Below are 56,491 nucleotides of genomic sequence, written 5' to 3'. Positions count from 1 at the left end.
CGGCGGCCCGCCCCGCTCGCACGGAACCAGGTCCCGATCCGGTGTCCTGGGCAGCGCGGGCCTTCTTCACCCAGCCCCGCAGTGACTCCGAACTGACCCCGAGCTCCCGGGCAACCTCGGTCACCGTCCGTCCCGACGACCGCACGAGTTCGATCGCGTCCCGCTTGTACTCCTCCGAGTACCGCTTCGTGTACTTGCTTCCCACCTGGCACTGCTTCCTCTGGGCTCTCACGTCCCAGTCTCCAGGTGTCCACGATCAAGGGGAAGGTTCACCATCGCCGTCCACCCCGATCACCAGCACCAGGGCCTCGGCCGCGCCCTGCTCGCTGAGGCCCGGACCCGCGTCGGCACGCTCAGCGTTCCGACGCTGGATGCCTGGACCAGGGACGACCCGGACACACTGCGCTGGTACCGGGCGATGGGCTTTGCCGAGGGCGAGCACTACCTCCACGTCTACGCGAACTACTACGCCGAAGCCGCGGAGCCGGACCGCGCCATCGCCGAACGGCGCCCGGGGCTACGGCCGATGCAGGCTTTCCTGCACGCCAAGCTGCGAGACGAGCAGCTGCTGCGTGAGCAATTCGCCCGGGTCCACGTCTGCCGCCGCTTCACTGTGGAGCTCTGAACCCGGATTCCCACCCTCAGCCCGTGGCCGGCCGTACCGGCCACGAGTTTTGGTGTTCGCCGGACATCAGGGCGGGCTCGGCGTGAACATGTGCGTTGCTGAAGCAGCCATGATCGACACCAAGGCCGTGAGGGTGAGTGTGCTGGAAGACGCCGACCGCGTCGAGTCTCTGGCCGTATTGTCCGGGTTCCGGGCCGACCTGTATGACTGTCTAAACGCCCGGGCGGACGCACTGTTCGAGCTCACCGACGCGCTGCTGTGCGCCGATGGACCGGTGAAGTCACTGGTCGACCTGACACTGGCCGCCGAGCATCGGCGCGGTCACGGTGCCCTGTACGACGGGCTGAACTGCGGCCGGATCGAGGTGGATCGGCTGCGCGCCGACCTGGCCGCTCTGCCCCTGCCGAGGACGAACGACGGCCGGATCGTGCTCGCGGTGGACGTCAGCCCCTGGCTGCGGTCCGACGCGCCGACCAGCGCGGACCGACTGTTCTGCCACGTCTACGGGCGAGCGAAGAGCGTTTCGCAGTTCATCCCCGGCTGGCCGTACTCCTTCGTGGTCGCGCTGGAGTCCGGGCGGACGTCCTGGACCGGGATCCTGGACGCAGTCCGACTCGGCCCCGAAGACGACGCGACCGCGGCGACCGCCGACCAGCTGCGCGGCGTGGTCGAGCGCTTGGTCACGGCCGGGCACTGGCAGGCCGGCGATCCGGACGTCCTGATCGTGATGTACGCCGGGTACGACGTGACCCGGCTCGCGTTCGTCCTGGCGGACCTGCCCGTCAAAGTTCTCGGCCGCATCCGCTCGGACCGGGTGCTGCGGCGCCCGAAGCCGCCCCGGGTGCCGGGTACCAACGGCCGCCCGCCCAAGCCCGTTCCTGAGTTCGCCCTGGCCAAGCCCGCCACCTGGCCCGAACCGGAACACACCACGACCACCGAGACCACCCGCTACGGCACCGCCACCGCCCAGAGCTGGGACCGGCTGCACCCCCGGCTGACCCACCGCACCTGCTGGCTCGACCACGACGGCGAACTCCCGGTCATCGAGGGCACGTTGATCCGCCTGGAGGTCGACCACCTACCCGGCGACCGCAACCCCGACCCCGTGTGGCTGTGGTCCTCGGCGACCGGTGCCACCCCTGCCGACATCGACCGCTGGCGGCGCTCCTACCTGCGCAGATTCGACCTCGAACATACCTTCCGGCTTTTCAAGCAGACCCTCGGCTGGACCCGCCCCAAGATCCGCACCCCCGACGCGGCCGACCGCTGGACCTGGATCGTCATCGCCGCCCACACCCAGCTCCGGCTTGCCCGACGCCTCGCCGAGGACCTCCGCCGCCCCTGGGAGAAGCCAGCCGCCCCGGGCCGGCTCACCCCCGCCCGCGTCCGACGCGGGTTCAGGAACATCCGCGCCACCACGCTCCCCCCGGCCAGAGCGCCGAAACCCGCAAAGCCCGGCCCCGGACGGCCACCGGGGTCGAAGAACCGCCGACCCGCACCCCGCTACGACGTGGGCAAAACCGTCAAACGCGACCTCACCATGGCCGACCACCAAGACCGGAATGGATAAAGAACAAGCTCAGGTCACTGATACGTCACGAGTGGTAGAGCACCCGTACGACCATCGTGTCGCCGGGCAGGCCGTCCAGGTAGGCGTTGAACATTTGTTTGTAGTCGAGGCCGCCGGCCTCCACCCACCGGCCATCGAGGGTGAGCAGGGCGGGGGTGGGCAGCACGGCGGCCACATGGCGGGTCACATAGGTCTCCAGGTCCTCGTCGAAGCGGCGGACGGGGTCGAAGGTGAACCGTTCCTCCAGGGCGGGGTCGGCCTCGATCGCCTGGATCAGGGGCTGTTCACGGAAGGCGGCCACGGCGGCCTCCCTGACGTGGTCCGGCTCCAGGTTCCTGACCCGCTCGGCGAAGTGGCGGAAAGGCAGCGCGGGCGGGTAGCCGTCAGCGAAGGCGCGGTACGCCGTCCAGGTGCCGGCCGCCCGGCGGGCCTCGGCGGCGCGGGGCGTGTCGAGGTCGAGGATGCCACGCGGGCCGCCGTGACAGCGGGAGGGCGGCAGGTCCTCGGCGGGTTCGGTCCAGTCGTCGTACCGCACGAGCCGGGGGTCGTCCTCGTGGCCGGGCAGTACGTCGAAGAGACAGCCCGCCCCGGAAACGAACCAGTAGCTCCACTCGCCCACCCAGTCCGGGTGAGGGCGGTCCTCACGGTCGTACCAGAAGGGGGCCATCGCCTGTTCTATCGCCTGCTTCAGCCCGCCGGGGCCGACGGGCGGCAGACAGACGGTGATGCGCTGTTTACCCATGGTGTCCCCTTATGTGGTGCGGTCTGCGCTCGGTGCGCGGGCGTGTGGTGTGGTGCGCTGCGCGGCCCGCCTTGGCAAGCCGCGCCGGTCAGGCGGTCGGCGGGGGGCCGCAGGAGATGACGACGTTTTCGCAGCCGCGTTCCAGTGTCTTCCAGCCCTCCCGGATGAACGCCAGGTCGCCGAGGATGCCGGCGCCGTTCATCACCTTGCCGCCGAGACCACCGCCACCGCGCTTGCCTCCGCCGCGCCTACCACCGCCGCCAGCGGGCCTCTCGCCTGGGGCCCAGCCGCCGCGGATCCCGCCTGAGGAGTGGCTGTCGAAGAATTCCGATCCCGGCTTCCCGGCACCCGCGAAGATCACTCGGACGTTGGCGTTGCCGACGAACCTGTCCCGGACTGCCTCGGCCTGTTCCATACTGTGGGCGACGAAGACGACGTTCTGACTCTGTCTCTTGTTGCCCATGGAGTTGAGCTTGTTGTTGATGGTTTTCTGAATGTTGTCGACGGACTCCGCGCTGACGACAGCCGTGGACTTGTTGGCGTCCCAGGTCTCCACGCCCACGATCTTGCCGTTCTTCCAGGTGACCTTGATGAAGTCTGCGGTGACGCCGGACACCCGGTGGTTGCCGTTTGCGTCGTGGACCAAGCCTTTCTCCGAGAGCACTCCGTTGTCGTTCTGCCAGAGGTACTCGCTGCCGTTGCCCGTCTTCGGGTCGTACAGGTCGAGCCCCTTGCGCAGGTCGTCGTTCATGAACTTGATGGCGCCGCGCTCTGACTGGTTCTCTTGGGGCGACCCTACGGTGTGCGGGACACCTCGGTCGTCGTAGATGACGCGGTAGGTCTCGTCGCCCTTGGAGACCTTCGTCTCCGTGAGCGCCTTGCCCGGTTGCACGCGGTCGTTCTCTGCGCTGATGATGCGTCCGCCGCTGCAGATGGCGATGCCTTCCCAGCACTCGATGGGCTGGAGCCCGTCGGGGTCGCCGGTCCGGGAGTCGCCTGGAGGAGCCGGTGACCGACACCTCTGGCCGGGGATTCGACCTGGCCAACCCCGAACCGGAGCCCGAGCCAGCCCGAGCCAGTCGACCGAGCCGGTCCACCTGAACGTCCCGGTCGAGTTCCCCGACGACTGAGAGGCCAACCAGGCGGCGATGGCGCGACTGACGGCTCATCGGGCGAAGACCCGTTGAGCCGTCAGGAGTGGTGGGAGCATTCACCCGTCAGGCCATCCGCAACTGGTCGCGGAGCGCCCGGGCGACCTGCGCCATCAGTGCTTCCGCCTCGGGCTGCAGCACGGCCGGTACGCGGGATTCGGTGAGGGCGGCGACGGCGAACGTCTGCCCGTCGGCGTGCTCGACGACCCCGGCCTCGTGTCGGAGGTTGAGCAACGTACCGGTCTTCGACGACCACCGGGACGCGTCGGAGCTGAAGTCGGGAGCAAGTCGCTGCCGGATCAGGTTGTTCGTCATCAGCTCGCGGACCCGCGCCGCGGTGGCGGGCTGGATCGTCGTCGGCCGCCACAATCCCTCCAGCAGGTCGACGAAGGTCCGGGCCGACCCGACGTTCGCGCGGCTGATGTCGAGCTGGGCCACGGGATGCCCCTGTCCCGCTGTCGCCGCGCCGATGGCGAGGGCGTGGGCAAGGTGCACCTCGGTCGGCGCGAACCGTTCGGCCGGCGTCTGGGTGAGGTCCCCCATGAGGTGGCGTACCACGATGCCGTCGTAGCCGAGCCGCCGCAGCTCCGCGGTGACCGCGGCAGGCGGGGTGAGGGCGAACAGCGCGTCGGCCGCGGTGCCGTCGCTGATCGCCGTGCTGAGATACAGCAGGTCCTCGAGCGCGACCGTGGCCGGGTGCCGGAACTTGGTCAGGCCGGTCGGTCCCGGCACGGTGACGCGGCCGGGCTGCACCACGATCGTTGCGGCCAGGTCGAGTTCACCGCGTCCGACACGTTCCAGTGTGGCGATCGCGAGCGGCACCTTGACCAGGGAAGCGATCGGATACTCCACCTCGGCGTCGATCGCGAGTTCATCGCCGGTGTCGAGGTCACGCACCAGGAACGAGCCGCGCAGGCCGCCGTCATGCAGGGCCTCCCTCGCATCGCGCAGGACCTTGGTCGTCCCCACCACTACGCCTCACCATCGCCCGACACGTCGCCGCTCCGGCTACCGTGGTCCGACATGCCGAGGCAGCGCCCGATCGTGGCGAGGAGGAGGGTCCGGATCCGCTGGGCGTCCTCGCGCAGTCCGGCCTCGACGTCGTAACCCCGTACCAGCTCCAACTCGCCGATCGGCCGCCAGTACAGCCCCAGTTCGTCGGCCTGGACGGCGGAGCAGAGCAACAGGTCGGCCGAGCCGAGCACCTCGGCCGCGGCGTCGACGAGTGAGGCCGAGACCACGACCTGGGCGGGTTGGAGGCCGACCCCGTCCCGTAAGCGGATCACCCGGTCGCGTACGTGCGGCACGTCGTCCTCCGGCTGGATCCAGACGCGCCGTCGGCGTGCGTTACGTCCGGCCCGGCCCGCGCGCAGGTTTTCCACGTATATCGTCTGCCCCGCCGGCTCGGCGCTGCCGGCCAGCCCCAACGGTATCCGCCATGGCGCTCCGTCCGGGGGTACGGACACGATCGCCGCCCGGACCTCCAACGTCCGTGCGAGCGCCGCGCGTTCACCCGGCCCGGCTGTGTGCAGGGCGAGATTCAGGTCGTGCCGACGCGCCTCGGCAACGAGCCCGGCGAGCCGGCGTGGGGCGGAGACCGCCGGTACGGCCAACCGGAACCGGCGTCGCTTGGCACACTCGGCGTCGTGCTCCATCGCCTCGACGAGTTCGACCAGCCGCCGGGCCGAGGACAGCATGTCCCGGCCGAACGGGGTCAGAGTGACGTTTCGTGACGACCGGTCGAACAGCTTGGAGCCGAAGTGCTCCTCCAGGGCGGCGATCCGCCGGCTGACGACCGACTGCGGCATGCCTGCCGCAGCGGCACCGACGGTGAAGCTTCCATGCCCACTCACCGCCACGAACGCCTCGCAGGCCCTGACCAAGTCCATGGCCGGAGCTTATAGCTATGCCGGATCAGCATGGGTCTGCGCATTTCTGTCTTGGACAGCATGTACTGCCGAATGCCAGATTGCCTTCTGCCCGACCTGGGTCATCTCTCGAGGCAGATACCGGTTTGCTGGTAATGAGCTTCCGGAGGGGAGATGTTGCCCGGCGGACACCCCATCTGCGGCGAGCGAACTCGAGCCCGCTTGCCGTAGTCGTAACTCGCCCCGGTGGAGGGAAGACCATGACGTCACAACAACCGGCCATCACGCGCCGCGCGCTTCTAGGGGTGGCGGCACTCCTGCCGTTGGCCGGATGCGCGGAGGGCAAGAGGACAGCGACGCGACCGTCAGCGGGCGAGCCCTCATCCCCCTCCGCCACGGCGAGCGCTCGCCACGGCCAACTGGCCGCATTGGAGAGGAAGTTCGAAGCACGCTTAGGGGTGTACGCCCTCGCCACCGGCACCGGGGCCACCATCACCCACCGGGCGGACGAACGGTTCGCGTTCTGCTCGACGTTCAAGGGGCTGGCGGCAGCGGCGGTCCTGCACCGCAATCCGCTGTCGCACCTGGATACGGTCATCAGGTACACCGAAGGCGACCTGATGAAGAGCTCGGCCATCACCAGACAGCATGTGGCCACCGGAATGACGATCCGACAACTGTGTGATGCCGCGGTCCGCTACAGCGACGGAACGGCCGGCAATCTCCTGCTCCGCGATCTCGGCGGGCCGGCCCGGTTCACGGCGTACGTGCGCAGCCTCGGCGACACGGTCACCAGGATGGACCGGATCGAGCCGACGATCGCGCAAGCCACCCCGGGAGACCCCCGCGACACCACCTCGCCCAGGGCGTTCGGTACCAACTACCGGAAGATCCTGTTGGGGGACGCCCTGCCGACGGACAAGCGCACCTTCCTCCGCCACCTGCTGGAACGCAACGGCACCGCTGCCGGCGCGCAACGTATCCGGGCCGGCGTACCGCGGGGATGGAACGTGGCGGACAAGACCGGGACCGGCGACTACGGCACCCTCAACGACATAGCTGTGGTGTGGCCCCCGAATGCCGCGCCACTCGTCATCGCGATCATGTCCAGCAAGGCCACCAAGGACGCCAAGTACGACCAGGCTCTCCTCGCCGAGGCCGCCGCGTACGTGGTGTCTACTCTCACCTAAGACCGACCGGCAATAGGGGGCGGCGTCGCGGGGCTGGGCACGCACATCTGCCGCGTTGTCGTCAATCAACAACTTCCCCAAGCTCTCGGCTTCGCTCGAGCAGGGGAGACCCCATTGCGTTGCCTCAATCCTCCGCCTTGCAGCTGCACGCACCCAGCCCCGCTCCTTCACCCACCCCCCAATTGCCGGTCGGTCTAACTTGACTCTGTCGGGGATCTCGGACAGTCGGGCTCAGCTGCCGAGGGTTCGCCAGGACTTTGACCGAGGGATCTCGTTCTGGTCCAGGAAGGTCTGGAAGGCGATCGGTGGTCTCGGTGTAGAGGGTTCCTCGGTCGCTGACCTGCCGCTGAGTCGTTCGATGTTCCCGGCGATGGCTGTGAGGACGTGTTGCAGGTGGGCTTTCGGCTGTCCTCGGTAGCGGCAGCGGCGCATGCCGTGTCCGTGGGCGAACTCGTTGACGGTGCCCTCCACGCCGGAGCGGACTGCGCAGCGGGCCTTCCAGTCGGGTGTCTGCTGCTCGGCGCGGACGCGGAGTTGCAGGTCACGGAGTTCGCGTGGGGGAAAACCCACGGTCCGGGCGCTGTCCGCGGTGGTGGTGCAGCGGGTGCGGGCCAGGCAGGGGCGGCACTGGCTCTTGGTGAACCGGGCCACGATCAGCGGGGCCGCGGTGGGCGAGGAGGCCGGTTAGGGGCCGTGCCAGCCCGCGCCGGCCTGGCCCTGGGGGCAGGTGACCTGTCGGCGGTCGAAGTCGATGTGGAAGTCGTCCCGGTCGAAGCCCTCGTTCTTGCGGTGCTGGCGGGTGGGGTTGCCCGGCAGCGGCCCGCTGACGGTGATCTGGTGTTCGCGGGTGGCTCGTTCCAGGTGGGCCAGGGAGGTGTAGCCGCCGTCGACCAGGTGCTCGGCGGGCAGCAGTCCGCGGCGAGCCAGGCGGGTGTGGATGCCGGGCAGGGCCTGGCCGTCGTTCGTGGCGGCCGAGGTGGTGGCCACGTCCGTGATCACGTTGGCACTGTCGGAAGCACGCGTCTCGGTAACGTGCGCGGCGAACCCCTTCCAGCTGATGATGTGCCCGTGGCGGACGTAACGCGCCGTGGTGTCGTAGGGCGAGACGATTACGGAGGCGGAGGGCGGCAGGCCGCCGTCATCGACGGTGCGCCAGCGCAGGCGGCCTGCCGCGTCGCGGTAGTAGTTCTGCACGATGATCTGCCGCAGCGCCTCGGCCTGTGGGCCGGGCCGATAGCCCGGTCCGTGCCGGTGGAGTCGCTCCAGCAGTCGGCAGGCGTCGTCGCCGGCGGCGAGGATCCTGGTCTTGGGCCGGGTGGGGTTCTTGCCCAGCCGGACCGGACGGCCGTAGCGGCGCCCCCAGTCCTCGTCGACCAGGCCGGCCAGCAGATGTGGAGCGGTGCGGGCCACTTCTTCCAGCACGGCACGGACGGCCTCGGTGACCAGTTCCAGCAGGGTCAGGTCGCGCACCGCGGCCAGGACATGGGTGGAGTCGGTGCGTTGCGTGGTGCGCTCGCGTACGAGTCCGGCTTCCTTCAGGCGGGCGAGCGCCAGATCGAGAAGACGGTCGGCGCGGTCGTCCTGTGCGAGGCGCTCGCGGAAGTCAGCCAGCACACTGTGATGGAAGCCGGGATCGTCCAGCTCCATGGCCAGGGCGTACTTGAAATCGATGCGGCAGCGCACAGCCTCGGCCGCCTGCCGGTCCGACAGACCGAGCAGGAACTGCAGCACACACACGGTGGCCAGCTGGGCGGGCGGGATGCCCGGCCGTCCGTTGCGCGGGTACCAGCCCGCGAAGTCCTCGTCGCACCACAGCCCGTCGAGGCGGTCTCTCAGCCACATCGCCGTCGTACCGCCCGGGTTGCCCGCCCGAGCGATCTGCGCGGTCAGAGACGGGACTTGCTCACCGGAACGGGGACGGAGCGACAACGGGCACCTCGACATTGCGTTGGCCTGCGAAACAGCCCCGAGCATGCCCGCTGATCACGCCGGCGCACCGAGAAACTCCAAGATCCCCGACAGAGTCGAGTTAGCCTTCACCTGTGAGCCCTGGACCCCCTCGGCGCACCCAGTCTCGGTTGTCGGATGAGTTGCGAATCGTGTTCGACACGACCAGCTTGTGCAGCACAATGAGTCGCATGACAAGACTTCGCATCGCGCTCGCCAACCTCGAAATTCCCGAGGGTCCAGAAGACTCCGTGGTGCGAGCCGAGCGCGCGGTCAGAGCCGCTGCTGCTGCCGACGCGCGTATCGTGTGCTTCCCGGAAGCGTACGTGCCGGGCTACCCATGGCCGCCGCAATCGCGTAAGGCCGTGAGCCCCAACTTCTTGGAAGCTGCGCACGAGCGCATCGCCCAGGCCGCGCGGGAGAGCAACATCTACGTGGTGCTCGGTACGGAGCGGTACGTTTCCGACAAGCCACGTCTGACCACGTTGGTACTTCGGCCCGACGGCGATCGAGCGGGTTATCAGGACAAGGTGCAGCTCGACCCGGCAGAAGATTCCACATACGAGGCGGGCAGCGATCGCCGGATATTCGAAGTCGACGGCGTCCGCTTCGGCATCGTGATTTGCCACGAGGGCTTTCGCTATCCGGAGACGGTACGCTGGGCCGTTTACAACGGTGCCCAGTTGGTGTTCCACCCGCACTATAACGAAGCAGAGCCCGACGCGTTTCAGCCAACTGAATTCGCCGACCCGAGAAACTCCTTCCACGAGAAGGCATTTCTATGTCGCGCCGCCGAGAACAATTGCTTCGTCGCCGCCGTCAACTGCGCGAGCCCGGGATCACCCACGACATCCGCCGTAGTGCGGCCGGACGGTATGCTGCTTAGCCATCAGCCTTACGGACAGCCCGGGCTGTTGGTCTGCGACATCGACCCCGCCGAAGCCACGCCACTGCTCGCGCAACGCCTGAAAACTTGTTCTTGAGTGGGAAACTGCTCACTGTCAGATTAATTTCTGACTGGATCGTGCAGGCCGCTGCCCTCTTGTCGCGCCCCGGCAATCTAGTGCTGACTGTCGTGTCGGAGGCGTAAATTCCCATCTCGTGGAGTTCATCTTCGTGACACCTTGTGAGGTTGGGGACGCGGATGGCGGGTGTGGCGTACCGCGATGCCGCTGGTTCCCGCCCCGACCTCCACCTCGGCCTCACTGGTCACGGAGCTTCCCTTCTGAGCGCCATCGTCGTCTGATCACGCCGACTTGGTCTCAGCCCTTGGTGAGTAGTTCCCTGGCCGCGTAGTAGGCGTGCAGTGCAGCCTCGCTGCCGGAGCCCAAGGCAGTCGTGATCCGTTGGAAGCGAGCGGAGCGGAGGTCGCCGGCCACGATGACGCGGGGGTGCTGGTCGGTAGGCGGGCAGTATCCGTCCACGCCGCGGATGAGGTCGCCGGACGGGGCGGTCGGCGCGCTCCCGATGCTGAGGTAGGCAGCATCCGCCGTGATCGTCTGCCGTACGCCGTCCTGGCCCACCGCTTCCGCTGTCACCGAGGTGCCTTCTGCCGGGCTCAGCGTCAGGTGCTCGACGGGGAAGAGGGTGACTCGGGGGTCCTCGCGGATCTCCTCGATCTTGTACTCGTCCGCCGCTGGGTACGCGACGAGCAGGCGGGTGGCGGTGGTCGGATTGGCGCGCAGGAAGGTGCCGATCGGACGGTCGCCGCCGAGAACGAGGAGAGTGCGCCCTTCGGCGTCGTCCGCCTCGGCCTGCCAGAGCGGGGGCAGGGTCAGGCCGCTGGGGCGGTGATCCAGGCGACGTCGCGGGGCTGGAAGGGGCCGACGCCGGTGGCGACGATGACGCGCCGCCGATGATGATCAGGTCTGTGTCGTGAGTGGCGGGCGAACCGGTGCGGGGCGGTGTGTCGGCCATGGGGCTATTCCAGCACCGGGCCCCGGCGTGCGCAGTGAGTTGGCCCATCACGTGGTCGGTGCATGATGGCCTCCCGCATCAGGACGTGCTGCGCGGTCTCCTGGGCACGGGCGGTGGTGAGCCGGGAGTACGCGGCGCGCAGGAAGCGCCAGCCGTACTGCTCGGGCATGGAGGGGTCCTGGCCGTCCTCGATCATCTGCTGGATCTGGCGGGTGAAGCACCACAGGGCCTGGACGGTCTGTTGTCGGCCAGGCACAGGATGACGTCGCGGGCCAGTTTCGGCAGCGTCTCCGCAATCCAAGACAGCATCCTCGCTGTGGATTTCGCGCAGTGCCGGGATGATCGAGGAGTGGACCCCGAGGCGTTCGAAGTCAGCGTCGGAGACGTCTTTGAAGAGCTCCGACCCCGCCTCGGTGGAGGTGCCGTCCGTCTTCTTCGCCTGCCCGCTGAGGGTGCCGTACAGGGTGCCGAGCTTGATCAGCTCGATGCCGCCGGTGACCTTGTTGATGTCGAAGAGGATGTTCGGAAACCCGCCAGGCCTGACCGCAGGCGCACGGAAGGGAAGAACACTACCCGCCCGGTCCGCCCCGAATGCCGAAGTTCAACGCTGCGTAGTCAGCACCAAGTCAGCACGGGACAGGTGATCAGGGGTGCTGACATGCGGTTCAGGTCAGCACCAAACCAGCACGGGAGTCAGCACCAGGGCAATAAACCATGCCTGATAGCGCAATCCTGACAGGCGCCTGCCGACCTTCAATACGGTCCTCGAAGCAGTCTCGACGTGCCTGTCGTAGTGGCCCCGCGCACACCCGGCCCGAGAACTATGGTGTCCCGCCACATGTGCCTCTGACCTGCCCATTCCTACGGTGTGGCGACACGAAACCGTCCCCGCCAACCGCCCGGAAGTGGTGTTCATGGCTGCCTCGGCATCTGCCCCGCCTACCACCCGCTCGCTCAAACGCATCGTCGCCGCAAGCCTCATCGGCACCACCATCGAGTGGTACGACTTCTTCCTGTACGGGTCAGCCGCCGCACTCGTCTTCAACAAGTTGTTCTTCCCCGAGTCCGACCCGCTCGTCGGAACGCTCCTGTCCTTCCTCACGTACGCGGTCGGCTTCGCCGCCCGGCCGCTCGGTGCCCTGGTGTTCGGGCACTACGGCGACCGGCTCGGTCGCAAGAAACTGCTGGTGCTCAGTCTGCTGATGATGGGCGGAGCGACGTTCGCCATCGGGCTGCTGCCGACGCATGCCACGGTCGGGTCCGCCGCCCCCGTACTGCTCACCGTCCTGCGGCTGGTGCAGGGCTTCGCGCTCGGGGGTGAGTGGGGCGGAGCCGTGCTGCTGGTGTCGGAGCACGGGGACGCCCGGCGGCGCGGTTTCTGGGCCTCCTGGCCGCAGACGGGAGCGCCGGCCGGGCAGTTGCTCGCCACCGGGGTGCTGTCCGCGCTCACCGCGCTGATGTCGGAGTCCGCCTTCGGGGCGTGGGGCTGGCGAATCCCCTTCCTGCTCTCCGGTGTCCTGGTGATCGTCGGCTTGTGGATTCGTCTCTCTGTCGATGAGTCACCGGTCTTCAAGGCCGCGCTCGCGCAGGCCGAGGAGCGCCGCTCCGCTGCCGGGGATGCGGAGAGGATGCCGCTCGTCTCCGTGCTGCGTCACCACTGGCGCGATGTACTGATCGCCATGGGCGCCAGGATGGCGGAGAACATCAGCTACTACGTCATCACGGCGTTCGTGCTCGTCTACGCGACCACGGCAGCGGATCTGAGCAAGCAGACGGCGCTCAACGCGGTGCTCATCGCCTCGGCCGTCCACTTCGCGGTCATTCCGATGTGGGGCGCCCTGTCGGACCGGGTCGGGCGCAAGCCGGTCTATCTGGCCGGCGCGATCGGTGTCGGAGTGTGGACGTTCCCGTTCTTCGCGCTGATCGACACGCGGAACTTCGGAAGCGTACTGCTCGCCGTCACCGTCGGGCTCGTCTTCCACGGGGCGATGTACGCACCGCAGGCGGCCTTCTTCTCGGAGATGTTCGCGACCCGGATGCGGTACTCGGGTGCGTCGATCGGCGCGCAGTTCTCGTCGGTCGCGGCCGGTGCCCCGGCGCCGCTCATCGCCACCGCGCTGCTCGCGGACTTCGACAGCTCGACACCCATCTCGCTGTACGTCATCGCCGCGGCGCTGATCACCCTGCTGGCGGTCGCCTGCGCCAGGGAGACCAGGCACCGGGATCTCACGGACATCGAGGGGACCGCGGCCGCCCCGGGCGCCTCCGAAGCCCTGCCGGCGGACGCCCGTACCGTCTGAGCACCGTCCGCCGGGCGAGCCGGGGGACCCGGTCCGCCCGGCTGACAGCGGTTGTCACTGCTGGGCGGTGCGTTCGAACCAGGTGGGTTCGTCGGTCATGGACTGCTTGATCCTGAAGAGCCCGAACTCGTTCAGCGGGGGCAGCGCGTCCACCGGGAACCAGCCCACCTCCAGCGACTCGTCGTCGTTGACGCGTGCCTCGCCGCCGGTCGCCCGGCAGCGGAAGGTGACATCGAGGTACTGGCAGCGGTCGCCGTTCGCGTACTGCACGGGCTCCAGAGCCTGGGTGAGCACCACCCGCTCCGCCACGCAGTGCACGGCGGTCTCTTCGAACACCTCGCGCTCCGCGGTCGTCGCCGGCTGCTCGCCGGGCTCGCAGATGCCGCCGATGACCGACCATTTGCCGGTGTCGGAACGGCACCCGAGCAGAACTCTGCCCTCGTCGTCGAAGACGATGGCGGTGACTCCCGGCAGCAGGAGCAGTTGTTTGCCCGCGGTGGCGCGGATCTCGCGGATGAAATCAGGAGTAGCCATGATCCGACCCTACGCTGCGCGGCCGGTGGGTCACCGGCTGCGCCGACTCCGTACCGAACGGACGGCGACCAGGCCGAGCCCGGCCACGGCGATCAGCACGAGCACCCCTTCGGGAAGCGTGCCCATCCTGGTCGCGGGTGTCAGCGATGACCTCAGCGGCACCTCTTCCACCAGCGCGTCCGGGGTGAACAGCTTCGTCTGCTGGACGATCTTCCCGTCCGGACGGATGACGGCGCTGACCCCGCTGGTGACGGGGACGACGACGGACCGGCTGTGCTCGACGGCCCGCACCCTGGACATCGCCAGCTGCTGGTAGGTCATCTCGCTGCGGCCGAAGGTGGCGTTGTTGCTCGGTACGGCGATCAGCTGGCCGCCGTGCGTGACGGTGTCCCGTACGGCGTCGTCGAACGCGGCCTCGTAGCAGGTCACGAGCCCGACGTTGGTCCCCGCCAGGTCGAAGACGCCGACCTTCTTCCCGGGGCCGAAGTCGCGCTGCACCCGGTCCACGTCCGAGCTGAAGATCCGTGCGACGGAACGCATCGGCATGTACTCGCCGAACGGCTGGATGTGGCGCTTGTCGTACGTTTCGGCCGGGCCCTTCTTCGGGTCCCACTGGATGAGGGTGTTGCGCAGGTTCCCGGTGTCGGGCTCGATCACCGCCCCGATCACGGTGGGCACGCCGATCGCCTTCACCGCGTCGTCGATCACGATCCGGGCGTCGGCGTTCCGGTACGGGTCGAGGTCGGAGGAGTTCTCGGGCCACAGGACGAAGTCGGGCTGCGGGACCTTGCCCTCCTTCACCTCCCGGGCGAGTTGCTCCGTGCGGCGCACATGGTTGTCCAGGACGGCACGGCGCTGGGCGTTGAAGTCGAGTCCGAGCCGCGGCACATTGCCCTGGATCGCGGCGACGGTCGCGGTGCCGTCCTCCGCCGAGTCGTCGACGAGGGGCAGGGCGGCGAGCGCGCCGGCGACGGGTACGAGGACGGTCGCGGCCGCGGCGGCGACGGCCGCGAGCGGCAGGGTGCCCGTACGGCGGTAGGCGCGGAACTGGCGTACCGCTTCGCAGAGGCCGAAGCCGCAGAGCACCACCGCGAAGGAGAGCAGCGGGGTACCTCCCACGGCCGCAAGCGGCAGGAACACACTGTCCGCCTGTCCGAATGCGATCTTCCCCCACGGGAAGCCACCGAACGGCACCCTGGCCCGGACCGCCTCGTCGAGCGCCCAGACCGCGGCGGCCCACACCGGCCACCAGGCGAGGCGGCTGACGGCGGCGATCCCGATGCAGCCGACCGCGATGAACAGCGCCTCGGCAGCGGCGAGGGCCAGCCACGGCACCGGGCCGACCTCCTCGCCGGTCCAGTGCAGCAGCGGCAGCATGAAGCCCAGTCCGGCGAGGAGGCCCAGTCCGAAGCCGGCGCGGAGCCGGCGTCGGTGCAGCACCCAGCCGAGCAGGGCGAAACCGGGCAGGACCAGCCACCACAGAGGGCGCGGCGGGAAGCTCAGATACAGCAGGACACCCGCGATCACGGCGGCGGCGGGCCGCAGGAGGCGTCGCTTCCGGGACACGGGGGATGAGGCCGGCTGCGCGGCTTCGACTTGGGTGATGGTGGCGCTCACCCGGCGGAGTCTACGGTGGCCGGCTGTGGGTCCGGCAGCCCCGCCCGTGTGGTGGAACCCTTCGTACCGGATCGTTCCGGCGCTTTCCCGCCCAGATCCGGCCCGCTGCCGCCCCCGGTGTCAGGCTCCGGCCGTCGCGCCGGTCGCCGGGAGGTGCAGGCGCTCGCGGATGAACCGTACGCCCGCCTCCGCGTCGTCGACCGTGATGGTGAACGTCCTGCCGTCGCCGAGCCGGAGCACCAGGCCCTCGCCCCTGCGGACCACCACGGCCGTGCCCTGTTCGGGACGCCAGCGGTAACCCCAGCCACCCCACTGGCGCGGGGTGACCTCGGGTGCGAACTCCGCGCCCACCACATGGGTGAGCAGGATCCGGCGGCGCGGCAGGCCCATGTGGCCGCAGCGCACCTCCAGGGCGTCCCCGTCGATCCTGACGGCCACGTTCACGAAGGCGAGGGTGCCGAACAGCATGAGCAGTCCGGCGGCGACACAGCCGATCACGGACATCAGCAGCGGGGCGATCCCGGAGGCCCAGTTCGAGCTGACGGCCAGCTGGACGCCGAGCGCCAGGCAGGCCGCGCCGGCGGCCGCGAGTACCCACTGGGCCCGGTTGGTGGCCCGGCCGATCCAGACGGCGGAGTGGGAATCGGCTCCGGTGTGCCGGGGGTTTCGGGGGTGGTCCCTCATGTCAAGCAGCGTACTTAAGTTTCCGCATGCCGGGGATGGGTCGAACGGTCCCCGCGGGGTCAGCGGGCCGGGCTGACGGCGCCCAGCAGCTGCCCCTCGGCGTAGGTCAGAGCGGCTTTCGGCAGCTCGGCGAGGCGGCCGCCGATGAGCACGGCGAGAGCGGCGGACGGTTCGGCCGACGGAGCGGGTTCGGCCCCGATCCGGCGTAGTGCCTGGGCGGCGACGGCGCCGGCGGATCCGTGCAGCGCGACGGGCGGCAGGCCGGGCTGCCGGACTGCGGCGCGGATGCGTTCGGCGACCAGTTCGTAGTGGGTGCAGCCCAGGACCACGGCCCGGACGTCACGCGGGGTGAGCGCGGCGGCCGCGGCGATGGCCCGGTCGATCGCGGTCTCGTCGGCGTTCTGCACGGCATCGGCGAGCCCCGGGCAGGGCACCTCGGTGACGTCGACGGAGCGGGCGAATTCCTCGATGAGTCCGCGCTGGTACGGGCTGCCGGTGGTGGCGGGCGTGGCCCAGATCGCGACCGGGCCGCCGCCGGCGACGGACGGCTTGATGGCGGGGACGGTGCCGATGACCGGCAGCGTGGGTTCGAGCGCGGCGCGGAGCGCCGGCAGGGAGTGCACGGAGGCCGTGTTGCAGGCGACGATCAGTGCGTCCGGCCGGTGGGCGGCTGCCGCGCGGGCCACGTCGAGCGCGTGGTCGGTCACGTACTCGGGCGTGCGCGGACCCCAGGGCGTGCCTTCGGGGGCGTCGGAGGAGAGCACCAGATCGGCGTCGGGCCTCAGCCGGCGTACTGCGACGGCTGCCGCGAGCAGGCCGATTCCTGAGTCCATGAGCGCGATCTTCACCCGGTCACCATAGTCGACCGCCCTTGCGGTTCCGTCCCGGTGGGGCAGACTGCGGCGAATGAGCGCCGTTGCCTGGATCGCCGTGGGTTCGTTGGCCGCATGGGTGTGGCTGCTGCTGGGACAGGGGTTCTTCTGGCGGACCGGCCAGCGGCTGCCCCGCCGGAAGGCCCCCGACCGATGGCCGTCCGTCGCGATCGTGGTGCCCGCACGTGACGAGGCCGACATGCTGCCGGTGAGCCTGCCGTCGCTGCTGGCGCAGGACTATCCGGGCAGGGCGGAGATCTTCCTCGTCGACGACTGCAGCAAGGACGGGACCGGGGACGTCGCCCGTGCGCTGTCCGTACGGTACGGAGGGCTGCCGGTGACAGTGGTGTCGCCGGGTGAGCCCGAGCCGGGCTGGACGGGCAAGCTCTGGGCCGTACGGCACGGGATCGCGCTGGCCCGGGCCCGGGAGCCCGATTATCTGCTGCTGACGGACGCCGACATCGCGCACGAGCCGGACAGTCTGCGGGAACTGGTCGCCGCCGCCGTGTCGGGCGGCTACGACCTGGTCTCCCAGATGGCGAGGCTGCGGATGTCGAGTGTCTGGGAGCGGCTGGTCGTACCGGCCTTCGTGTACTTCTTCTCACAGCTCTATCCGTTCCGGTGGGTGAACCGGGCGGGTGCGCGGACGGCCGCGGCGGCCGGTGGCTGTGTGCTGCTGCGGACCGGGACGGCGGAGCGGGCCCGGGTGCCGGAGTCGATCCGGCAGGCGGTGATCGACGACGTGTCGCTGGCGCGGGCGGTGCAGCGCAGCGGTGGGCGGATCTGGCTGGGGCTCGCGGAACGGGTGGACAGCGTGCGGCCGTATCCGCGGCTGGCGGATCTGTGGCGGATGGTGTCGCGGAGCGCGTACGCCCAGCTGCGGCACAGTCCGCCGCTGCTGCTGGGGACGGTGCTGGGGCTCGCGCTGGTCTATCTCGCGCCGCCGGTCGTGCTCGTCGCCGGGCTGCTGACGGGTGACCCGGTGGCGGCGTCGGCGGGCGGCGCGGCGTGGGCGGTGATGGCAGGAACGTATCTGCCGATGCTGGGCTACTACCGGCAGTCGCTGTGGCAGGCGCCGCTGCTGCCGTTCACCGCCGTGCTCTATCTGCTGATGACGGTCGATTCGGCGGTGCAGCACTACAGGGGCCGTGGCGCGGCCTGGAAGGGGCGTACGTACGCCCGTCCCGAGGCCGCGCCGGACCGGTGAGCGGAGCCGGCGGTGAGCCGATGGGTGCAGGGCCGGCCGGACCGCCGGGGGGTCATTTACGGCCGGGCGTCCAGTTCATGCCCCACCCGTAGGCGTAGTCGATGGTGCGCTGCGGACTCACTCCGCGCTCGGGGACGAGATAGCGGGCCTCGCGCTGCACCGTGAGGTCTCCCCCGTTGTTGGTCAGGAGCGCCAGTGCGCAGACGGTGGACGGGACGGTGCATTCGTCGAGCGAGAAGTCGATCGGCGCGCCGTGCTGGGGCTGGAGCGTGACCGTCGCGTGGAGATCGGCGAAACTCCGGGCGCCTTCATAGATGGTGACGAAGATCAGGACGCGCCGGAGCTCGTTCTTGTGGTCGAGGTTGACGGTGAGGTTCTCGCCCGTGTCGACGGCGCCGGTGCGGTCGTCCCCGTCGAGATGGATATAGGGAGGGTGCTGGAGAGCGCCGAACGTGTTTCCCAGCGCCTGCACGACTCCCTTGCGGCCGTCGGTCAGTTCGTAGAGAGCGCAGAGATCGAGATCGAGGTCCGAGTGGTTGGCGACCGCTCTGCCGAGTTTGCTTCCCCAGCCCTTGAACTGTTTGCGCACTTGCCAGTTGAGATTGATGCGAAGCACTCCCGAAGTGCCGCCCTGCTTGGCGAGGGAGATCAACGGCGCGTCCTTGGTGAGTGTCACCTTGGACAGGCGGACGGGCGCGGCGGCGGGAGGTGCGGAAGGTACCGGCGGTGCCGTCGGAGGTGCCTGCGGGGCCGGCGGCCGGGGGTCAACCCGCGTTGCCCTCTGAGGCTGTTGGGGCATTTGGGGTTGATGATACGGCTGAGTCCGCTGGGGCTGCTGCGGTTCGTCGACGGAAATCCCGAAGTCGCTCGCGAGACCTTCGAGGCCGGTGTCGTATCCCTGGCCGACGGCCCGGAACTTCCAGGCGCCCTGGCGCCGGTAGAGCTCCCCGAGGATGAACGCGGTCTCGACCGTCGCGTCCGCGCTGTCGAAGCGCGCGAGCTCCCTGCCGTTGGCCGCGTCCGTGATCCGTACGTACAGCCCGGCCACCCGGCCGAACGTGCCGCCGTCCGCGGAGGCCGCCAGGACCACACGGTCGATGGCCGGCTCGACGCGCGCCAGGTCGACCGCGAGGCTGTCCGTCATCCCGCCGCCGGCGGCCCGCTTGCCCTCGTGGCGCGCCGCGCCGGATGCGTGGGAGGGCTGGTTGTAGAAGACGAAGTCGGCGTCGCTGCGCACCTTTCCCGACACGAGAAGGAGCGCCGAGCCATCCACATCCGGTGTCCCCGGGGAGGCACGCCACCCCAATTCGACCCGCACGGCCCGAGCCGCCACCGGAACATTGGCTCCTTTTAGCATCGTCATGCTCGCCCCCATCGCGAGTCCGGCTGCCCGAAAACTATTCTCCGCCAACCTAATCCCCCCGGACCGCCCCAGGCGATGTCCCGGCCCGGCCCGGTGTTCGGAAGGTCCCGCTCACCTGTCCGGGCCGGTGCCGACGATGGCCATGGCGAAGGGTGCGGTCGAGACGATGAGCATGACCTCGGCCAAGGAGCTCGGCGCACGGGGAATCACAGTGAACGCGGTTGCCCCGGCGCCACACGGACGGCGACCAACGGCTCCTCCTTCGAAGTGCCGGGCCTCGCCGAACAGATCGCCGGCATGACAGCACTCGATCGGCTGGGCAGGCCCGACGACATCGCCATCGCCGAAGTGGTCGCGTTTCTCGCCTCCGACGCCGCGCGCTGGATCACCGGCCAGATCATCGACGCAAGTGGTGGCCTGTTCCTCGCCCGCGCGTCTGATCGCAGGCCGTCGACGAGACGCACGAGGGCGCCTGGGCCGGGGCCTGCGCCCCAGATTGCGCGCTTGACCCGTCGTCACTCCGAACCACCGATGGCACGACCACCGACGCAGCGGGATCGGCGCCGGCCTTCCGGGGAAGGCGGACTCCGGGGGGCGAGGCTCAGCGGCCGGCTTCGGAGATGTCCTCAAGCCGGTCTCGGACGGCCGCACGCTGTTTCGGCGTGAAAGCGGCTCCCAGGTCGGCTTCGCGACGGTTGACGGCGACGCGGGCCTCGGCCAGGCGTCTCGCCCCCGACTCGGCGGACAGCGACCGGGGGCGGTCCTCCGTTACCGAAGTCCCGATTTCTCCAGCCCCGACTTCGGGAGCCCGGACTTCTCCGGTCCCGGATTCGGGAGCCCGAAAGCGTCGGCGTATTAGTTTCCGCCCTGCGGCTGGACGCCGGGCGGGCTGAAAGACCATCACCACTTCTCGTCGGCAAGGGGCCCTCCAGCGGAAAGGCTCCCGCTGTCACCGGGAGCTTTCACGATGTTTTGGCAAGTCTGGCGGGCAGAACCGGCGAAAAACGGATGAGCCCAGGATTGGGACTCCCCAACCAGCACATCGTGGGCTTAACTTAGGTGTCATGACCTCCCCCCGCTCCACCTACGGCGGCGGCTACTACGCCGCACCGTCGTTCTCCGACACTCCGATCTACGACTCCCTGGTCGCGGAGCGGGGCACCCCTCAGATCGCTCCGATCCGAGTGCCTGCCGCCTACGACACCGGCAACAGCTACCTGCCGGCGCTCCCGGCGGCGCTGCCGGCTCTTCCCGCGGCGCCTTCCCAGCCCGGTCCGTCGTACGGCTACCAGCAGCCGCCTGCCCAGCAGGGTTACGCGCCGATGCAGCCCGCGCAGCTGCAGCATGCCCCGGCGCCGTACATCCCGCAGCAGCCGACCGCAGCCCGCGGCGGGTATCAGGCGCCTCATCCACAGCATCAGCAGCGGCCCGCCCCGGGCACCGGTTACGAGGCGATGCGCCCGGCTTCACCGCGCCCGGCGCCGGCGCCGCGCCCCGCCCCGGCGCCCTCGCCCTACGAAGACCCGTACAACCGCCCGTACCAGGGCCGGGGGTACTGAGCCGGAGATCACGCACGGTCGCGCGAAGTCGTCGTCGAGCCATGGGGACTCGACGGCGGCTTCGCGCGTTCCCGGACCGGACGGGCCGTCAGTCCGGCCGGGCGGGCGGGAACTCACGGGGGTGGTCCGTGCGTTGGCCGGGGTGAAGTTGCTCTCTCTTCGCTCCTTCCGCGCGCGAAGCGTGCCGTATCAGGCTAAGACGGATACGGGAAGGGGGTGCAGGATTGTGCGAGCGGTTACGGGTGTGTGGCGCTGGCGGCACAATCCCCTGCGCCGCGCCACTGACCGGCGCGAGGCATGGGTGGCTCTTGTCGCGTTGCTCCTCATGGTGCTGGCGGCGCCGGCACTGGGCTGGGTGTGCGGGTCGCACACCGACGACGCCCTGCAGAAATCGGTGCGGGCCCAGCGGGCCGGACGGCAGGCCACCACCGCGGTCGTGGTGCGCCGGTCACCACGAGCGCCGCGTTCCGTCACCGATCCCGAGACGTCCTCGGAGCGCGCCTCGCAGACCTCGGTGGTGGCGCGCTGGAAGGCCCCGGACGGCACGAACCGCCGCGGCACGGTGATGACCTCCTCCCGGAGGACCGGTCCGGGTTCCGAGGTGGAGATCTGGACGGACCCCGACGGCCGCGCCGTACCGCGCCCCATGGACGCCGCGACCGCCCGCACCCATGCGGTGCTGGCCGGACTGGGGGCGACGCTGCTCGGCGTCGGACTGATCGAGGGCGTCCGGCAACTGACCGTCCGGCACATGATGCGGCGGCGGTACACCCGAATCGACCAGGACTGGGCCAGGACCGGTCCTGATTGGGGCAGGACCGGCACCGGCAGCTGATCAGCTGCTGATCGGGGCAACTCCCGCCCGCCGCGCGCGCTACGGTGGACCGGCCCGCCCGCTCTTCCCGGTGGGCGGTCCCGTGATTCACCGCTGCCGGAAGGCCGGTGACACGGGCATCACGCACGCACGAGGTGGGGGCACAACAGCGCCATGGCACAGGGCACGGTCCAGGTGACGCACACCGGAACATCGCGGTGGCGGCGCCGCACAGGCGAATACGCCACCCTCACCGCAGCCCTGGAGGCCGCGGCCGACGGCGATGTCCTCACCATCGCCCCCGGCACCTACCGGGAAAATCTGGTCCTGCACCGCGCGGTGACCCTGCGCGGCCCCGAGGGGTCCGCCGGCTCCGTGCGGATCGCCCCGGCCGACGGGGTGCCGCTGACCGTGCGCGCCTCCGCCGTCGTCTCGGACCTGCATGTGGAGGGCCAGGACTCGACGGCCCCCGCGCTGCTGATCGAGGACGGTGCGGCGGAGATCGCGGACCTGCGGATCGTCACCCGTTCCGCCGCCGGGATCGAGGTGCGCGGGGCCGCCAGGCCGACCGTGCGCCGCTGCACGGTCGACAACCCCGCCGGGGTCGGCATCGCCGTACTCGACGGCGCGGGCGGCGTGTTCGAGGAGTGCGAGGTCGTCTCCGCCGGTCAGTCCGGTGTCTCGGTACGTGACGGCGCGCACCCCCGGCTGGAGCGCTGCCGGATCCACCACGCTTCGGGGGCGGGGCTGAACGTCACCGGAGAGGGCAGCGGCCTGGAGGGCGTCGGCTGCGAGGTGTACGAGATCAAGGGCAGCGGGATACAGGTGACCTCCCGTGCGGCCGCCCACCTCACCGACTGCACGGTGCACCGCACTTCGGCGGACGGTGTCACGCTCGACACCGACGCCGTGCTGACGCTCGCCGACTGCGACATCCACGACATCCCCGAGAACGCGGTGGATCTGCGCTCCCGTTCGGTCCTCACCCTGACCAGGTCCACGGTGCGCCGATTCGGCCGCAACGGCCTCTCGGTCTGGGATCCCGGTACCCGAGTCGACGCCAACCAGTGCGAGATCCACGACAGTACGGGCGACTACCCGGCGGTCTGGGTGAGCGACGGGGCGACCGTGATACTGGACTCCTGCCGGGTCCACGACGTGCCGGACGCCATCTTCGTGCTCGACCGGGGCTCGCGCGCCGATGTCGTCGACAGCGATCTGTCCCAGGTCCGCAACACCGCGGTGTCGGTGAGCGACGGCGCGACCGCGCAGTTGGACGACTGCCGCATCCGCGAGGCGTCCACCGGTGCCTGGTTCCGCGACCACGGCAGCGGCGGCACGCTCAACAACTGCACCATCGACACGGCGCAGACCGGAGTGATCGTCACCAAGGGCGCCGACCCGACGATCGAGCGCTGCACGGTCACCTCGCCCGCCGAGGCCGGTTTCTACGTCTCCGCCGAGGGCCGCGGCACGTTCAACAGCTGCCGGGTCACAGGCAGCGACGGCTACGGCTTCCATGTGATGGACGGCTGCCGTACGACGCTGACCCGTTGCCGGACCGAGCGGTGCGCGCGCGGCGGATACGAGTTCGCCGAGCCGGGCGCCGCGCACGGCGACGGCCAGGGAACCGGCCCCGTGGTGGAGGACTGCACGAGCGACGAGAGCGCGCTGCGTACCCCCGCTCCCCCGGCACCCACCGTGCTGACGGCAACCCAGTCGGTCGCCGGGCTGCTCGGCGGGGTCCCCGGACAGCGTGCCGTCGAGCCCGCCCCGGCCGAGGTGCCCGCCACCGCGCCGGCGCGCGCGTCGGACGCGGTGCTCGGGGAACTGGACGCGCTGGTGGGCCTGGACAGCGTCAAGCGGGAGGTCCGCGCCCTCACCGACATGATCGAGGTGGGCCGCCGGCGCCAGGAGGCCGGGCTCAAGGCCGCGTCGGTCCGGCGCCATCTCGTCTTCACCGGCTCCCCCGGCACCGGCAAGACCACCGTGGCCCGGCTCTACGGCGAGATCCTCGCCTCGCTCGGGGTGCTGGAGCGGGGCCATCTGATCGAGGTGTCACGTGTCGATCTGGTCGGTGAGCACATCGGCTCGACCGCCATCCGTACCCAGGAGGCCTTCGACCGGGCGCGCGGCGGGGTGCTGTTCGTCGACGAGGCGTACGCCCTGTCGCCGGAGGACTCCGGCCGGGACTTCGGCCGGGAGGCGATCGACACGCTGGTGAAGCTGATGGAGGACCACCGGGACGCGGTGGTCGTCATCGTCGCCGGCTACACCCACGAGATGGAGCGGTTCCTCACCGTCAACCCCGGGGTGGCGTCCCGTTTCTCCCGGACCATCACCTTCAGCGACTACGAGCCCGCCGAGCTGCTGCGGATCGTGGAGCAGCAGGCCGACGAGCACGAGTACAGCCTGGCCTCCGGGACCGGGGAGGCGCTGCTGAAGTACTTCACCGAGCTTCCCAAGGGCCCGGCGTTCGGCAACGGCCGCACCGCGCGCCAGACCTTCGAGTCGATGGTGGAGCGGCATGCGGGCCGGGTCGCCCAGCTCACCGAGCCGAGCACGGACGACCTCACCCTGCTCTACCCCGAGGACTTGCCGGAACTGCCGTGAGTCCGCGGGGCCCCGGAGCCGTCCTCCCCGCCCGCCTGGCGGGGCAGGACCGGGTCCAGCCGCTCCAGCAGCGCGGCCCGTTCCTGGGCGAAGACGGGGTCGGCCTGGTAGTCCGAGTGCCCCAGGACGGCCTCGGGCAGCGGATGTTCGGGCGTGCGCCCGTAGACCAGGGGGTCCTTCAGCGGCCCGCGGTCCACCTCGGGCCCGGGTCCCTCGTCGAGCCGGACCCGGCCGCCGATCGGGTCGGTGGCCCGCCACAGGTTGCGCCAGCAGTGCACGGACCGGTGCAGCGCGTGCAGCGGTCCGGGGCCGAAGTAGGCCGGGAACCAGCGCGCGTACAGCCGCTCGATCGGCGAGCCGTAGGTGAGCAGGGCGACCCGCATGCGGGTGTGGGCGGGCAGCTGCCAGACCGCGGAGGCGGCGAGGACGCTGCCCTGGGAGTGCCCGGAGATGACGAGCCTGCCGCGGGTGAGTCCGGTCCAGCCGGACATCCGTGACGCCAGGTCGGGGACGGCACGCTCGGCGTAGCAGGGCGGCGCGAAGGGGTGGGCGGCGCGCGGCCAGAACGTACCGACGTCCCAGAGGATGCCGATGGTGCGGCGGGCCGAGGCGTCACGGTAGGCGCGGCGGCCCCAGGTGACGAAGAGTATGAAGCCGAGTCCGACCATCCAGGAGCCGGTCGACTGCGCGGCCTGGGCGACGGACTCGATGAACGCGCCGTTGCCCTTCATCGCGATCCCGGGCACCTCTCCGCTCACCCAGGCCCCGCAGACCGCCGCCGCGCCGAGCAGCAGGGTGGCGCCGCAGACCGGGCCGAGGATCCAGGGCGCGGAATCGGTGAGGGCGGCCGTGGCCTGGATCCGGGCGATCTGCCGGGTCCGGGCGGGGTCCGGCCGCTCCTCCTCGTACTCCTGGTCGATGCGGGACTCCAGGGCGCGGGCGGCCAGCCAGGTCCGGACGAGCAGCAGGAGGGCGGGGACGGCCAGCAGCACCAGGAGCACGGGGATGACCGACGCCTGCCAGCTGAGCAGCACCGGGGGGCCCTCGATGACCGAGCTCCGGCCCATGCCGGGGGTGCCCGGGCCGTCGAGCCAGTCGGCGACGCGCTGGGAGACCCCGCCGCTCATGACGCCGCCGAGGGCGCAGGCGAGCATGGCGACCACGGGCCCGCCGAGTCCGAACATGACGGTGCGGGGTTCGGGGGTCCGGTGGTACAGGCTCAGTGACACCACGGCGAGTACGACGACGAGTACGCCCTGGCCGAGGGTGATGACGCTGAAGACGAGGTCGCCGGGCAGGGCACCGGACGAGGCCCAGTCGGGACGGGGCCAGGCCGCGTACACGGCGGCGAGGACGAGCAGGGCCAGGGCCGCGCCGGGCAGATAGGTGATCAGGGCGCGGTCGAGCCGGTTGTCGAGACGCCGTTCGCTGCGGCCTCGGCGGCAGACCACCCAGAGCACCACGAGCCCGCCCAGCACCAGTGCCGCCTCGATCAGCCGGCCGAGGATGTCGGGCACGGGGCCGGCGACGGAGCGGTCGTGGCGGGCCGCGGCGCCCGCGACCGACGCGGCGACGGTCAGGAATCCGGCGGCGGTGTGGGCGGCGCGCAACCGGGCGACCAGCCGGCGGCCGTACCAGAATCCGGGCCGGCCGAGGGCGGGGCGGCCGACGGGCGCGGCGCCGGTGGCGGCCGGGGAGGGCGCGGGCGCCGGGTCGGGGCCGTCGTCGTCCGGATCGGTTCCGGTGAGCGGGCGCTGTGATTCGTACGCGCTCCAGGTCCGGTTGGACAGGAACCAGAGGAGCACCACCAGGGCGGTGGGCACCAGGGCTGCGAGGGCGAGCCTGCGGCCCGGCTGGGACCACCAGCCGCCCTGCGCCGTGGACAGGAAGCCGAGCCAGGACCGCTGGTTCGAGCAGTCCGGTACGCCCGCGCACTGCCAGGCCGCCAGGTCGAGCGCGACCTCGCAGGCCGCCGCGGTCAGCAGAACCGTGAGGCTGAGCGCGACGAGCCGGACGAGGACGCCGTACAGGCGCACCGTGCGAGTGCGGGAGCGGGCGGTGGGGCGCATCCAGTGGGCGAGGTTGACCACCATGAACGGGAGCAGGAGCAGCCACAGGGCGCGGGAGCCTTTGCCGGAGGTCAGGTTGGACCAGCAGTAGGCCTCGGGGATGGGCCGGTCGCGGTACCGCTCGGGGTGCTGTTCGGCGTCCGTGTCCTCGGCCCGCCGGTAGATGGCGGCGGTCGCGTCGCCGGTGATGCGGACCGTGCGGGGATCGTCGAGCATCTCCTGGGGGGTGGCGCCGCCCACGCCGTGGACCAGCAGTTCCAGCGCGGGCCCCGGACTCTGCGGGGCCTGGGTGGCAGGTGGCACTGGAGTGACTCGCTCTCTCGGTTGTGGGGGGAGTGTTGATGGGTGGTCATCAGGATCGTGGCAGAGGGCCGGTGGCCGCACCCCTCTCACGGAATCTCCCCAGTGCGGCGGCCGGCGACACCGCGTGGCAGGATGACCCCGTCCGAGGAGACTGCTGCACGGCCAGAGGGAAGGACCGGACCCGGCGTTGAGCGAGAATCAGAACCTGCTCGCGGAGCAGCGGCGCGCCCTGATCCTCGACGAGGTCCGCAGGCGCGGCGGGGTCCGGGTCAACGAGCTGACCCGCAAGCTGAACGTCTCCGACATGACGGTCCGCCGCGACCTGGACGCACTGGCCCGCCAGGGGGTCATCGAGAAGGTGCACGGCGGGGCCGTTCCGGTGGTCGAGGCCAGTACGCACGAGCCCGGGTTCGAGGCCAAGTCGGTGCTGGAGCTGACCGCCAAGGAGGACATCGCGCGGGCGGCGGCGGCCATGGCGGTGCCCGGCAGCGCGATCGCGCTCTCCGGCGGCACGACGACATACGCGCTGGCCCAGCAGCTGCTGGACGTGCCGGATCTGACGGTGGTGACCAACTCGGTGCGGGTCGCCGATGTCTTCCACGCCGCGCAGCGGCCGGGGGGTGCGGCCGGGGCGCGGCCCGGGGCCGCCACGGTGGTGCTCACCGGTGGGGTGCGGACTCCTTCGGACTCGCTGGTCGGTCCGGTCGCCGATCAGGCGATCGCCTCCCTCCACTTCGATGTGCTGTTCCTCGGGGTGCACGGGATCTCGGTGGAGGCCGGGCTCTCCACGCCGAATCTGGCGGAGGCCGAGACCAACCGCCGTTTCGTCCAGTCGGCCCGGCGGGTGGTGGTGGTCGCGGACCACACCAAGTGGGGCACGGTGGGCCTGAGTTCGTTCGCGACGCTGGAGCAGGTGGACACGTTCGTGACGGACGCGGGTCTTTCGGCCGCCGCCCGTGAGGAGATCGAGGAGCAGCTGCCGGGCCTCGTGGTGGCGGGCCGGACCGGGGACACCGGCGCCTGAGCCGGCGGGCCGTGCGCGGATTCCGTTCGGCTCGCGCCGGGCGGTGCGCGAGGCCGGGACCTTGCGGCGAGCCCTTAGGATCGTGGGGTGGCCGTCTTCCGGATCGAGCGTTTCACCTCCCTCCCCGCCGCCGAGTCCTGGCGCCGGGTGACGGACTGGGAACGGCACGCCGCGCATGTACCGCTGACCACGATCACCGTCCCCGTAGAGCTGCCGACCGGGGTGGGGACCGTCTTCGTGGCGCGCACCGGCGTGGGGCCGCTGGCGTTCGACGATCCGATGGAAGTGGTGCGGTGGACGCCGCCGGCCGGCGGGCGCGCGGGGCTGTGCCGGCTGGAGAAGCGCGGTTCGCTGGTGCTGGGCCGGGCGTCGATCGACGTGTATCCGACGGATTCCGGATCCCATGTGGTATGGGTCGAGGAGCTGGGCGTACGGCTGCTGCCCCGGTGGGGCGACCCGCTGATCGCCGGGGCGGGCCGCCGGATCTTCGGCCGGGTGCTCGACAGCATGCTGGACCGTCCGGCGCGGCACCGTCCGTAGCGGGTGACGCGGCTCGGGGCGCGTCCGTGACGTCCGCACGGACGGCGACATCTGATGATGCGTCAGCTATGGTGTGCGCGACCCCGTCCGCCGCCGACCGCACGGGAGGTGCGTTCCATGCCACGCCGACTCCGTTCCGTGGAACTTGAGTTCACGGAAACCGCTCCGGTGCGACTGATCTTCGCCGCCGAGGTGTCCGCCGCTCCCGAGGAGGTCTACCGCGCGCTAGCCGACGACGTACCGGGCTGGCCGGGCTGGTTCACGGCGGTGACGGCCGCCCGGCCCACCGAGGGCGGTGCGGGCCGTGAGGTCCGGCTCAAGGGCGGCTTCGTGATCCGCGAGACGATCATGGCGACGGAGCCCGGCAAGCGGTACGCCTACCGGGCCGACCAGACCAACGCCCCTGGAATGCGGGCCCTGTTGGAGGATTGGCGGCTCACCCCGGCCGGGACCGGGACGCGGGTGCGGTGGACGTTCGCCGCCGACGGCTCCGCGCCCTTCCGGTTCGCCCTGCGGCTGGCCCGGCCAGGAGTGGGCCGGTCCTTCCGGGCCGCGGTGCGCAGTCTGGACCGGCGGCTGACCGGGTCCGCGGCCTGAGCTGCGCCACGCCGGGCCCACCCGGTTCCGCCCCGGCGGTCAGGGCCAGTTGCCGTCGGCCAGGAAGGAGTCGATGGTCGAGGCGTACGGGGCGATGTCCAGCCCCTGCCCGGCGAGCCAGCTGTCGGAGTAGTACTTGTCGAGATAGCGGTCGCCCGGGTCGCAGATCAGGGTGACGACGCTGCCCGTACTGCCCTGCTCGACCATCTCGGCGACCAGTTTGAACGCGCTCCACAGCCCGGTGCCGGTGGAGCCGCCGGCCTTGCGGCCGATGGCCGTCTCCAGGGCGCGTACGGCCGCGACGCTGGCCGCGTCCGGCACCTTCATCATCCGGTCGATGGCCCCGGGCACGAAGCTCGGCTCCATCCGGGGCCTGCCGATGCCCTCGATCCGGGAGCCGCAGTCGCTGGTGGCCAGGGGATTGTGGTTGGTCCAGCCGTCGAAGAAACAGGAGTTCTCCGGGTCGGGCACGCAGATCCGGGTGTCGAACTGCATGTAGTGCACATAGCGGGCGATGGTCGCCGAGGTGCCGCCGGTTCCGGCCGTGGCGACGATCCACGCCGGTTCCGGATAGCGCTCCAGCCGCATCTGCTGGTAGATCGACTCGGCGATGTTGTTGTTGCCGCGCCAGTCGGTGGCCCGCTCGGCGTAGGTGAACTGGTCCATGTAGTGCCCGCCGGTCTCCGCGGCGAGCGTGGCGGACTCCTCGTACATCTTCCGGGAGTCGTCGACGAAGTGACATCGGCCGCCATGGAATTCGATCAGCCGGCACTTCTCGGGGCTGGTGGTGCGGGGCATCACGGCGATGAACGGCACACCGATCAGCTTGGCGAAGTACGCCTCCGAGACGGCCGTCGAACCGCTGGACGCCTCGATCACCGGCTTGCCCGGCCGGATCCAGCCGTTGCAGAGCCCGTAGAGGAAGAGCGAGCGGGCCAGCCGGTGCTTGAGGCTGCCGGTGGGGTGCGTCGACTCGTCCTTGAGGTAGAGGTCGATGCCCCATGCCTCGGGCAGCGGGAAGCGCAGCAGATGGGTGTCGGCGGAGCGGTTGGCGTCGGCCTGGACCTTGCGCACCGCCTCCTTCAGCCAGGCCCGGTACGCGGTGTCGGAACGGTCGATGTCGATCGTCGCCGCGGCCCGGCCGCCGTCTCCGTGCATCTCGGTGCCCATCAGCGCGCTCCTCCTTGTGTCACCGTCACTCTCCACCCACAACCTATTCCCCCCACCTGCACAAACGTTCACTTTGATGCTCCATAGCCCTGCCTTGGCGTCGATGGGACCGGAGACCGGGGCTCCGGCCGGTACGCGGCCTGGCGCGGCGCTCCCGATTTGTGCAGACTTCCCATCAGAAGCGTTACGAAGGGGGCGAAGCAGCCATGCCGGAAACGGAGTTCAGTGCGACGGGGGTACGGATCGAGCGGTGGGCCCGCTCGCTCACGAGGGCCGGGCAGGTGATCGTCAAGGACGGCAGACTGGCCCTGCTGACCAGCAACGGGCGGGAGATCGACAGTGCCCCGGTGGTGACGGTGAGTGCGGGCAGGCCATGGTTCGCCGGGGCCGGTGCGGCCGTGGCCCGCCTCAACGGGACGCGGTACCGGCTGACGATGGGGCAGCGCAACCGGGGACCGGACCGGGCCGGCCCGGCCCGCCGGTTCCTGGAGACGCTGCGCAGCGCGGGCGGCCGGATGACCTGACGCGGCCGGCGGCACCGGGAGAGCGCGAGTTGCGGAGCTGTGCCCCCTGGGCGACATTGGACACGTCACTCATGGTTCACCGGCGGTGACACTGTGATCCACACCGCCGGGGCCGAATCAGCAGCCGGCCAGCTGCTGGATCCGTTCCTTCGTCTTCTTCCGGACCTATTTCGGGGAGTCGCAGCCGTGATCAGCGAGCCAAGCAGGCACTGCACGGTGGAGCTCCAGGCCCTGCCGTCGCGGATCGGACAGGTCCGCAGAATCATCTCGGCGCAGTTGCGCTACTGGCATCTCGATCCTCTGATCGACCAGGCGGCGCTCGGCGTCACAGAACTGCTGACCAATGTCCACCGGCATGCCCAGCCGGACAAGTCATGCACCGTCGAGATAGAGCTGCTGCTCGAACGGCTGACGGTATCCGTCCATGACCACGACCCACGGATGCCGACCGTGCGCGAGCCCAGCTCGTCCAGTACCTCGGGGCGCGGGCTCGCACTGATCGCCGCGGTCAGCGAGAGCTGGGGGGTCCGCCCGAGGGGCGGAGCCGGAAAGGTCGTCTGGTTCACCCTTCCGGCGCCGCCCCGGTGCGCCTCGCTCCCGCCGCACCCGGTGTACGGGGCCACCACGGACGGTCCGTTCGAGCTGGACTCCCTCACGTACCTGGAGAGTGCCACGCCTTCCGCAGCGCGGTCGGCGGTGGTCGGCTGACGTGCGCTACTCGGCGGCGATGGCGCGGAGCACGTTCAGCCGCGCCGCCCGCCGGGCCGGGCGCCGGCCCGCCAGCACTCCGGCGGCGATCCCCACGAGGGCGACCACCAGGAGTCGCAGCGGCGGCAGGTCGAAGGCGACGGCGGTGTCACCCGCGGACGCCTCGACCAGCACCCAGCCGAGGAAGCCGCCGAGCAACAGGCCTCCCGCCGTGCCGAACGCGGCCACCAGGACGGATTCCCAGCGGACCATCGAGCGCAACTGGCTCCTGGTCTGTCCCACCGCTCGCAACAGGCCCATCTCCCTGGTCCGTTCGTGGAGGGCGAGGGTGAGGGTGTTGGCGATGCCCAGCAGGGCGATCAGCACGGCGAGGGCCAGCAGGGCGTAGACCAGGGTGAGCATCATGTCGATGCCTCCGGCCGAGGACCGCGCGTACTCGCCGCGGGTCTGTACCTCGGGGTTGCCGTACGCCGCCGCGGTCTTCACGACCGCCGCCCTGCCGTCGGCGGTGGACACGCCGGGCCGGAAGGAGACGGCGATCAGCGAGTCGGAGTCCTGTGCACGGTGCGGAGCCCAGGCCTGGCGGGTGATGACGTAGTCGCCTGCCAGTTCCGACCGGTCGTAGACGGCCCGGACGGTGAACTCGCGCCGCTTCCCGTCGGCGAAGGCGAGCCGGGCGGTGGAGCCGGGGTGCAGAGCGCGCTTCGCGGCCTCGGTGCCGGAGACGGCGATCCCGTCCGTACCCAGCCCCGCCAGCGAGCCGTCGACCCGGCCGAGGTCGAAGACCTTGCCGAGTGCGGCCGGGTCGGTCACGGTCAGGGCCCGTCCCGCACCGTCCACCTTCGCGACACCCTTGCCGAGGCCGACGGCGGCCGCGACCTGCGGCAGCCGGTCGACGGCCGGGGCGAGCCGGGGGCTGAGGCCGCTGCCGCCCGCCCCGAAGGAGGGCACGCTGATGGCGACGTCGCCGGCGAAGGAGCGGTCGACGGTCCGGTTCATGGTCGCCTTCAGCGACGCTCCGAAGACGGTGAAGAGGGAGACCACGGCGACGCCGATCATCAGCGCGGTCGCGGTGGACGCAGTCCGCCGGGGGCTGCGCAGGGCGTTGCGCCCGGCCAGCCGGCCGGTGACGCCGCGCAGCCGGTCGAGCGGGGCGCCGAGGGCCTGCACCGCGTACGTGGCGGCGACCGGGCCGAGGACCACGAACGCGGCGAGTGCCAGCACCGCGCCGACGGCCGACAGCCAGACGGACGGGGCGGCCAGGGCGCCGGTCAGGATGACGCCGACGGAGGCCACCAGCAGCACGGGCCCGGCAAGGGCGCGCGTCCGGGACGCCCCGGAGTCGTCGACGGCGCTCTCGCGCAGTGCGGCGAGCGGAGCGGTGCGTCCGGCCCGGACGGCGGGCAGGACCGCGGAGCCGAGGCAGACCAGGACTCCCACGGTGAGCGGCAGCAGCAGCGAGACGGCGCCGATCACCAACGAGCCGTCGGGGAACGGGAATCCGACGGCGGGGAAGAGCGCCTGGAGGGCAGCGGCGATGCCGATGCCTCCGGCCAGGCCCGCGGCGGAGGCGATCACGGCAACCGCGCCGGCCTCCACGAGTGTCGAGGCAAGGACCTGACGGCGTGCGGCGCCGAGGGCGCGCAGCAGGGCGTTCTCGCGGGTCCGCTGGGCGACGACGATCGCGAAGGTGTTGTGGATGGAGAAGGTGGCGACGAGCAGCACGATGCCCGAGAAGACCAGCAGCAGCGTGGTGAACAGGCCGAGAAAGGCACCGGAGATCAGGTCCCGGTTCTCGGCGGCCGCGGCCTGTCCGGTAACGGCCTCGACGCCCTCGGGCAGCACCGGCCGCAGTGCGTCGACGAGTTCCCGCTGGCTGGTGCCGGGGCCGGCGCGGACCTGGATGGCCGATGCCCGGCCTGGCTTCGGCGTGAGGTACTTCTCGGCGTCGGCCCGTGTCATGGCCGTGTAGGTGACCTGCCCCATGCCGTCCTGGCCGCCGAAGGTGGCCAGTCCGACGATTCGGACGTGTACGGGGTCGGGGGTGCGCAGCACGGTCGTGTCGCCGATCCTGAGCCCGCCCCGTTCGGCGGTGCCTCGGTTGACGACGACCTCACCGGGGGCGGCCGGGGCGCGGCCGGCGGCGAGCCGGTACGGGTTGAGTTCGGGGTCGTCGATCCAGTTGCCGGCGAGGGTGGGCGGGCCCTGGCCGCCGATGGGGGTGCCGTCGGCGCCGATGAGCTGGCCGGCACCCTGGATGTCGGGGGCCGCCGCGGCGACGCCGGGCGTCCGCTCGATCCGCTTCAGGAGTGCGGTGCCGACCGGCTGCCGGGTGCCCTGGGTCTCACCGGCGACGGTGACCACGTCGGAGCCGCGCACGACGGCGTCGGTTCCGGCGTTGGCGTCGGCGAACAGCGTGTCGAAGCTCGCGCGCAGTGTGTCGCCCATGACGAGTGTCCCGGTGAGGAACGCGACGCCGAGCAGGACGGCGACGAACGTACCGGCGAAGCGGCGTCTGTGGGTGCGGAGCGAGGCGATGCTCAGGCGTAGGGAGGCCCGGGTGCCGTTCATGCCGTCACCGCCTGCGCGAGGGGTGGGGGGGCGAAGGACTTGAAGCGGTCGAGCACGCGCTCCGCCGTGGGGTCGGGCATGCGGTCGACGAGCCGGCCGTCGGCGAGGAAGACGACCTCGTCCGCGTGGGCGGCGGCGACCGGGTCGTGGGTGACCATGACGACGGTACGGGCGGTCTGCCGGACGGTGCGGCCGAGCAGCCGGAGCACTTCCTGACCGGAGCGGGAGTCGAGGTTGCCGGTCGGTTCGTCGGCGAAGACGACATCGGGGCTGCCCGCGAAGGCCCGGGCCACCGCCACCCGCTGCTGCTGTCCGCCGGAGAGTTCGCCGGGCCGGTGGTGCAGCCGGTCGCGGAGCCCGACGGTGTCGACGAGGGCGTCGAGCCACTCCTGGTCGGGCCGCTCCCCCGCGAGGTCGAGGGGAAGGGTGATGTTCTCGGCGACGGTGAGCGTGGGCAGGAGGTTGAAGGACTGGAAGACGAAGCCGATCCGCCGTCGGCGCAGCAGGGTGAGCCTGCGGTCGCCGAGCGCGCCGATGTCGGTGTCGCCGATGAAGGCGGAGCCCGAGGTGAGCGTGTCGAGTCCGGCGGCGCAGTGCATCAGGGTGGATTTACCGGATCCGGAGGGCCCCATGATGGCGGTGAACCGTCCGGCCGGGAAGTCGACGCTCACCCCGTCCAGGGCCCTGACCCGGGTGTCGCCCGTGCCGTAGAGCTTCACGGCGTCGACGACCCGGGCGGCGGAGGCGGGTACGGATGCGGGGGTGGGTCCGGAGGTCGGGACGGCGGTGGTCATGCGAGACCCCCCTTGCCGCCGCGGCCGAACTGTTCGTCCAGGACGGAGAGTCGGCGCCAGTATTCGTCCTCGTCGATCTCCCCGGCCGCGAAGCGCCGCCCGAGCAGGGTGATCGGTGACGGTTCGGCGGGACCCTCCTGGGTGGTACGGGCCTGCCAGGGGCCTCGTCGGCCGCGCCGGGCGGTACGGCGCAGCAGGGTGACTCCGCCGATGACGACGGCCGCCCAGAAGAGCGGGAAGAGGAGGATCCAGAGCCCGGGTCCACCGCTGTACGCCAGGGTGTTCATCTCGGTCAGCTCCCTCGGTTCGGGGTCCGCGGTCAGGTTTTCCTGACGCTTTCGAGCCTCGCCCGGGGAGGGGGTCCGAGTCGTCGTACGGCCGGCGGCCGTGCGCGTACCCCCTCGGGAGTACGTGGCGCTCCCGCGGCTGCTCCCGGCGACGACCGGGGCGAGGACTCCCCGCTGAACCAGTACGCGCCCTTGTGTCTGCGGGCGGCCCCGGAGGGCATGGCGAGGACGCCCGGAGCGGGACCGGCTCGGCGAGGGACAGCAGTGGTGGCGGCCCCGAACCGCTCCGGGCCCCCGTCAGGCCAGCGCGGCCAGCGGGTCGTCCAGCACCGGCTGCCAGGCCAACTCCGCAGCGCCCACCAGGCTGTTGTGGTCGAGCGTGCACGGCAGGATCGGCACACTGCCGCTCCGTCCCCACAGGCTGCGGTCGGCGACCACCGCACGCAGCCGCTCCGGGTCCGCGTCGAGCAGGGCGCGGTGCAGTCCGCCGAGGATGATGCGGTCGGGGTTGAGGATGTTGACCAGTCCGGCGAGCCCGAGGCCGAGCCGGTCGATCAGCTCCTCGGCCGCGCCGCGCACCGCCGCGTCCTCGTACTCCGTGCGCAGCAGATCGCCGGCCTGCTTGAGCAGCGACTCCTCGGGGCCGGGTTCGCGGCGGGCGGCGACGAGGAAGGCCAGCGGGTCGGTCTCGACGTCCAGGCAGCCGCGCCCGCCGCAGTGGCAGGGGCGCCCCTCGGGGTTCACCGTGAGATGACCCACCTCCAGGGCGAGGCCCGAACTCCCGGTGTGCAGGCGGCCGTCGAGGACCAGGGCGCCGCCCACACCCCGGTGGCCGGTGGCCACGCAGAGCAGATGCTGGGCGCCGCGGCCCGCGCCGTGCCGGTGTTCGGCGAGCGCGGCGAGGTTGACGTCGTTCCCGGTGAACGCCGGTCCAGGGATGCCCGCTTCACGTACGCAGTCGGCGAAGATCTCGCTCACCGGGGCACCGGCCGGCCAGGCGATGTGCAGCGGGTTGAGCGCGGTGCCCTCCGGTTCGGCGACCGCCGACGGCACCGCGAGCCCCGCGCCGACACAGCGCAGTCCGCTGTCCCGCAGCAACCGGGCGCAGTCGTCGACCACTTCACCGATGACCTGCGCCGGGTCGGCCGTGACGGTGACACAGCCGGGAGCGGTGGCCACCAGCCGTCCGCCCAGCCCGACGAGCGCGGCACGGAATCCGTCGGCGTGCACCTGAGCGGCGATGGCGACCGGTCCGGACTCCCGGACCGACAGCCGGTGCGAGGGGCGGCCCTGCGAGCCGGCGGCGGAGCCCGGCCGGGAGTCGACCCGGATCAGGCCGAGCGCCTCCAGCTCCGCGGCGACCGCACCGGCCGTCGCCCGGGTGACGCCGAGCTCGGAGGTGAGGACGGCGCGGGTGGGCGCACGTCCGGTGTGGACCAGTTCCAGCGCGGGTCCGAGCGCGCTGCGGCCCCTCTCCAACTTTGTCCGAGTGGTGGACACCTTGCCGTTCATGGGGGCGAGTCTCCCATGGTCCGGAGGTACGCCCGACGCCCCGGTGGCGCGGTTGTGCCCCTGCCGACCGTCTTGCGTCCATTGTCGCGGCGCCCCTATGCTGAATTTGTGCCGCAACTAAACAAACCGCGGACGGCTCTACCGGGGGGACCGGGCGGAAACACCGCCGCATCTCCGTCGGCCCGCCTCCGCACCGCCCTTACCGTGTTCTTCGCCCTCGACGGCTTTCTCTTCGCCGGCTGGGTGGTCCGTATCCCGGCCATCAAGCACCAGACCGGTGCCTCCGCCGCCACTCTGGGTCTCGCCCTGCTCGGGGTCTCCGCCGGGGCGGTGGTGACCATGATGTTCACCGGCCGGCTGTGCCGGCGCTTCGGCAGCCACCCGGTGACCGTGGTCTGCGGTGTACTGCTCTCCCTCGCCATCGCCCTGCCGGCGCAGACGAGTTCGGCGCTCGCGCTCGGCCTGGTCCTACTGGTCTTCGGTGCCGCGTACGGCGGGATGAACGTGGCGATGAACAGTGCCGCGGTCGATCTGGTCGCCGCACTGAGGCGCCCCGTGATGCCCGGCTTCCACGCGGCTTTCAGTCTCGGCGGGATGGTCGGCGCCGGACTCGGCGGACTGGTCGCGGGCGGCCTCTCCCCAGGCACCCATCTCCTCGCCCTCACCGGGACCGGGCTCCTGGTCACCGCGGTGGCCGGGCCGGTGCTGTTGCGTCACCCGGCACCCCGGCCCGCGGTCCAGGCACCGAGCGCCGAGGCGCCCCGGCGGCTGAGCGGGCGGGCCCGCCGGCTGGTGCTGCTGTTCGGCCTGATCGCGCTCTGCACCGCCTACGGCGAAGGCGCCCTGGCCGACTGGGGCGCACTCCACCTGGAGCAGGACCTGCACGCCCACCCCGGCGTCGCGGCCGCCGGCTACTCCTTGTTCGCGCTGGCCATGACGGCGGGCCGGCTCAGCGGCACGGCCCTGCTCGAACGGCTCGGTCAGACCCGCACCCTCGTCCTGGGCGGTGCGACGGCTGCCGTCGGGATGCTGCTCGGTTCGCTCGCCCCCAGCACGTGGCCGGCCCTTCTGGGCTTCGCAGTCACCGGGCTCGGCCTGGCCAACATCTTCCCGGTCGCGGTCGGCCGGGCCGGTGAGCTGGCCGGGGCCGGCGGGGTGGCCGCCGCGTCGACGCTCGGCTACGGCGGGATGCTGCTCGGGCCGCCGGCGATCGGCTTCCTGACCGACTGGTTCTCGCTCCCGGTGGCCCTCACCACGGTGGCGCTGCTGGCCACCGCGGCCGCGGCGCTGGGGTACGGGGCACGCAACGCGACCCATGCGCCGGTGGCCTGATCCGGCGGGGACAGGAGCCCGGACCGCTGGCACAGGGCCATGGAGATCACGGACCACATCAAGTCCCTGGGCGCCGAGGGACAGTTGCTGGCTTCCGCCGCGCAGGAGGCGGGGACCGGCGCCCCGGTGCCGACCTGTCCTCAGTGGCGGGTGCGCGATCTGCTGCGGCACACCGGGATGGTGCACCGCTGGGCGACGGCTCAGCCGAGCCAGCCCGGACGAACCAGCCCCGACTCGTAGGCGAGGACGACGAGTTGGGCCCGGTCACGGGCGCCCAGTTTCACCATGGAGCGGCTGACATGGGTCTTGGCGGTGAGCGGGCTGACGACCAGCCGCCGGGCGATCTCCTCATTGGAGAGCCCTATGCCGACGAGCGCCATCACCTCCCGCTCCCGTTCGGTGAGTTCGCTCAGGCCCGTCGACGCCGCGGGCTCCTTGGAACGGGCCGCGAACTCGGCGATCAGGCGGCGGGTGACCCCGGGCGAGAGCAGCGCGTCGCCGCCCACCACCGCGCGTACGGCGCGCAGCAGTTCGTCCGGTTCGGTGTCCTTGACGAGAAAGCCGGAGGCCCCGGAGCGGATCGCCTCGAAGACGTACTCGTCGAGCTCGAAGGTGGTGAGCATGACCACCTTGACGCCGTCCAGCCGGGCGTCCTCGGTGATGGCACGGGTGGCGGCGAGGCCGTCGAGATGCGGCATCCGGATGTCCATCAGCACGATGTCGGGCCGCAGTTCGCCCACCATGCGCACGGCTTCCGCGCCGTCGGCTGCCTCCCCCGCCACCTCGATGTCGGGCTGGGCGTCCAGCAGGGCGCGGAAGCCCGCCCGGACCAGCGACTGGTCGTCGGCGAGCAGTACGCGGATCACGGTGTCTCCTCTTTCTGTTCCGGTGCGCCGGACGAACCGGGCGGCAGCGGAAGCTCGGCCCGCACCCGGAAGCCGCCGTCGGCCCGGGGGCCCGCCTCGATCGTGCCACCGAGCCCGGCGGCCCGCTCCCGCATTCCCGCCAGCCCGTTGCCGCTGCCTCCGGCGTCGTCGCCGGTGGCGGGTCCGTCGTCGTCGATACGGAGCCCGATGCGGCCGGGCCCGTAGGCGATCCGGACCCGCGCGGTACGCGATCCGGAGTGCCGGACCACGTTCGTCAGCGCCTCCTGGACGATGCGGAAGGCAGCGAGGTCCGCGCCGGGCGGAACCGACGGCCGTTCGCCGTCGGTCTCGAAGGTGACGGTGAGTCCGGTGCTCGCCGCCTGTTCGACGAGTTCGGGGAGCCGGTCGAGTCCGGGGGCCGGGGCCCTGGGGGCGTCCCCGGGGGTGCGCAGGGTGTCGAGGACCTGACGGACCTCGCCCAGCGCCTCCTTGCTGGCGGCCTTGATGGTGGTGAGCGCCGCACGCGCCTGCTCGGGGTCGGAGTCCAGCAGCGCGAGACCCACGCTCGACTGGACGTTGATGACGGAGATGCTGTGGGCCAGGACGTCATGGAGTTCGCGCGCCATCCGCAGCCGTTCCTCATCGGCCCTGCGCTGCTCCGCAGCCTCCCGCTCCGCCCGCCGGTCCGCCCACTGCTCACGGCGTACACGTACGAACTCGGCGGCGGCGACGACGGCCACCACCCAGGCGGCGATGCCCAGTTCCTGTCCCCAGCGGGCGGCGTGGTCACCGGCGGGCGGCAGCCACCGGTAGAGCCAGTGCGCCACCAGGACATGTCCCAGCCAGACCATGCCGACGGCCGACCAGGCGGCCCGCCGGTGTCCGGAGACGACGGCGCTGAAGCAGCCGACAGCGACGGCCAGGAAGACCGGTCCGTACGGATAACCGGCCACCAGATAGATCATCGCCGCGACCGAGCTGCCGAAGGCGGCCACCACGGGGTGCCGGTGGCGCAGCAGGAGCACGGCGACGGCCAGGAAGAGCAGCAGCCGCGCGAAGAGGTCCAGCGGGGCCCGCTCGTCCATCTGCCCCCGGGCCGCGATGGTCGAACCGATCATGACGACGGCGCCGAGCAGGATCGTCGACGGCCAGGGCAGCCGGGAGGCGGAGCGCCCCGGTTCCCCGGTCAGCCACCGCGGCGGCTCGCCGTGCGCCCAGGGGGGACCGCCGCCGCTTCCGTGTGAGCGCTGCTCTTCCATGTCGGCCACGCTAGACCGCAGACCCCGGCGAGGGCGTCAGCCGGGCGTGGTGATCACCCGTACTCCGTGGGGAGTACGTCGTACGGGGCGGGGTGACGGGTGAGGGGTCCGTCAGCCCTTGCCGGCGGTGGCCCTTGCGCCGTTCCTCGCGCCGAGCAGGCCGACCGTGCGGGCCAGTTCGGTGACGGCCTCCCGGAAAAAGACCTCCTTGGCCTCCACCACCCGGTGGAACTGGCCGAAGATCTCGAAGGAGATCAGTCCGAACAGCTGTGACCAGGCGGCGATCAGCGGGGCGGCGGCCTCCGGCGGAAGGCCGGGGGCGAGGTCGGCGGACATCCGCTCGGCCTCGGCGCGCAGGTCGTCGGCGAGCGGCGGCAGGGCCAGGCCGTCCGTGCGGCAGGCGTCCGTGACCACGGCAATCAGGACGAAGCCGACGCGGGAGGCGGGGCCGATCGTAGCCTGCGGCGCGGTGTAACCGGGCACGGGCGAACCGTAGATCAGGGCGTACTCGTGGGGGTGGGCCAGCGCCCAGTCACGCACGGCGCAGGTGACGGCGACCCAGCGGGCGAGGTGGGTGGCGGCGTCGGCGCAGGCGGTCCGGTGGGCGGCCTCCGCGATCTCTCCCACGGAGTCGTACGCGTCGACGATCAGGGCGGTGAGCAGCTCGTCCCGGCTGGGGAAATAACGGTAGATGGCGGACGACGCCATACCGAGCTCTCGCGCGACGGCGCGCAGCGACAGCTTGGCGGCGCCCTCGGCCGCGAGCTGCTTCTTCGCCTCGTCCTTGATCGCGGCGGTGACCTCGATGCGGGCCCGTTCTCTGGCTCCTCGGACAGTGCTCATGGTCCTCAGTCTGCCATGAACGCAGAGCACCGACCAAGAATGAGAGCAGTGCTCTTGCTTTTAAGCACCCGCCCCGCGCACACTGATCTCAAGCGAGAGCACCGCTCTCAAATCACCGAGGGGTCACCATGTCTCAGCCGTACTACCTCCAGGGCAGCGCCCTCAACGTCCGGATGAACGGCATCGTCGGCTGGCTCGCCCGCCACGGCCTCAGCCTTTTCGGCTCGGCCGAGATGTCCGTGCGCGGCCGCAAGAGCGGGCAGATGCAGCGCGTCCCCGTGAACCCCCACACCCATGAGGGCGCGCAGTACCTCGTCTCCGCCCGGGGCCACTCCCAGTGGGTGCGCAACATGCGCGTCGCCGGCGGCGGCGAGCTGCGGGTGGGCCGCAGGACCCGCGGCTTCACAGCCGTGGAGATCGCGGACGACGAGCAGAAGGCGCTGGTCATCCGCACCTACCTGGAGCGGTGGGGCTGGGAGGTCAAGGACTACTTCCAGGGCATCACCGCGAAGTCCTCGGACGCCGAACTGCTGGCGGCCTGCCCGGACCATCCCGTCTTCCGGATCACTGTGGAGGGCTGACCGTGCGGCCGGACCCTCCCTGGCACCGGAGGCCGGGCGACGTCCGCCCGGCCGGGGTCCGTCCGACCCTGATCGGCCGGACAGACCCCCCGCCCCCGGCCCCGGTCCGCTGGACAGGCCTAGCGGTCCATCGCGGACAGAGCCCGCTGCGCCAGCGGGTGCGTACGGACCAGCTCGCCGAGCGAGGTCGTTCCGCGGGTGATTCCCGCGAAGGCGTTCCAGGCCGGGCGGAATCCGGTCAGCACCGCGTGCAGCACCCCCGGGCGGCGCTCGAACAGCTTCAGCATGCGCCGTCCGACGCCCATCTCGACACCGAGGCCCGCCTTGATGGCGAACGCGTAGTTCAGCGCCTGGCGCCGGGCGTCCACCGCGTCGTGCGACTCCGCGATCCGGACCGCCCACTCTCCGGCCAGCCGACCCGACCGCAGCGCGAAGGAAATCCCCTCGCGGGTCCACGGCTCCAGCAGCCCCGCCGCGTCGCCGCACACCAGCACACGCCCGCGTGACAGCGGCGAGTCGTCACTGCGGCAGCGCGTCAGATGCCCGGAGGAGATCTTCGGTTCGAAACCGGCGAGGCCGAGCCGGGCGATGAAGTCCTCCAGATACCGCTTGGTCCCCGCCCCGTCGCCCCGTGCCGAGATCACACCGACGGTCAGGACATCGCCCTTGGGGAAGACCCAGCCGTAACTGCCTGGTATGGGGCCCCAGTCGATGAGCACCCGCCCCGCCCAGTCCTCGGCGACCGTCGCCGGAACCGGGATCTCCGCCTCCAGGCCGAGGTCCACCTGGTCGAGCTTCACCCCGACATGGGCTCCTATCCGCCCCGCGCTCCCGTCGGCCCCGACGACCGCGCGGGCCAGGACCGTCTCGCCGCCGGACAGCACCACGGCGACCGTGCGCCGGTCGGGCACCGAGGCGCCGTGCTGCTCGACCCTGGTCACCGTCGCGCCGGTGCGCAGTTCGGCGCCCGCCTTCTGCGCCTCCTCGACCAGACCCGCGTCGAACTCGGGGCGGTTGATGAGGCCGAAGAGCATCCGCTTGGAGCGGCGGGTCCGCGCCAGCCTGCCGTTGAGCGAGAAGGTGACCGCGTGGATCCGGTCCCGCAGCGGTAGTTCGAACCCGGGCGGCAGCGAGTCACGCGAAAACCCGATGATGCCGCCGCCACATGTCTTGTACCGGGGAAGCTCCGCCTTCTCGAGGAGCAGCACCCGTCGGCCGGCGACTGCCGCCGCGTATGCCGCGGAGGCTCCGGCCGGTCCGCCGCCGACTACGACGACATCCCACACGGACGACTCTTCGTGCTCCTGTACGGCGTCTGCGTTCTCGCTGCTCACGATGTGCTTCTGCTCCCGATCCCACCAGTGGCCCATGCTGCTCACGGCATCCTACGGCGCGTTGCCCCCGGCCCCCGCTGTGGGAGGATCGACCGTACGTTCGTCCTGCATGCGACGCCGCACATTCGGTGCGCATGTAGCCGGATTCGTATACATAACGTCGCACCCACGAGGAGCGTGCCCATGACCGCCCGTCCGATTTCCGAGACCATTGCCTCGCTGATGCCCCGCGCCAAGGCGGAGCTGACCGAGCTGGTGGCCTTCCAGTCGGTGGCGGATCCCGCGCAGTTCCCGAAGAGCGAGTGCGAGGCGGCCGCCGACTGGGTCGCCGACGCGCTGCGCGCCGAGGACTTCCAGGACGTCGCCCTTCTCGACACCCCCGACGGCACCCGGTCGGTCTACGGCTTCCTGCCCGGTCCGGCCGGCGCTCCGACCGTACTGCTCTACGCGCACTACGACGTGCAGCCGCCGCTCGACGAGTCCGCCTGGCTCTCCCCTCCGTTCGAGCTGACGGAGCGCGACGGCCGCTGGTACGGGCGTGGCTCGGCCGACTGCAAGGGCGGCTTCATCATGCACCTCCTCGCCCTGCGCGCCCTCAAGGCCGACGGCGGCGTCCCGGTCTCCGTGAAGGTGATCGCCGAGGGTTCCGAGGAGCAGGGCACCGGCGGTCTGGAGCGGTACGCGGAGGCACACCCCGAGCTGCTGGCCGCCGACACCATCGTCATCGGCGACACCGGCAACTTCCGGGTCGGTCTGCCGACGGTCACCGCGACGCTGCGCGGCATGACGATGCTGCGGGTCACGCTCGACACCCTCGAAGGGAACCTGCACTCCGGGCAGTTCGGCGGCGCCGCCCCGGACGCGCTGGCCGCGATGATCCAGCTGCTGGCCTCGCTGCGCGCCGAGGACGGCACCACGACCGTCGACGGGCTCGCCACGGACACCGAGTGGGACGGACTCCAGTACCCGGAGGCCGATTTCCGCAAGGACGCGAAGGTCCTCGACGGGGTCGGGCTGATCGGCACGGGCACGGTCGCCGACCGCATCTGGGCCCGGCCCGCCGTCACGGTCATCGGCATCGACTGCCCGCCGGTGATCGGCGCGACGCCGTCGCTCCAGGCGAGCGCGCGGGCCCAGGTCAGCCTGCGGGTCCCGCCGGGCCAGGACGCCGCCGAGGCGACCGCGCTGCTGACCGCCCACCTCAAGGCCCACGCCCCGTGGGGGGCCAGGGTGACGGTGGAACAGGTCGGCCAGGGCCAGCCGTTCCGCGCGGACACCTCCAGCCCGGCGTACACGTCGATGGCGCAGGCGATGGAGGTCGCGTACCCGGGCGAGAAGATGCAGACGTCCGGCATGGGCGGCTCGATCCCGCTCTGCAACACCCTCGCCGCCCTCTACCCGGAGGCGGAGATTCTGCTGATCGGCCTGAGCGAGCCGGAGGCACAGATCCACGCGGTGAACGAGAGCGTCTCGCCCCAGGAGCTGGAGCGGCTGTCCCTCGCCGAGGCTCTGTTCCTGCGCAACTACGCGGAGTCCAAGCGCGCCTGACGTTGCGTCACCGATCGTGCCGCGTTCCGGCGGACCGGGTCCGGACCACCCTCCGCGGGCCGGTCCGGGCCCGGTTCCATAGGATCGGCCCGTGACAACGGGGACGGGGATCGGCTGGGCACTGCCGACGGAGGCCGAACGACTGCTGCAGGAGTCGGCGGCGAGCGGAAGCACGGAAGCGGTGCTCGACGCGCTCTCCCGCCGCCGGCTCCATGTGATGGCCGCCCGGTTGCACGCCGACACCCCGGGATTCACCGCCCCGTTCCCCTCGCAGTACGCCCCCGTGACCGGCCGGACGTGTGTCCCCGTGCTGACGTCCGGCATGTTGCCGCCCTGGCATCCGGGGTGGATGTTCCACCAGGTCTCCCTCAAGTGGATCGCCGAGTGCGGCTGGCACGACCCGCAGTCCTTGCTGTCGGTGAACCCCACGTCCCTTGGCGGTGACCCCGGTTCATGCCGGCCCCGCGGGCCCCGGGGTGTCCGTGCGGCCGCACCGCCGCTACGCGCTCGGCGAAGCTCGCCCAGAGCGTAGACCGACGTTTCCGGGCGGGCCGTTCGCGTACGTTCGTGGCATGGATCTCGTCGAAGTACTCCCCCAGCTGCACATGTTCCGCTTCCCCATCGGCCAGGCGTACCTGTGGCGCGACGGCACCGATCTGACGCTGATCGACGCGTGTGACAGCGACGCGGCGTCCGCGATCGAGGACGGGGTGCGCAGCCTGGGTCTGGACCCGGGCCGTATCTCCCGGATCGTCGTCACCCACGGGCACTGCGACCACTACGGCGCCGCGCAGGAGCTCGCCGACCGGCACGGAGCCGAGATCCTGGCCCATCGGCTGGACGCCGCGGTGATCCGGGGCGAGGAGGAGATCGCCGGTCCCGTCCTGCTCGACTGGGAGCTCCCGCTGTGGGAGCACACGCGGACCGTGCCCCCGGCCCCGCCGACCCGGGTCGACCGCGAGCTGGCCGACGGCGACGAGCTCGGGTTCGGTCAGGGGGCCCGGGTGGTCCACTCCCCGGGCCACACACCCGGCTCCATCGGGATTCATCTGCCGCACCACGGTGTGCTGTTCACCGGGGACTGCGTGGCCAGGGTCGACCGGGTGATGCTCGGCGTGTTCAACACCGACCGGGAGCAGGCCCTGGCCTCCTTCCGGCGGCTGGCGGCGCTGGAGCCGGCCACGGTCTGCTTCGGGCACGGCGATCCGGTCACCACCGACGCCGCCGCGATGCTTGCCTCAGCCGACCGGGACTCCGGCCTCCAGGTTGAGCACGGCTGACCGCTCGCGGGCGCGCAGTGCCCAGCGCAGCCGTTCGTACCGGGTCGGGGGCAGCAGGGTGGCCGCTTCCGCCTCGGTGACGAACCGCCAGCCGCGCAGTTCGGATCCGGGCAGCAGCAGCCGCTGGGCTTCCGCGCCGGTCAGCAGGCCGCCGTCGAAGATCAGCCGCAGGCCCCCGTAGCCGGGCGGGCTGGGTGCCTCCCAGTCGACGACGAGGAGTTTCGGCACCCGGCCGAGACGGATGCCTATCTCCTCGGCCACTTCACGGATCCCGGCCTGCGCCGGTGCCTCGCCGGACTCGACCACTCCGCCGGGGAACTCCCAGCCGGGCTTGTACGTCGGGTCGACGAGCAGGACCCGGTCGTACTCGTCGAAGAGCAGTACGCCGGCCGCCACGGTCTCCGCGGTCGGCTCGGGTGTCTGCACGATCTCGCACGGGGTGGCGGCGCCACTGCTGACCGCCTCGGCGATGCGCTCGGCCGTTCCGTACGGGGTGAGCGCGCCGGTGTCGAGGACGTGGGCGTCCCGGCTGAGCCAGCCGAGCGCCGCCCGGTAGGGCTCGATGTGCTGGTAGGCCCACTGCCGTACCCGTTCGCTGTGCTCCGGGTCGTCGGGGTACTCCACGCGGTCGGCGATCCGCTTGCGCAGGATCGTTTCCTCAGGTGAGAGCAGGACATGGCGGACCCCGATGCGCCGGGAGGCCAGCCCTCCGAAGATTTCGTCGCGGTACTCCTGCCGCAGCAGAGTCATCGGCACCACCAGCACACCGGACACCTCGGCGAGCAGGGCCGCCGCGGTGTCCACGACCAGTCGCCGCCAGATCCGCAGGTCCTGGAAGTCCGTCACCTCGGCGAGTCTCTTCTGGGGCAGCAACTGCCGCAGCTCCCCGCCGATCAGTTCGGGGTCGTAGAAAGTGCTGTTCGGGATCAGATCGATCAGTTCACGCGCGGCGCTCGTCTTGCCCGCGCCGAACGCACCGTTGATCCAGACGATCACGGTTCCCCCTCTTCCGTAGCCCCCTGTGGCTTGCCCGCAACACCCTGCCGCGAAAACCCGGCTGTGGCGATGTCTGTTTCCCGAACGGAACCTCCGGATGCCCACGGCCGACGCCCGTTCGCATACGTCCGGCCGTGCATCCGGCCGTGACGGTGAGGCGGGAAGGTCGTTGGAGCGGACATGTCCGACCGACGACCAGGGGGTGCAGTATGCGTCGCACAGTACTTGAGCAGTTTCCCGCAGGAGGGCCGCGGGGCAGTTGGCCTGCGGAGGAGTTCGCGGCCGCCCGCCGCTGCGAGGGCGTCGCGGCCGAGGTCGTGATGGATCTGGAGCAGGACGCGTTCCTGGTGGTCGTTCCGCAGCAGTCGCCGGACCGGGGCCGCTGAGGCCGGGGCCCGGTCCGGTCCGGCACCGGGCTCCACTCGACCGGACGGGCCGCGGGCGGCCCCGGAAGAGTCACCCCGTCTCTCCTCTTCCCTCACTCTTCCCTCACCAGCGGAAGAGGCGGGTCCGCCCCGGGCGGCTGCCACAGCCCCCTACCCCTTGCCGGAACCCAGGGTGAGGCCCGCGATGAAGTGGCGCTGGAGCAGCAGGAAGACCACGAGCGTGGGCAGGGCGACGATCACCGAGCCCGCGGCGAGCAGGTTGTAGTCGGTGAAGAACTGGCCCCTGAGGTTGTTCAGCGCCGAGGTGATGGGGAGTTTGTCGCCGTCGGAGATGAAGACCAGTGCCCACAGGAAGTCGTTGTACATCCAGGTGAACTGGAGCGTGCCGAGCGCGGCCAGGGCCGGGCGGCACAGGGGCAGCGTGATCCTCCAGTACTGGGTCCACACGCCCGCGCCGTCGACTATGGCCGCCTCCAGGATCTCCTGCGGCAGGGTGCGCATGAAGTTGGCCAGGACGAAGACGCAGAAGCCGAGCTGGAATCCGATCTGGACGGCGACGACGGCCCAGTACGAGTCGAACATCGTCATCGAGTCGGACATCCAGTAGGGCAACGGGATGCGGTTGAACACCACGTACAAGGGCGTCACGATCACCTGCTGCGGCAGCAGGTTCCCGGCGGTGAAGAGCATGAGCAGGACGAGCCCGCCGCGCATCCTCAGGCGCGCCACCGCGAAGGCCACGAACGAGGCGAGGAAGAGGGTGACGAGCACCCCGGGGATCGCGATGATCAAGGTGTTGACGAAGTACTTCGTCATGCCGGAGTCGGTGAACGCCTGCCGGTAGTAGTCCAGGGAGAGATGGCGGGGCAGCGAGAAGTAGCCGTGCTCCGAGGTCTCGTCGTACGGCCGCAGCGAGGCGTACACCGCGAGCAGGAGCGGGGCGAGAAAGGCGAGGGAGACCGCCATCAGGAAGGCATGGACACCGATCCGGCCGGCGCGGTTCCGGCGCCGGGCTGCGGCGGGAACCGGCGGCGCCGGCCGTGCGGCGGGGCGGGCGGGGGCGGCTTCGACGGTCAACGGTTCTTCTCCCCTCGGAGCTCCTGGACCAGATACGTCACGACGAATCCCAGGGAGACCACGAGCATGACCACGGCGATGGCGGAGCCGAAGCCGATCCGGCTGGCCTCACCGATGATGTTGTCGGTGACGAGCACCGAGAGCAGTTCGAGTCCGTTGCGGCCGTGGTTGACGGCGTACACGATGTCGAACGCGCGCAGGGACTCGATGACGGTGATGACGCCGACGATGACGTTGACCGGCCGCAGGGTGGGCAGGACGATGCGGAAGAAGGTCTGGGCCTCGCCCGCCCCGTCGATCGCCGCGGCCTCCTTCAGCGAGGGGTCGACGGCCTTCAGTCCGGCGAGGTAGAGGATCATCACGTAGCCGGTGTGCCGCCAGGCGGCGGCGAGCAGGACCATCCATATGTTGAGGTCCGGGTCGCCGAGCCAGTCCGTCGGTGAACCCGTGTCCCCGATGACCGCGTTCAGTGCGCCCTGATCGCGGGAGAAGACCAGCTGGGCGATGAATCCGACCACGGCGAGCGACAGCACGACGGGCATGTACAGCGTCGACTGGTAGAAGCGGCTGAAGCGCACCCCCCGGTCGATGAGCACCGCCAGCAGCAGCCCGAACGGGGCGGCGACCAGGCCGAGGAAGGCCAGCCAGAGCAGATTGTGCCGGGCCGCGGGCCAGAACTGCGGGTAAGTGGTGAAGAGGTTCTCGTAGTTCTGCGTACCGACCCACTTGATGTCACCGATGCCGTCCCAACCGGTGAAGGAGAGCATCACCGAGGCGAGGGTCGGCCCCCAGACGATGGCGGCGTCGAGCAGAACGGGTATGCCGAGCAGCACACCGAGTACGGCGAGGTCGCGGCCGGTGAACCGCCGCGCGGCCCGCCGTCCGGTGCGCCGGGCCGGGATCAACGACACGGTCGGTACTCCAGATTCGGTCGGATGCCATCGGGGTCGTCCGGGGTCAGCCGGCGGCGAAGATGCTCTTCTTCTGCCGTTCGATGTCGTTGACCAGTCCGTCCACGTCGTCCGGGTCGCTGATGAACTTCTGGATCGCCGGGATCATGACCGTGGAGGAGAAGTCCGGCCTGGTGTCCCGGTCCAGGAACTGGGAGATCTGCTTCGCGCCGGAGACCAGCTCCACGGCCTTCTTCTGGAGCGGTGAGTACGCGGAGATGTCCGCCTGGTCGCTGACCGCGATGTTGTTCGGGTCGCTCTTCAGGTAGATGTCCTCGGCCTTCCCGGTGGCGAGCCACTTGAGCAGGTCCTTGGCGCTCTCCAGGGTCTTCTTGTTCCTGAGGTTCTTCGACTTCTTCGCCAGCAGGAACCCGTCGATGGGTGCCTCGACCGCGTCCTGCCCGTGCTCCGGGTCGATGACGGGGAAGGGGAAGAAGTCGATGTCGTCCTGTTCGCCCTTGGGGAACTGGGCGCCGGGGTGCGGCAGTCCGAAGACGGCCATGCCGGCCTCCTTCTTCTGAAGGCTGTTGGCGGCCTCCTGCCAGGTACGGCCGTTGGCGCCCTGCTGGCAGTACGGCAGAAGCCGGCGCCAGGTGTCGAAGACCTCCCTGACCCGCTTGTCCGTCCAGGCGACTTCACCCGCCATCAGGCTCTTGTGGAATTCGTAGCCGTTGGTCCGCATGTCGATGTAGTCGAAGGTGCCCATGGCGGGCCAGCCGTCCTTGTCGCAGAATGCGATCGGGTCCAGCTTGTCCTTCTTCATCTGCCGGGCGAGCGCCACGTACTCGTCAAGTGTCTTCGGCGCCTGATAACCGCGGTCGGCGAAGAGGCTCTTGCGATGGAAGACGGCCCACGGATAGTAGTAGTACGGCGTGAGGTACTGCTTGCCGTCCGCCCCGGTGGACTGGGCCTTCAGCGCGGGTGAGAAGCCTTTGTAGTCCTGCCAGTTGTCGCTGATGTCGTGCAGCAGCCCTTTCTCGGCGAAGAACTGCATCCGGTTGCCGGCGAACCACATGAAGACGTCGTCCGGCTTGCCCTGGAGATACCGGCTGATGTTCTCCTGAAAGGTGTTGTGGTCGACGGTGTTGACCTCCACCTTCCGTCCGCCCGACTGCGCCTCGTACGCGGCGAAGGCGGCGGCGAATGCCTTCTTCGGAACGGGGTCGGAGGAATTCGAGCCCAAGGTGATGGTCTTTCCGTCGCCACCGGGGCCGCCCCCGCAGGCGGTGAGCAACGCGGGCAGCGTCACGGCTCCGGCACCAACGGCCGCACCACGCAGCAGACTTCGCCGGGACATCCGATGTCCCGTGACACTTCCCGGCACACCTGACCTGTCGTCATCAGACTGCGTCATGCCCAGCTCCTCCGGAGATGCAACCCAACACAACCGAACGTGCGATTGGATCTCACCCCCAAGTCATGTTGCAGTCAAGGGTTTTGACGAGATGACGGACAACCGTCGCCGTCCCTCTACCAACAGACTTCAACACGCTCTAACGTAATCGCACGCATTGGCGTGCACATGCTGTCATCCGATCATGCACGAGTATGGAGGAACGTAACGATGCGTCATCTTCCAACCCGTACAACCCGAACCAGCCGTCGTGGAGTCATCGGAGCGTTGATGGCCGGGCTGCTGTGTGCCGCGGGCACGACCGTTCCCGCCGTCGCCGAATCGCCGGCTTCCGCTCCCGGCCATGCCGTGGCACCGCAGTCCGGAAACGGCCTTGCGCTCACCCCGCCGATGGGGTTCAACAATTGGAACTCCACGCACTGCCGGGCCGAGTTCGACGAATCGATGGTCAAGGGAATCGCCGACATCTTCGTCGAGAAGGGTCTCAAGGACGCGGGCTACAGGTACGTCAATCTCGACGACTGCTGGGCGAAGCCGCAGCGCAATGCGGAAGGCAAGCTGGAGGCCGATCCGCAGCGCTTCCCGAACGGGATCAAGGAAGTCGCGGACTATGTCCACTCCAAGGGCCTCAAAATCGGCATCTACACCAGCGCCGGAACCAAGACCTGCGCCAGCGTGGGATTCCCGGGCGCGCTGGGCCACGAGTACAGCGACGCACAGCAGTTCGCCGACTGGGGCATCGACTATCTGAAGTACGACAACTGCAACAACCAGGGCGTCGACGCGAAGCAACGCTATACGACGATGCGGGACGCGCTGGCCGCGACCGGCCGCCCCATCGTCTACAGCATCTGCGAATGGGGCGAGAACAAGCCCTGGGAGTGGGCCGGTGAACTCGGCAACCTCTGGCGCACGACCGGCGACATCAACGACAGTTGGGCCAGCATGCTGTCGATCATGAAGAAGAACCTGCCCCTGGCGGCCGCCGCCGGCCCGGGGCACTGGAACGACCCCGACATGCTGGAGGTCGGCAACGGCGGCATGACGGACACGGAGTACCGCACGCACTTCTCCATGTGGTCCGTGATGGCGGCGCCGCTGCTCATCGGCTCCGATCTGCGCAAGGCGAGCACGGAGACCTTCGAGATCCTCTCCAACCACGAGGTCATCGCCGTCGATCAGGACCCGCTCGGCAAGCAGGGCACCGTGCTCTCCTCCGTCGACGGACGCTGGGTGGTCGCCAAGGAGATGGCGGACGGCAGCCGCGCCGTCGCCCTCTTCAACGAGACCGGCAGCGCACAGCGCATCGCGACGACAGCCGCGGCGGTGGGGCTGCCGAAGGCCGACGGATACACGATGCGTGACCTGTGGCAGCACAGGTCGTACAACACGGCGGGCACCGTGGCGGCGACGGTCCCGGCGCACGGGACGGTGCTGCTGCGGGTCGCCGCCGACGGCGAGTGGGCCGCGCATCCGCCCGCCGTTGAACTCGGCCTGGAATCCAGCCCGTTGATCGAGGCCGGACGCACCGCCACGCTGACCACTACCGTCACCGGCCTGGGCCGTACCCCCGCCAAGAAGATCTCGGCGCTGCTCACCGGCCCCTCGGGCTGGCAGGTGAAGGCGGTGTCGCCGACCGGTACGCCGGCCCTGCCGGCCGGCCGTACCCTGGCCACCCGCTGGCAGGTGACGGCCCCGGCGGGCACCCCCACCGGTACGTACGATCTGACACTCGACGCCCGGTACCGCTCACCGGACGGGACGCTGGTCCGGTCCACGGTCCCGTTCCGGGCCCATGTGGTGGTCGCGCCACCGTCGGGCGCCAACCACCTCGGCGATCTGCCGCAGCTCTCCGCCGCCAACGGCTGGGGCCCCGTCGAGCGGGACACCAGCAACGGTGAGAGCGGTGCGGGCGACGGCCATCCGCTGACCATCGGCGGCGCGGTCTTCGCCAAGGGCCTCGGCGTGCACGCCGACAGCGCCGTCGAGTTCTACACCGGCGGGGCGTGCGGCACCGTGACGGCGCGGGTCGGGGTCGACGACGAGGCGGGCGCCGGGGGGACAGTCGCCTTCGAGGTCTGGGCCGACGGTGAGAAGGCGGCGTCGACCGGTGTGCTGACCAACGCGATGCCCGCCCAGCCGGTCACCGCGGATGTGAGCGGTGCGCAGGTGGTACGTCTGGTGGTCACCGACGGCGGGGACGATGTCGACTCCGACCACGCGGACTGGGCGGACCTGCGGATCACCTGCTGACGAGAAACCGCGGTGGCGGCGACGCCACGCGTGCGGCCGCCGGGCGGGCTCCAGGACCGAGCTCCTGGAGCCCGCCCGGCGCTGCCCGCGTGTCGCGCCGGTCAGCTCTGTGCCGCCACGCCGCCCGGGCCGACCCGCGCCGCCGCGGCGGCCGCGCCGACCAGTCCCGCGTCGGTGCCCATCACCGCCGGGGTCACCTCGATCCGCCGGATGAAGGAGAGCGTGGCGTACTGCCGCAGGGCCCGGCGCAACGGTGCGAAGAGGATGTCGCCCGCACCGGCCACTCCCCCGCCGATCACCGCGATGTCGATCTCGACGAGCGCGGCGGTGGCGGCGATCCCGGCGGCCAGCGCCTGGGCGGCGCGCTCGAACGAGGCGAGGGCGACCGGGTCCCCCGCACGCGCGGCGGCGGCCACGGCGGCGGCCGAGGCATCGCCGTCCGGTCCGGGCCGCCAGCCGGCCTCCAGCGCCCGGCGGGCGATGTTCGGACCGCTGGCGATGCGCTCGACGCAGCCGCGCGATCCACAGGGGCACGGGTCGCCGTCCAGGTCCACGCTGACATGACCGATGTGCCCGGCGTTGCCCGTGGCGCCGGGGTGCAGCTTGCCGCCGAGAACGAGCCCGCCGCCGACACCGGTCGACACGACCATGCAGAGCGCGTTGTCGTAGCCCCGGGCGGCGCCCAGCCAGTGCTCGGCGGCCGTCATCGCGACCCCGTCGCCGACCAGCTCGACGGGCAGTCCGCCGACCGCTTTGCCGACCCGCTCCACCAGCGGGAAGTCGCGCCAGCCGGGGACGTTCACCGGGCTGACCGTGCCGGCCGAGGCGTCGACCGGGCCCGCGCTGCCGATTCCGACCGCCGTCGCCCGCCCCCACAGCGGGGAGCCGGACAGCTCGGCGAGGACCTCCGTCACGGCGCCCATGACCGCCTCGGCGCTCTCGCGGGCGGGCGTCGGCCGCTGCGCCCGTACGAGAAGCGCGCCGTCGCCGTCCACCAGCGCGGCAGCGATCTTGGTGCCGCCGATGTCCAGCGCGGCGACGAGGTCGGTATGCATCGGTGTGGCTCCGTGAGTAGGGGGCGGGGACCTGCGGCTTCAGGAAACAGTCTGCCCAGTCTCCATTCAGCTGACAACGTTGTCCAGGGCCTATGCTCGACGGCACAGCCTCCGGTCGGCTCCGCGGCACCGCCCACGGACCCGTCGGACCGCCCGCACCCGAGGACAGGACAGCGCACCGTGGCCGAGACCGCCCGTCACTCCGAGACCCGTTACGGCAACCGGCCGACCATGAAGGATGTGGCGGCCCGCGCCGGAGTGGGCCTCAAGACGGTCTCCCGCGTGGTCAACAGCGAGCCGGGGGTCACGCCCGACACCGAGCGCCGGGTCCAGGAGGCCATCGAGGCGCTCGGCTTCCGGCGCAACGACAGCGCGCGCGTCCTGCGCAAGGGCCGCACCGCCTCGATCGGCCTGGTCCTGGAGGATCTCGCCGACCCGTTCTACGGGCCGCTGAGCCGAGCGGTGGAGGAGGTCGCACGGGCCCACGGCGCCCTGCTCATCAACGGGTCGAGCGCCGAGGACCCGGAGCGCGAGCAGGAGCTCGCACTCGCCCTGTGCGCGCGCCGGGTGGACGGGCTCATCGTGATTCCGGCCGGTGACGACCACCGCTATCTGGAGCCGGAGATCAAGGCGGGCGTCGCCACCGTCTTCGTGGACCGCCCGGCGGGCCGCATCGACGCAGACATGGTCCTCTCCGACAGCTTCGGCGGCGCCCGCGAGGGCGTCGCCCATCTGATCGCGCACGGCCACCGCCGGATCGGCTTCATCGGCGACCAGCCGCGCATCCACACCGCCACCGAGCGACTGCGCGGCTATCACGCGGCGATGGCGGACGCGGGGACGCGGGTCGAGGACTCCTGGGTGTCCCTCGGCCCGACCGATCCCGACCGGGTCCGGGCCGCCACCGAGCGGATGCTCTCCGGCCCCGAGCCCGTCACCGCCGTCTTCGCGGGCAACAACCGGGTGACGGTCACGGTGGTGCGTGTCCTCGCCGAGCAGGAACGCCGCATCGCCCTGGTCGGCTTCGACGACATCGAACTGGCCGATCTGCTCGGCATCACCGTCATCTCCCAGGACGCCGCCGCCGTCGGCCGCACCGCCGCGGAGCACCTCTTCCGCCGTCTGGACGGCGCCGACCACACCCCGGCCCGGGTGGAACTCCCCACGACGCTCATCGCGCGCGGCTCGGGCGAGCTGCCGCCCGCCTGAGCCGCGCGGTCGGCGGCTACGGTGCGGTCACCGTGAGATCGGCCCGTCGCGGCGACGCGAACGCGTCCAGCTCCGCCCGCGTCAGCCCGGTCAGCCGGGCGACCTCGGCGGTGTCCAGGGCGCCGCAGTCGATGCCGCGCAGAAGGTAGCTGATCAGCGCCTTGGCGGTGGCGGGTTCGTCCATGACGTCGCCGCCGGCCTTGGCCACGTACGCGGCGAGCCGCGCGGCGGCCTGCTCCAGGCCCTCGCGGTAGAAGGTGTACACGGCCGCGTACCGGGTCGGCAGATGACCCGGGTGCATGTCCCAGCCCTGGTAGTAGGCACGGGCCAGGGCGCGACGGGTGAGGCCGTAGTGGAGCCGCCAGGCCTCGTGGACCTGCGGGGTGGGACCGACCGGGAGGACGTTGGTGGAGCCGTCCGAGACCCGTACGCCGGTGCCCGCGGCGGCGACCTGCATGACGGCCTTGGCGTGGTCGGCGGCCGGGTGGTCGCTGGCCTGGTAGGCGGCGCTGACGCCGACGCAGGCGCTGTAGTCGAAGGTGCCGTAGTGCAGGCCGGTGGCACGGCCCCGCGCCGCGTCGATCATGCGGGCGACAGCGGCGGTGCCGTCGGCCGCGAGGATGGACTGGCTCGTCTCGATCTGGATCTCGAAGCCGAGCCGCCCGGCGGGCAGCCCGTGTGCCTGCTCGAACGCCTCGAGCAACCGGACGAAGGCGGTGACCTGCTCGGGGTAGGTCACCTTGGGCAGCGTGAGGACCAGTCCGTCGGGCAGGCCGCCGGCCTGCATCAGACCGGTGAGGAAGATGTCCGTGGTGCGGATGGAACGGTCGCGTACGGCGGCCTCCAGGCACTTCATCCGGATGCCCATGTACGGGGCCGCCGTGCCGTTCTCGTACGCCTCCGAGACCAGCCGGGCGGCGCGGGCGGCGGCCTCGTCCTCCTCGGCGTCGGGGCGGGGGCCGTAGCCGTCCTCGAAGTCGATGCGGAGGTCCTCGACCGGCTCGCGCTCCAGCTTGGCGTGCACCCGGTCGTGGACGGGCGCGGCGAGTTCGTCCGGAATGCCGAGGACGGCGGCGAACGAGGCCGCGTCCGGGGCGTGCTCGTCGAGGGCCCTGAGGGCCTGGTCGCCCCAGGAGCGGATGGTGTCCACGGTGAACGTGTCGCCGGGGACGTAGACCGTGTGGACCGGCTGGCGCGTACCCGGGTCTCCCGGGTAGCGGCGTGCCAGCTCGGCGTCGACCGCGGTGAGGGAAGCGCTGATCTCCTCGCTGACCGCACCTGCGAGGCTCGTTGCCACCTTCTCCTGCTGACCCATTTCCACACCCTCCACAGTCACACTGTTTCCGCTTCCCGGAGTCAACAATCCGCATAGTGAAGCTATAAGGCCGTCGGACCTGCGTCAACGGTGGTCGGAAAGGGTGCGGGGCCGTGTGGTGCGTGTGCACCACACGGCCCCGGACCGTGGGAATGGGTTGCGGCTGCCCCGGCCGGGTCAG

50 protein-coding genes and 5 pseudogenes are annotated in these 56,491 nt (G+C 70.9%); 25 read left to right on the top strand and 30 right to left on the bottom strand.

Translation table 11 applies throughout. From position 1 onward, the window contains the following. Positions 1-205: transposase (locus tag BT364_RS41480; protein WP_072485238.1), on the bottom strand; the 205-nt coding region annotated here is incomplete at its 3' end. On the opposite strand from BT364_RS41480, the pseudogene BT364_RS42820 reads away from it, so the two are divergent. From BT364_RS42820 to BT364_RS12620, 3 genes and pseudogenes are all read left to right on the top strand, one after another. After that, positions 206-418: pseudogene (locus BT364_RS42820) on the top strand (GNAT family N-acetyltransferase); the annotation flags it as partial. Then, positions 419-625: a hypothetical protein gene (locus BT364_RS42815; protein ID WP_256259727.1), complete on the top strand. Its 207-nt coding sequence runs from the start codon at positions 419-421 to the stop codon at positions 623-625. It abuts the pseudogene before it with no gap. Between the two features lie 109 nt (positions 626-734). Continuing rightward, positions 735-2,195, top strand: coding sequence for an NF041680 family putative transposase (locus BT364_RS12620; RefSeq protein WP_072485237.1), 1,461 nt, complete (start codon positions 735-737; stop codon positions 2,193-2,195). A gap of 25 nt (positions 2,196-2,220) precedes the next feature. Here BT364_RS12620 and BT364_RS12615 read toward each other — a convergent pair whose 3' ends face one another. The 4 genes from BT364_RS12615 to BT364_RS12600 all read right to left on the bottom strand — a co-directional run bounded on the left by BT364_RS12615 (position 2,221) and on the right by BT364_RS12600 (position 5,977). Next, on the bottom strand, positions 2,221-2,937 hold the full coding sequence (locus BT364_RS12615; RefSeq protein ID WP_072485236.1) for a hypothetical protein: 717 nt from the start codon (positions 2,935-2,937) through the stop codon (positions 2,221-2,223). A gap of 88 nt (positions 2,938-3,025) precedes the next feature. Further along, entirely contained in the window at positions 3,026-3,829 is an 804-nt protein-coding gene (locus tag BT364_RS12610) for a hypothetical protein (protein WP_072485235.1), read from the bottom strand. 325 nt (positions 3,830-4,154) lie between these two features. After that, positions 4,155-5,057 carry a serine hydrolase gene (locus BT364_RS12605; protein WP_072485261.1) on the bottom strand — a complete coding sequence of 301 codons (903 nt, stop codon included), beginning with the start codon at positions 5,055-5,057 and terminating at the stop codon, positions 4,155-4,157. A 2-nt stretch (positions 5,058-5,059) separates the two neighbouring features. After that, a complete protein-coding gene (locus tag BT364_RS12600; RefSeq protein WP_072485234.1) occupies positions 5,060-5,977 on the bottom strand; it encodes a LysR family transcriptional regulator in 918 nt (305 codons plus the stop codon). Between the two features lie 239 nt (positions 5,978-6,216). On the opposite strand from BT364_RS12600, the gene bla reads away from it, so the two are divergent. Then, positions 6,217-7,146 carry a class A beta-lactamase gene (gene bla, locus BT364_RS12595; protein WP_072485233.1) on the top strand — a complete coding sequence of 310 codons (930 nt, stop codon included), beginning with the start codon at positions 6,217-6,219 and terminating at the stop codon, positions 7,144-7,146. A 231-nt stretch (positions 7,147-7,377) separates the two neighbouring features. On the opposite strand, the gene BT364_RS42810 is transcribed toward bla, so the two are convergent. Then, entirely contained in the window at positions 7,378-7,797 is a 420-nt protein-coding gene (locus BT364_RS42810; protein ID WP_256259726.1) for a transposase, read from the bottom strand. A gap of 33 nt (positions 7,798-7,830) precedes the next feature. Further along, entirely contained in the window at positions 7,831-8,988 is a 1,158-nt protein-coding gene (locus tag BT364_RS12590; protein ID WP_256259725.1) for a transposase, read from the bottom strand. A 257-nt stretch (positions 8,989-9,245) separates the two neighbouring features. Here BT364_RS12590 and BT364_RS12585 point away from each other — a divergent pair, with 257 nt between their 5' ends. Continuing rightward, a complete protein-coding gene (locus BT364_RS12585) occupies positions 9,246-10,076 on the top strand; it encodes a carbon-nitrogen hydrolase family protein (RefSeq protein WP_218172418.1) in 831 nt (276 codons plus the stop codon). 279 nt (positions 10,077-10,355) lie between these two features. On the opposite strand, the pseudogene BT364_RS12580 reads toward BT364_RS12585, so the two are convergent. Both BT364_RS12580 and BT364_RS41475 read right to left on the bottom strand, forming a co-directional pair. Continuing rightward, a pseudogene (locus tag BT364_RS12580) lies at positions 10,356-10,936 on the bottom strand (pyridine nucleotide-disulfide oxidoreductase); the annotation flags it as partial. Between the two features lie 135 nt (positions 10,937-11,071). Then, positions 11,072-11,248 (bottom strand): annotated as a pseudogene (locus tag BT364_RS41475) (helix-turn-helix domain-containing protein); the annotation flags it as partial. A 676-nt stretch (positions 11,249-11,924) separates the two neighbouring features. Between BT364_RS41475 and BT364_RS12570 the strand changes: the two are divergent. Further along, the gene (locus tag BT364_RS12570) at positions 11,925-13,310 is read left to right on the top strand and encodes an MFS transporter (RefSeq protein WP_072485232.1); all 1,386 of its coding nucleotides are present in this window, start codon (positions 11,925-11,927) and stop codon (positions 13,308-13,310) included. 54 nt (positions 13,311-13,364) lie between these two features. On the opposite strand, the gene BT364_RS12565 is transcribed toward BT364_RS12570, so the two are convergent. From BT364_RS12565 to BT364_RS12550, 4 genes are all read right to left on the bottom strand, one after another. Beyond that, the gene (locus tag BT364_RS12565; protein WP_072485231.1) at positions 13,365-13,844 is read right to left on the bottom strand and encodes an NUDIX hydrolase; all 480 of its coding nucleotides are present in this window, start codon (positions 13,842-13,844) and stop codon (positions 13,365-13,367) included. Positions 13,845-13,874: 30 nt separating this feature from the next. After that, positions 13,875-15,461, bottom strand: coding sequence for an apolipoprotein N-acyltransferase (gene lnt, locus BT364_RS12560; RefSeq protein ID WP_072485230.1), 1,587 nt, complete (start codon positions 15,459-15,461; stop codon positions 13,875-13,877). A 120-nt stretch (positions 15,462-15,581) separates the two neighbouring features. Next, the gene (locus tag BT364_RS12555) at positions 15,582-16,145 is read right to left on the bottom strand and encodes a hypothetical protein (RefSeq protein WP_072485229.1); all 564 of its coding nucleotides are present in this window, start codon (positions 16,143-16,145) and stop codon (positions 15,582-15,584) included. A gap of 59 nt (positions 16,146-16,204) precedes the next feature. Next, positions 16,205-16,993, bottom strand: coding sequence for a glutamate racemase (locus BT364_RS12550; RefSeq protein ID WP_072485228.1), 789 nt, complete (start codon positions 16,991-16,993; stop codon positions 16,205-16,207). A gap of 58 nt (positions 16,994-17,051) precedes the next feature. Between BT364_RS12550 and BT364_RS12545 the strand changes: the two genes are divergently transcribed. Next, positions 17,052-18,224, top strand: coding sequence for a glycosyltransferase (locus BT364_RS12545; RefSeq protein ID WP_072485227.1), 1,173 nt, complete (start codon positions 17,052-17,054; stop codon positions 18,222-18,224). Between the two features lie 52 nt (positions 18,225-18,276). Here the strand turns inward: BT364_RS12545 and BT364_RS12540 are convergent, their stop codons facing one another. Further along, positions 18,277-19,599 carry a TerD family protein gene (locus BT364_RS12540; RefSeq protein ID WP_072485226.1) on the bottom strand — a complete coding sequence of 441 codons (1,323 nt, stop codon included), beginning with the start codon at positions 19,597-19,599 and terminating at the stop codon, positions 18,277-18,279. A gap of 121 nt (positions 19,600-19,720) precedes the next feature. Between BT364_RS12540 and BT364_RS44135 the strand changes: the two are divergent. From BT364_RS44135 to BT364_RS12515, 4 genes and pseudogenes are all read left to right on the top strand, one after another. After that, positions 19,721-20,013, top strand: a pseudogene (locus BT364_RS44135) (SDR family NAD(P)-dependent oxidoreductase); the annotation flags it as partial. 638 nt (positions 20,014-20,651) lie between these two features. Continuing rightward, positions 20,652-21,146 carry a DUF6643 family protein gene (locus BT364_RS12525; RefSeq protein ID WP_072485225.1) on the top strand — a complete coding sequence of 165 codons (495 nt, stop codon included), beginning with the start codon at positions 20,652-20,654 and terminating at the stop codon, positions 21,144-21,146. 226 nt (positions 21,147-21,372) lie between these two features. Beyond that, a complete protein-coding gene (locus BT364_RS12520; RefSeq protein ID WP_072485224.1) occupies positions 21,373-21,981 on the top strand; it encodes an Rv1733c family protein in 609 nt (202 codons plus the stop codon). A gap of 153 nt (positions 21,982-22,134) precedes the next feature. Beyond that, entirely contained in the window at positions 22,135-24,573 is a 2,439-nt protein-coding gene (locus BT364_RS12515; RefSeq protein WP_072485223.1) for a right-handed parallel beta-helix repeat-containing protein, read from the top strand. Here the strand turns inward: BT364_RS12515 and BT364_RS12510 are convergent. After that, positions 24,543-26,945 carry a hypothetical protein gene (locus BT364_RS12510; protein ID WP_072485222.1) on the bottom strand — a complete coding sequence of 801 codons (2,403 nt, stop codon included), beginning with the start codon at positions 26,943-26,945 and terminating at the stop codon, positions 24,543-24,545. The two genes, BT364_RS12515 and BT364_RS12510, sit on opposite strands and share 31 nt — an antisense overlap. A 187-nt stretch (positions 26,946-27,132) precedes the next feature. Between BT364_RS12510 and BT364_RS12505 the strand changes: the two genes are divergently transcribed. From BT364_RS12505 to BT364_RS12495, 3 genes are all read left to right on the top strand, one after another. Then, positions 27,133-27,969, top strand: coding sequence for a DeoR/GlpR family DNA-binding transcription regulator (locus tag BT364_RS12505; RefSeq protein ID WP_072485221.1), 837 nt, complete (start codon positions 27,133-27,135; stop codon positions 27,967-27,969). Between the two features lie 87 nt (positions 27,970-28,056). Continuing rightward, the gene (locus BT364_RS12500) at positions 28,057-28,509 is read left to right on the top strand and encodes an SRPBCC family protein (protein WP_072485220.1); all 453 of its coding nucleotides are present in this window, start codon (positions 28,057-28,059) and stop codon (positions 28,507-28,509) included. A 117-nt stretch (positions 28,510-28,626) separates the two neighbouring features. Beyond that, entirely contained in the window at positions 28,627-29,106 is a 480-nt protein-coding gene (locus tag BT364_RS12495; protein ID WP_072485219.1) for an SRPBCC family protein, read from the top strand. Positions 29,107-29,145: 39 nt separating this feature from the next. Here the strand turns inward: BT364_RS12495 and BT364_RS12490 are convergent, their stop codons facing one another. Beyond that, positions 29,146-30,276 carry an L-cysteine desulfhydrase Cds1 gene (locus BT364_RS12490; RefSeq protein WP_072485218.1) on the bottom strand — a complete coding sequence of 377 codons (1,131 nt, stop codon included), beginning with the start codon at positions 30,274-30,276 and terminating at the stop codon, positions 29,146-29,148. 206 nt (positions 30,277-30,482) lie between these two features. On the opposite strand from BT364_RS12490, the gene BT364_RS12485 reads away from it, so the two are divergent. Together BT364_RS12485 and BT364_RS12480 are read left to right on the top strand one after the other, a co-directional pair. After that, a complete protein-coding gene (locus tag BT364_RS12485; protein ID WP_072485217.1) occupies positions 30,483-30,800 on the top strand; it encodes a hypothetical protein in 318 nt (105 codons plus the stop codon). Between the two features lie 186 nt (positions 30,801-30,986). Then, positions 30,987-31,508: an ATP-binding protein gene (locus BT364_RS12480; protein WP_256259722.1), complete on the top strand. Its 522-nt coding sequence runs from the start codon at positions 30,987-30,989 to the stop codon at positions 31,506-31,508. A 6-nt stretch (positions 31,509-31,514) separates the two neighbouring features. Here BT364_RS12480 and BT364_RS12475 read toward each other — a convergent pair whose 3' ends face one another. From BT364_RS12475 to BT364_RS12460, 4 genes are all read right to left on the bottom strand, one after another. Continuing rightward, positions 31,515-34,079, bottom strand: a complete 2,565-nt coding sequence (locus tag BT364_RS12475; protein WP_072485215.1) for an ABC transporter permease — start codon at positions 34,077-34,079, stop codon at positions 31,515-31,517. Next, positions 34,076-34,873 (bottom strand): ABC transporter ATP-binding protein, encoded by a 798-nt coding sequence (locus BT364_RS12470; protein ID WP_072485214.1) that lies wholly within the window; start codon positions 34,871-34,873, stop codon positions 34,076-34,078. The genes BT364_RS12475 and BT364_RS12470 overlap by 4 nt, the downstream gene beginning before the upstream one ends. Further along, positions 34,870-35,160: an SHOCT domain-containing protein gene (locus tag BT364_RS12465; protein ID WP_072485213.1), complete on the bottom strand. Its 291-nt coding sequence runs from the start codon at positions 35,158-35,160 to the stop codon at positions 34,870-34,872. Before BT364_RS12465 ends, BT364_RS12470 begins: the two co-directional genes overlap by 4 nt. 297 nt (positions 35,161-35,457) lie before the next feature. Continuing rightward, the gene (locus tag BT364_RS12460; protein ID WP_072485212.1) at positions 35,458-36,672 is read right to left on the bottom strand and encodes an ROK family protein; all 1,215 of its coding nucleotides are present in this window, start codon (positions 36,670-36,672) and stop codon (positions 35,458-35,460) included. Between the two features lie 108 nt (positions 36,673-36,780). Between BT364_RS12460 and BT364_RS12455 the strand changes: the two genes are divergently transcribed. Together BT364_RS12455 and BT364_RS12450 are read left to right on the top strand one after the other, a co-directional pair. Beyond that, positions 36,781-38,004 carry an MFS transporter gene (locus BT364_RS12455; RefSeq protein WP_072485211.1) on the top strand — a complete coding sequence of 408 codons (1,224 nt, stop codon included), beginning with the start codon at positions 36,781-36,783 and terminating at the stop codon, positions 38,002-38,004. Between the two features lie 39 nt (positions 38,005-38,043). Beyond that, a pseudogene (locus BT364_RS12450) lies at positions 38,044-38,205 on the top strand (maleylpyruvate isomerase N-terminal domain-containing protein); the annotation flags it as partial. On the opposite strand, the gene BT364_RS12445 reads toward BT364_RS12450, so the two are convergent. The 3 genes from BT364_RS12445 to BT364_RS12435 all read right to left on the bottom strand — a co-directional run bounded on the left by BT364_RS12445 (position 38,205) and on the right by BT364_RS12435 (position 40,972). Next, on the bottom strand, positions 38,205-38,870 hold the full coding sequence (locus tag BT364_RS12445; protein ID WP_072485210.1) for a response regulator: 666 nt from the start codon (positions 38,868-38,870) through the stop codon (positions 38,205-38,207). The pseudogene BT364_RS12450 and the gene BT364_RS12445 sit on opposite strands and share 1 nt — an antisense overlap. Beyond that, complete coding sequence (locus tag BT364_RS12440) at positions 38,867-40,129, bottom strand: sensor histidine kinase (protein ID WP_107408218.1); 1,263 nt, start codon at positions 40,127-40,129, stop codon at positions 38,867-38,869. The genes BT364_RS12445 and BT364_RS12440 overlap by 4 nt, the downstream gene beginning before the upstream one ends. 111 nt (positions 40,130-40,240) lie before the next feature. After that, positions 40,241-40,972, bottom strand: a complete 732-nt coding sequence (locus BT364_RS12435; protein WP_072485208.1) for a TetR/AcrR family transcriptional regulator — start codon at positions 40,970-40,972, stop codon at positions 40,241-40,243. A 128-nt stretch (positions 40,973-41,100) separates the two neighbouring features. Between BT364_RS12435 and BT364_RS12430 the strand changes: the two genes are divergently transcribed. After that, positions 41,101-41,553 (top strand): nitroreductase family deazaflavin-dependent oxidoreductase, encoded by a 453-nt coding sequence (locus BT364_RS12430; RefSeq protein ID WP_072485207.1) that lies wholly within the window; start codon positions 41,101-41,103, stop codon positions 41,551-41,553. A gap of 119 nt (positions 41,554-41,672) precedes the next feature. On the opposite strand, the gene BT364_RS12425 is transcribed toward BT364_RS12430, so the two are convergent. After that, positions 41,673-42,887: a geranylgeranyl reductase family protein gene (locus tag BT364_RS12425; RefSeq protein ID WP_177328098.1), complete on the bottom strand. Its 1,215-nt coding sequence runs from the start codon at positions 42,885-42,887 to the stop codon at positions 41,673-41,675. A gap of 183 nt (positions 42,888-43,070) precedes the next feature. Here BT364_RS12425 and BT364_RS12420 point away from each other — a divergent pair, with 183 nt between their 5' ends. The 3 genes from BT364_RS12420 (at position 43,071) to BT364_RS12410 (ending at position 45,715) form a co-directional block, all read left to right on the top strand. Next, complete coding sequence (locus BT364_RS12420) at positions 43,071-44,435, top strand: dipeptidase (RefSeq protein WP_072485205.1); 1,365 nt, start codon at positions 43,071-43,073, stop codon at positions 44,433-44,435. A gap of 91 nt (positions 44,436-44,526) precedes the next feature. Further along, on the top strand, positions 44,527-44,967 hold the full coding sequence (locus BT364_RS12415; protein ID WP_072485204.1) for a hypothetical protein: 441 nt from the start codon (positions 44,527-44,529) through the stop codon (positions 44,965-44,967). Positions 44,968-45,007: 40 nt separating this feature from the next. Further along, entirely contained in the window at positions 45,008-45,715 is a 708-nt protein-coding gene (locus tag BT364_RS12410; protein ID WP_072485203.1) for an MBL fold metallo-hydrolase, read from the top strand. On the opposite strand, the gene BT364_RS12405 is transcribed toward BT364_RS12410, so the two are convergent. Further along, the gene (locus BT364_RS12405; protein WP_072485202.1) at positions 45,674-46,711 is read right to left on the bottom strand and encodes an NUDIX hydrolase; all 1,038 of its coding nucleotides are present in this window, start codon (positions 46,709-46,711) and stop codon (positions 45,674-45,676) included. The two genes, BT364_RS12410 and BT364_RS12405, sit on opposite strands and share 42 nt — an antisense overlap. 209 nt (positions 46,712-46,920) lie before the next feature. Here BT364_RS12405 and BT364_RS41470 point away from each other — a divergent pair, with 209 nt between their 5' ends. After that, complete coding sequence (locus tag BT364_RS41470; RefSeq protein ID WP_177328097.1) at positions 46,921-47,097, top strand: hypothetical protein; 177 nt, start codon at positions 46,921-46,923, stop codon at positions 47,095-47,097. A gap of 150 nt (positions 47,098-47,247) precedes the next feature. Here BT364_RS41470 and BT364_RS12400 read toward each other — a convergent pair whose 3' ends face one another. Genes BT364_RS12400 through BT364_RS12390 form a run of 3 tightly spaced genes read right to left on the bottom strand, consistent with a single transcriptional unit; the run spans position 47,248 to position 50,421 of the window. Next, positions 47,248-48,174 (bottom strand): carbohydrate ABC transporter permease, encoded by a 927-nt coding sequence (locus BT364_RS12400; RefSeq protein WP_072485201.1) that lies wholly within the window; start codon positions 48,172-48,174, stop codon positions 47,248-47,250. Further along, a complete protein-coding gene (locus BT364_RS12395) occupies positions 48,171-49,085 on the bottom strand; it encodes a carbohydrate ABC transporter permease (protein WP_072485200.1) in 915 nt (304 codons plus the stop codon). The genes BT364_RS12400 and BT364_RS12395 overlap by 4 nt, the downstream gene beginning before the upstream one ends. Before the next feature lie 46 nt (positions 49,086-49,131). Further along, on the bottom strand, positions 49,132-50,421 hold the full coding sequence (locus tag BT364_RS12390) for an ABC transporter substrate-binding protein (protein ID WP_072485199.1): 1,290 nt from the start codon (positions 50,419-50,421) through the stop codon (positions 49,132-49,134). Between the two features lie 267 nt (positions 50,422-50,688). Here BT364_RS12390 and BT364_RS12385 point away from each other — a divergent pair, with 267 nt between their 5' ends. Next, positions 50,689-52,731 carry an NPCBM/NEW2 domain-containing protein gene (locus BT364_RS12385; RefSeq protein WP_079179419.1) on the top strand — a complete coding sequence of 681 codons (2,043 nt, stop codon included), beginning with the start codon at positions 50,689-50,691 and terminating at the stop codon, positions 52,729-52,731. A gap of 101 nt (positions 52,732-52,832) precedes the next feature. Here the strand turns inward: BT364_RS12385 and BT364_RS12380 are convergent, their stop codons facing one another. Further along, positions 52,833-53,786 (bottom strand): ROK family protein, encoded by a 954-nt coding sequence (locus tag BT364_RS12380; RefSeq protein ID WP_072485197.1) that lies wholly within the window; start codon positions 53,784-53,786, stop codon positions 52,833-52,835. Between the two features lie 180 nt (positions 53,787-53,966). On the opposite strand from BT364_RS12380, the gene BT364_RS12375 reads away from it, so the two are divergent. Continuing rightward, positions 53,967-54,995: a LacI family DNA-binding transcriptional regulator gene (locus tag BT364_RS12375; RefSeq protein WP_072485196.1), complete on the top strand. Its 1,029-nt coding sequence runs from the start codon at positions 53,967-53,969 to the stop codon at positions 54,993-54,995. 16 nt (positions 54,996-55,011) lie between these two features. On the opposite strand, the gene BT364_RS12370 is transcribed toward BT364_RS12375, so the two are convergent. Next, the gene (locus BT364_RS12370; protein WP_072485195.1) at positions 55,012-56,310 is read right to left on the bottom strand and encodes a DUF6986 family protein; all 1,299 of its coding nucleotides are present in this window, start codon (positions 56,308-56,310) and stop codon (positions 55,012-55,014) included. Positions 56,311-56,491 lie beyond the last annotated feature (181 nt).

It is taken from the genome of Streptomyces atratus (assembly GCF_900119365.1).
GTDB classification, from domain to species: Bacteria; Actinomycetota; Actinomycetes; order Streptomycetales; family Streptomycetaceae; genus Streptomyces; species Streptomyces atratus_B.
The sequence above is the reverse complement of the archived record's forward strand: the minus strand, read 5'-3'. Positions and strand labels throughout refer to the sequence as shown.

Excerpts from the sequence above, each read along its gene's own strand:
- BT364_RS12475 (WP_072485215.1), bottom strand. The coding sequence starts at position 34,079 with ATGAACGGCACCCGGGCCTCCCTACGCCTGAGCATCGCCTCGCTCCGC.
- BT364_RS12600 (WP_072485234.1), bottom strand. The coding sequence starts at position 5,977 with ATGGACTTGGTCAGGGCCTGCGAGGCGTTCGTGGCGGTGAGTGGGCAT.
- BT364_RS12370 (WP_072485195.1), bottom strand. The coding sequence starts at position 56,310 with ATGGGTCAGCAGGAGAAGGTGGCAACGAGCCTCGCAGGTGCGGTCAGC.
- BT364_RS12615 (WP_072485236.1), bottom strand. The coding sequence starts at position 2,937 with ATGGGTAAACAGCGCATCACCGTCTGTCTGCCGCCCGTCGGCCCCGGC.
- BT364_RS12420 (WP_072485205.1), top strand. The coding sequence starts at position 43,071 with ATGACCGCCCGTCCGATTTCCGAGACCATTGCCTCGCTGATGCCCCGC.
- BT364_RS12430 (WP_072485207.1), top strand. The coding sequence starts at position 41,101 with ATGTCTCAGCCGTACTACCTCCAGGGCAGCGCCCTCAACGTCCGGATG.
- BT364_RS12495 (WP_072485219.1), top strand. The coding sequence starts at position 28,627 with ATGCCACGCCGACTCCGTTCCGTGGAACTTGAGTTCACGGAAACCGCT.
- BT364_RS12570 (WP_072485232.1), top strand. The coding sequence starts at position 11,925 with ATGGCTGCCTCGGCATCTGCCCCGCCTACCACCCGCTCGCTCAAACGC.
- BT364_RS12485 (WP_072485217.1), top strand. The coding sequence starts at position 30,483 with ATGCCGGAAACGGAGTTCAGTGCGACGGGGGTACGGATCGAGCGGTGG.
- BT364_RS12555 (WP_072485229.1), bottom strand. The coding sequence starts at position 16,145 with ATGAGGGACCACCCCCGAAACCCCCGGCACACCGGAGCCGATTCCCAC.
- BT364_RS42815 (WP_256259727.1), top strand. The coding sequence starts at position 419 with ATGGGCTTTGCCGAGGGCGAGCACTACCTCCACGTCTACGCGAACTAC.
- BT364_RS12590 (WP_256259725.1), bottom strand. The coding sequence starts at position 8,988 with ATGTGGCTGAGAGACCGCCTCGACGGGCTGTGGTGCGACGAGGACTTC.
- BT364_RS12410 (WP_072485203.1), top strand. The coding sequence starts at position 45,008 with ATGGATCTCGTCGAAGTACTCCCCCAGCTGCACATGTTCCGCTTCCCC.
- BT364_RS12545 (WP_072485227.1), top strand. The coding sequence starts at position 17,052 with ATGAGCGCCGTTGCCTGGATCGCCGTGGGTTCGTTGGCCGCATGGGTG.
- bla (WP_072485233.1), top strand. The coding sequence starts at position 6,217 with ATGACGTCACAACAACCGGCCATCACGCGCCGCGCGCTTCTAGGGGTG.
- BT364_RS12515 (WP_072485223.1), top strand. The coding sequence starts at position 22,135 with ATGGCACAGGGCACGGTCCAGGTGACGCACACCGGAACATCGCGGTGG.
- BT364_RS12540 (WP_072485226.1), bottom strand. The coding sequence starts at position 19,599 with ATGGGGGCGAGCATGACGATGCTAAAAGGAGCCAATGTTCCGGTGGCG.
- BT364_RS12440 (WP_107408218.1), bottom strand. The coding sequence starts at position 40,129 with ATGGAAGAGCAGCGCTCACACGGAAGCGGCGGCGGTCCCCCCTGGGCG.
- BT364_RS12525 (WP_072485225.1), top strand. The coding sequence starts at position 20,652 with ATGACCTCCCCCCGCTCCACCTACGGCGGCGGCTACTACGCCGCACCG.
- BT364_RS12465 (WP_072485213.1), bottom strand. The coding sequence starts at position 35,160 with ATGAACACCCTGGCGTACAGCGGTGGACCCGGGCTCTGGATCCTCCTC.
- BT364_RS12490 (WP_072485218.1), bottom strand. The coding sequence starts at position 30,276 with ATGGGCACCGAGATGCACGGAGACGGCGGCCGGGCCGCGGCGACGATC.
- BT364_RS12385 (WP_079179419.1), top strand. The coding sequence starts at position 50,689 with ATGCGTCATCTTCCAACCCGTACAACCCGAACCAGCCGTCGTGGAGTC.
- BT364_RS12380 (WP_072485197.1), bottom strand. The coding sequence starts at position 53,786 with ATGCATACCGACCTCGTCGCCGCGCTGGACATCGGCGGCACCAAGATC.
- BT364_RS12565 (WP_072485231.1), bottom strand. The coding sequence starts at position 13,844 with ATGGCTACTCCTGATTTCATCCGCGAGATCCGCGCCACCGCGGGCAAA.
- BT364_RS12470 (WP_072485214.1), bottom strand. The coding sequence starts at position 34,873 with ATGACCACCGCCGTCCCGACCTCCGGACCCACCCCCGCATCCGTACCC.
- BT364_RS12620 (WP_072485237.1), top strand. The coding sequence starts at position 735 with ATGATCGACACCAAGGCCGTGAGGGTGAGTGTGCTGGAAGACGCCGAC.
- BT364_RS12460 (WP_072485212.1), bottom strand. The coding sequence starts at position 36,672 with ATGAACGGCAAGGTGTCCACCACTCGGACAAAGTTGGAGAGGGGCCGC.
- BT364_RS12390 (WP_072485199.1), bottom strand. The coding sequence starts at position 50,421 with ATGTCCCGGCGAAGTCTGCTGCGTGGTGCGGCCGTTGGTGCCGGAGCC.
- BT364_RS12435 (WP_072485208.1), bottom strand. The coding sequence starts at position 40,972 with ATGAGCACTGTCCGAGGAGCCAGAGAACGGGCCCGCATCGAGGTCACC.
- BT364_RS41470 (WP_177328097.1), top strand. The coding sequence starts at position 46,921 with ATGCGTCGCACAGTACTTGAGCAGTTTCCCGCAGGAGGGCCGCGGGGC.